Annotated in this window: 44 protein-coding genes and 1 pseudogene (2 of these 45 running past the window's edge); 22 read left to right on the forward strand and 23 right to left on the reverse strand. The window is 73.0% G+C overall.

Going from position 1 to position 57,671, the window contains the following annotated elements; genetic code table 11:
* The 7 genes from AB0D29_RS14205 to AB0D29_RS14235 form a co-directional block, all read right to left on the reverse strand.
* Positions 1-51, reverse strand: the 5' end (the start) of a protein-coding gene (locus tag AB0D29_RS14205; RefSeq protein WP_362854178.1) for an FAD-linked oxidase C-terminal domain-containing protein. 1,389 nt of this gene lie to the left of the window's left edge; only the first 51 of its 1,440 coding nucleotides appear in the window; its start codon is at positions 49-51; the stop codon falls past the left edge of the window.
* Between the two features lie 98 nt (positions 52-149).
* Positions 150-1,766, reverse strand: coding sequence for a benzoylformate decarboxylase (gene mdlC / locus AB0D29_RS14210; protein ID WP_362854180.1), 1,617 nt, complete (start codon positions 1,764-1,766; stop codon positions 150-152).
* A 198-nt stretch (positions 1,767-1,964) separates the two neighbouring features.
* A complete protein-coding gene (locus tag AB0D29_RS14215) occupies positions 1,965-2,264 on the reverse strand; it encodes an alpha/beta hydrolase fold domain-containing protein (RefSeq protein ID WP_362854182.1) in 300 nt (99 codons plus the stop codon).
* Positions 2,255-2,878 (reverse strand): alpha/beta hydrolase, encoded by a 624-nt coding sequence (locus tag AB0D29_RS14220; RefSeq protein ID WP_362854183.1) that lies wholly within the window; start codon positions 2,876-2,878, stop codon positions 2,255-2,257. The genes AB0D29_RS14215 and AB0D29_RS14220 overlap by 10 nt, the downstream gene beginning before the upstream one ends.
* A gap of 196 nt (positions 2,879-3,074) precedes the next feature.
* Positions 3,075-4,079, reverse strand: a complete 1,005-nt coding sequence (locus tag AB0D29_RS14225; protein WP_362854185.1) for a hypothetical protein — start codon at positions 4,077-4,079, stop codon at positions 3,075-3,077.
* Positions 4,080-4,140: 61 nt separating this feature from the next.
* Positions 4,141-4,416, reverse strand: coding sequence for a DUF4190 domain-containing protein (locus AB0D29_RS14230; RefSeq protein ID WP_362854186.1), 276 nt, complete (start codon positions 4,414-4,416; stop codon positions 4,141-4,143).
* On the reverse strand, positions 4,413-4,604 hold the full coding sequence (locus AB0D29_RS14235) for a hypothetical protein (protein ID WP_362854188.1): 192 nt from the start codon (positions 4,602-4,604) through the stop codon (positions 4,413-4,415). The genes AB0D29_RS14230 and AB0D29_RS14235 overlap by 4 nt, the downstream gene beginning before the upstream one ends.
* Before the next feature lie 100 nt (positions 4,605-4,704).
* Here AB0D29_RS14235 and AB0D29_RS14240 point away from each other — a divergent pair, with 100 nt between their 5' ends.
* The 5 genes from AB0D29_RS14240 (at position 4,705) to AB0D29_RS14260 (ending at position 11,305) form a co-directional block, all read left to right on the forward strand.
* On the forward strand, positions 4,705-5,328 hold the full coding sequence (locus AB0D29_RS14240; protein WP_362854190.1) for a TetR family transcriptional regulator: 624 nt from the start codon (positions 4,705-4,707) through the stop codon (positions 5,326-5,328).
* A 137-nt stretch (positions 5,329-5,465) separates the two neighbouring features.
* On the forward strand, positions 5,466-8,543 hold the full coding sequence (locus AB0D29_RS14245; RefSeq protein WP_362854192.1) for a BTAD domain-containing putative transcriptional regulator: 3,078 nt from the start codon (positions 5,466-5,468) through the stop codon (positions 8,541-8,543).
* A 117-nt stretch (positions 8,544-8,660) separates the two neighbouring features.
* Positions 8,661-10,007, forward strand: coding sequence for a CHAP domain-containing protein (locus AB0D29_RS14250; protein WP_362854193.1), 1,347 nt, complete (start codon positions 8,661-8,663; stop codon positions 10,005-10,007).
* 40 nt (positions 10,008-10,047) lie between these two features.
* Positions 10,048-10,506, forward strand: a complete 459-nt coding sequence (locus AB0D29_RS14255; RefSeq protein ID WP_362854194.1) for a hypothetical protein — start codon at positions 10,048-10,050, stop codon at positions 10,504-10,506.
* An 85-nt stretch (positions 10,507-10,591) separates the two neighbouring features.
* A complete protein-coding gene (locus tag AB0D29_RS14260) occupies positions 10,592-11,305 on the forward strand; it encodes an alpha/beta hydrolase (RefSeq protein WP_362854195.1) in 714 nt (237 codons plus the stop codon).
* Between the two features lie 249 nt (positions 11,306-11,554).
* Here the strand turns inward: AB0D29_RS14260 and AB0D29_RS14265 are convergent, their stop codons facing one another.
* Positions 11,555-13,063, reverse strand: coding sequence for a DUF4246 domain-containing protein (locus AB0D29_RS14265; RefSeq protein WP_362854197.1), 1,509 nt, complete (start codon positions 13,061-13,063; stop codon positions 11,555-11,557).
* A 116-nt stretch (positions 13,064-13,179) separates the two neighbouring features.
* Between AB0D29_RS14265 and AB0D29_RS14270 the strand changes: the two genes are divergently transcribed.
* The 3 genes and pseudogenes from AB0D29_RS14270 to AB0D29_RS14280 form a co-directional block, all read left to right on the forward strand.
* Positions 13,180-15,084: a DUF2264 domain-containing protein gene (locus AB0D29_RS14270; RefSeq protein WP_362854198.1), complete on the forward strand. Its 1,905-nt coding sequence runs from the start codon at positions 13,180-13,182 to the stop codon at positions 15,082-15,084.
* Between the two features lie 120 nt (positions 15,085-15,204).
* Positions 15,205-16,638 (forward strand): carotenoid oxygenase family protein, encoded by a 1,434-nt coding sequence (locus AB0D29_RS14275; RefSeq protein WP_362854200.1) that lies wholly within the window; start codon positions 15,205-15,207, stop codon positions 16,636-16,638.
* 153 nt (positions 16,639-16,791) lie between these two features.
* Positions 16,792-18,078 (forward strand): annotated as a pseudogene (locus AB0D29_RS14280) (alpha-L-fucosidase); the annotation flags it as partial.
* A gap of 46 nt (positions 18,079-18,124) precedes the next feature.
* On the opposite strand, the gene AB0D29_RS14285 reads toward AB0D29_RS14280, so the two are convergent.
* Both AB0D29_RS14285 and AB0D29_RS14290 read right to left on the reverse strand, forming a co-directional pair.
* Complete coding sequence (locus tag AB0D29_RS14285) at positions 18,125-18,922, reverse strand: AraC family transcriptional regulator (RefSeq protein ID WP_362854202.1); 798 nt, start codon at positions 18,920-18,922, stop codon at positions 18,125-18,127.
* 71 nt (positions 18,923-18,993) lie between these two features.
* A complete protein-coding gene (locus tag AB0D29_RS14290; RefSeq protein WP_362854406.1) occupies positions 18,994-19,494 on the reverse strand; it encodes a response regulator transcription factor in 501 nt (166 codons plus the stop codon).
* 245 nt (positions 19,495-19,739) lie between these two features.
* Here AB0D29_RS14290 and AB0D29_RS14295 point away from each other — a divergent pair, with 245 nt between their 5' ends.
* The 4 genes from AB0D29_RS14295 (at position 19,740) to AB0D29_RS14310 (ending at position 24,157) form a co-directional block, all read left to right on the forward strand.
* Complete coding sequence (locus AB0D29_RS14295; RefSeq protein ID WP_362854203.1) at positions 19,740-20,909, forward strand: histidine kinase; 1,170 nt, start codon at positions 19,740-19,742, stop codon at positions 20,907-20,909.
* The gene (locus tag AB0D29_RS14300) at positions 20,906-21,562 is read left to right on the forward strand and encodes a response regulator transcription factor (RefSeq protein WP_362854205.1); all 657 of its coding nucleotides are present in this window, start codon (positions 20,906-20,908) and stop codon (positions 21,560-21,562) included. Before AB0D29_RS14295 ends, AB0D29_RS14300 begins: the two co-directional genes overlap by 4 nt.
* A 263-nt stretch (positions 21,563-21,825) precedes the next feature.
* Positions 21,826-22,239 (forward strand): ATP-binding protein, encoded by a 414-nt coding sequence (locus tag AB0D29_RS14305; RefSeq protein WP_362854206.1) that lies wholly within the window; start codon positions 21,826-21,828, stop codon positions 22,237-22,239.
* Between the two features lie 124 nt (positions 22,240-22,363).
* A complete protein-coding gene (locus AB0D29_RS14310; RefSeq protein WP_362854208.1) occupies positions 22,364-24,157 on the forward strand; it encodes a beta-galactosidase family protein in 1,794 nt (597 codons plus the stop codon).
* A gap of 292 nt (positions 24,158-24,449) precedes the next feature.
* Here AB0D29_RS14310 and AB0D29_RS14315 read toward each other — a convergent pair whose 3' ends face one another.
* From AB0D29_RS14315 to AB0D29_RS14345, 7 genes are all read right to left on the reverse strand, one after another.
* Entirely contained in the window at positions 24,450-26,096 is a 1,647-nt protein-coding gene (locus tag AB0D29_RS14315) for a hypothetical protein (RefSeq protein WP_362854209.1), read from the reverse strand.
* A gap of 163 nt (positions 26,097-26,259) precedes the next feature.
* Entirely contained in the window at positions 26,260-26,841 is a 582-nt protein-coding gene (locus AB0D29_RS14320) for a GAF domain-containing protein (RefSeq protein WP_362854210.1), read from the reverse strand.
* Between the two features lie 25 nt (positions 26,842-26,866).
* Complete coding sequence (locus AB0D29_RS14325; RefSeq protein ID WP_362854212.1) at positions 26,867-27,700, reverse strand: S8 family serine peptidase; 834 nt, start codon at positions 27,698-27,700, stop codon at positions 26,867-26,869.
* Positions 27,697-30,852, reverse strand: coding sequence for an adenylate/guanylate cyclase domain-containing protein (locus tag AB0D29_RS14330; protein WP_362854214.1), 3,156 nt, complete (start codon positions 30,850-30,852; stop codon positions 27,697-27,699). The genes AB0D29_RS14325 and AB0D29_RS14330 overlap by 4 nt, the downstream gene beginning before the upstream one ends.
* A gap of 41 nt (positions 30,853-30,893) precedes the next feature.
* Positions 30,894-31,151: an aroma-sacti cluster domain-containing protein gene (locus AB0D29_RS14335; protein WP_362854216.1), complete on the reverse strand. Its 258-nt coding sequence runs from the start codon at positions 31,149-31,151 to the stop codon at positions 30,894-30,896.
* Positions 31,148-31,810, reverse strand: a complete 663-nt coding sequence (locus tag AB0D29_RS14340; RefSeq protein ID WP_362854218.1) for a hypothetical protein — start codon at positions 31,808-31,810, stop codon at positions 31,148-31,150. The genes AB0D29_RS14335 and AB0D29_RS14340 overlap by 4 nt, the downstream gene beginning before the upstream one ends.
* A complete protein-coding gene (locus tag AB0D29_RS14345) occupies positions 31,807-32,892 on the reverse strand; it encodes a radical SAM protein (RefSeq protein WP_362854219.1) in 1,086 nt (361 codons plus the stop codon). The genes AB0D29_RS14340 and AB0D29_RS14345 overlap by 4 nt, the downstream gene beginning before the upstream one ends.
* A 558-nt stretch (positions 32,893-33,450) precedes the next feature.
* Between AB0D29_RS14345 and AB0D29_RS14350 the strand changes: the two genes are divergently transcribed.
* The 6 genes from AB0D29_RS14350 to AB0D29_RS14375 are packed head-to-tail and all read left to right on the forward strand — an operon-like array spanning position 33,451 to position 41,565.
* Positions 33,451-34,674, forward strand: a complete 1,224-nt coding sequence (locus AB0D29_RS14350) for a glycosyltransferase (RefSeq protein ID WP_362854221.1) — start codon at positions 33,451-33,453, stop codon at positions 34,672-34,674.
* Positions 34,646-35,626, forward strand: a complete 981-nt coding sequence (locus AB0D29_RS14355; protein WP_362854222.1) for a hypothetical protein — start codon at positions 34,646-34,648, stop codon at positions 35,624-35,626. The genes AB0D29_RS14350 and AB0D29_RS14355 overlap by 29 nt, the downstream gene beginning before the upstream one ends.
* A 32-nt stretch (positions 35,627-35,658) precedes the next feature.
* A complete protein-coding gene (locus AB0D29_RS14360; RefSeq protein WP_362854408.1) occupies positions 35,659-36,861 on the forward strand; it encodes a radical SAM protein in 1,203 nt (400 codons plus the stop codon).
* A gap of 2 nt (positions 36,862-36,863) precedes the next feature.
* A complete protein-coding gene (locus tag AB0D29_RS14365; RefSeq protein ID WP_362854224.1) occupies positions 36,864-37,778 on the forward strand; it encodes a hypothetical protein in 915 nt (304 codons plus the stop codon).
* Positions 37,775-39,400: an MFS transporter gene (locus tag AB0D29_RS14370; protein ID WP_362854225.1), complete on the forward strand. Its 1,626-nt coding sequence runs from the start codon at positions 37,775-37,777 to the stop codon at positions 39,398-39,400. Before AB0D29_RS14365 ends, AB0D29_RS14370 begins: the two co-directional genes overlap by 4 nt.
* A 26-nt stretch (positions 39,401-39,426) precedes the next feature.
* On the forward strand, positions 39,427-41,565 hold the full coding sequence (locus AB0D29_RS14375) for a prolyl oligopeptidase family serine peptidase (protein WP_362854226.1): 2,139 nt from the start codon (positions 39,427-39,429) through the stop codon (positions 41,563-41,565).
* A 54-nt stretch (positions 41,566-41,619) separates the two neighbouring features.
* Here the strand turns inward: AB0D29_RS14375 and AB0D29_RS14380 are convergent, their stop codons facing one another.
* The 4 genes from AB0D29_RS14380 to AB0D29_RS14395 all read right to left on the reverse strand — a co-directional run bounded on the left by AB0D29_RS14380 (position 41,620) and on the right by AB0D29_RS14395 (position 50,157).
* Positions 41,620-43,422, reverse strand: a complete 1,803-nt coding sequence (locus AB0D29_RS14380; protein ID WP_362854227.1) for a BTAD domain-containing putative transcriptional regulator — start codon at positions 43,420-43,422, stop codon at positions 41,620-41,622.
* Positions 43,423-43,583: 161 nt separating this feature from the next.
* Positions 43,584-46,553, reverse strand: a complete 2,970-nt coding sequence (locus tag AB0D29_RS14385) for an AAA family ATPase (RefSeq protein WP_362854229.1) — start codon at positions 46,551-46,553, stop codon at positions 43,584-43,586.
* A gap of 120 nt (positions 46,554-46,673) precedes the next feature.
* The gene (locus tag AB0D29_RS14390; RefSeq protein WP_362854231.1) at positions 46,674-46,880 is read right to left on the reverse strand and encodes a hypothetical protein; all 207 of its coding nucleotides are present in this window, start codon (positions 46,878-46,880) and stop codon (positions 46,674-46,676) included.
* Between the two features lie 169 nt (positions 46,881-47,049).
* On the reverse strand, positions 47,050-50,157 hold the full coding sequence (locus AB0D29_RS14395) for a type 2 lanthipeptide synthetase LanM family protein (RefSeq protein WP_362854233.1): 3,108 nt from the start codon (positions 50,155-50,157) through the stop codon (positions 47,050-47,052).
* A 247-nt stretch (positions 50,158-50,404) separates the two neighbouring features.
* Here AB0D29_RS14395 and lanKC point away from each other — a divergent pair, with 247 nt between their 5' ends.
* Together lanKC and AB0D29_RS14405 are read left to right on the forward strand one after the other, a co-directional pair.
* Positions 50,405-53,017, forward strand: a complete 2,613-nt coding sequence (lanKC, locus tag AB0D29_RS14400) for a class III lanthionine synthetase LanKC (protein WP_362854234.1) — start codon at positions 50,405-50,407, stop codon at positions 53,015-53,017.
* A 589-nt stretch (positions 53,018-53,606) separates the two neighbouring features.
* Positions 53,607-53,822: a DUF6243 family protein gene (locus AB0D29_RS14405; RefSeq protein WP_362854235.1), complete on the forward strand. Its 216-nt coding sequence runs from the start codon at positions 53,607-53,609 to the stop codon at positions 53,820-53,822.
* Between the two features lie 648 nt (positions 53,823-54,470).
* On the opposite strand, the gene AB0D29_RS14410 is transcribed toward AB0D29_RS14405, so the two are convergent.
* A complete protein-coding gene (locus AB0D29_RS14410; RefSeq protein ID WP_362854237.1) occupies positions 54,471-55,598 on the reverse strand; it encodes a hypothetical protein in 1,128 nt (375 codons plus the stop codon).
* Positions 55,599-55,770: 172 nt separating this feature from the next.
* On the opposite strand from AB0D29_RS14410, the gene AB0D29_RS14415 reads away from it, so the two are divergent.
* On the forward strand, positions 55,771-55,923 hold the full coding sequence (locus AB0D29_RS14415) for a hypothetical protein (protein WP_362854238.1): 153 nt from the start codon (positions 55,771-55,773) through the stop codon (positions 55,921-55,923).
* A 1,137-nt stretch (positions 55,924-57,060) separates the two neighbouring features.
* Here AB0D29_RS14415 and AB0D29_RS14420 read toward each other — a convergent pair.
* A complete protein-coding gene (locus AB0D29_RS14420; protein WP_362854240.1) occupies positions 57,061-57,402 on the reverse strand; it encodes a hypothetical protein in 342 nt (113 codons plus the stop codon).
* Here AB0D29_RS14420 and AB0D29_RS14425 point away from each other — a divergent pair.
* A protein-coding gene (locus AB0D29_RS14425) for a LamG-like jellyroll fold domain-containing protein (RefSeq protein ID WP_362854241.1) crosses the window boundary here: on the forward strand, positions 57,392-57,671 show its start. It continues 2,804 nt past the right edge of the window; only the first 280 of its 3,084 coding nucleotides appear in the window; it begins with the start codon at positions 57,392-57,394; the stop codon falls past the right edge of the window. The genes AB0D29_RS14420 and AB0D29_RS14425 overlap by 11 nt on opposite strands.

Here is a 57,671-nt window from a genome sequence, read left to right on the forward strand (position 1 = left end):
GGAGTCGGAGGAGGGGGCGCTGGGGGCGGAGGGGGCGGAGGCGGAGGGCATACCGGGCCTTCTGGAGGTCGTGGCAGTGCTCGTGCCGGCGGTCGTGACGGTGCCGGCCACGGCGTTGGCGGTGACGGTGACGGTGGGGGCGGCTGTGCTCAGAGGGAGGGCAGCTCGGTGGTGATCGGTACGTCGATGAGCACCGGTCCGTCCTGCTGGGCCGCCGAGTCCCGTACGAGTTTGGTGAGTTCGCCGGCGCCGTGGGCGGTGTGCGCGCGGACGCCGTAGCCCGTGGCGATCGCGGTGATGTCCAGGCCCGGGATGTCGAGGCCGGGGGCGCCCTGCGCGTGCTCGATCTGCGCGAACCACTGGAGGATCGCGTAGCGGGCGTTGCTGAGGACGACGAAGGTGACGGGGACCTTGTAGGTGGCGGCGGTCCACAGGGCCTGGACGGCGTAGTGGATCGAACCGTCGCCGATGACCGCGACGACGGGCCGGTCGGGGGCGCCGAGCTGCGCCCCGACGGCGGCCGCCGCGCCGAATCCGAGGCCGCCGCCGGCGGAGAAGAGGTACGAGCCGGGGGTGCTGATCCGGGTGGCCTCGTGGAACTGCGGCACGTTGGAGGGAGATTCGTTGACCCAGAGGGTGTTGTCGGGCGCGCCCTGGGCGATGGCGGTCATGGCGGCGAGGGGGGTCAGCACGCCCTCGGGTTCTTCGGGGATCCGTACCCGCTCCTGGGTCCGGGGGGCCGGCCCGCCGGGCGGGAGCAGGTCGGCGAGCCGGTCGGTGAGGGCCCGGGCGGACAGCGCGAGATCGGCGACGACCGCGTCCCCGACCGGGGCCTTGGCAGCCTCTTCCGCGTCCCGGGTCAGCAGGATCAGCTCGGCGCCCTCGGGCAGGTAGGAGCCCGGAATGTAGGGGTAGTAGCGGAAGACGGGCGCACCGATGACCACGACGAGGTCGTGGCCGGACAGCTGCTGGGTGAGCGGGCCGATGGCCGGGACGAGTTCCCCGCGGTACTGCGGGTGGTCGCGGGGGAAGGCCACGCGGGCGGAGACGGGGGCCGCCCAGACGGGCAGGCCGGTGCGTTCCGCGAGTGCGACGACCGCGTCCCAGGCGCCGGACGCGTCGACGTCGTCTCCGACGACGAGGACGGCGGAGCGGGCTCCCGCGATGCGGTCGGCGAGGTGCCGCACGGTCTCCGCGGCGGGGCCGGTGGCGTGGGTGACGCGGCGGGCGGCCGCGGCCTGGGCGCCGCGGTCCTCGGCCTCGGTGAGCTCGGCGTCGAAGTCGTCCATGGGGAGGGAGACGAACACCGGCCCGTGCGGCGGGGTTTCGGCGAGCTGGGCGGCGCGGGCGAGCGCGGGGGCCACGTCCGCGGGGCGCGGGGGCTCGTACGCCCATTTCACGGCGGGCTGCGGGAGGAGCGTCGCCTGCGGGTTGGAGAGCAGGGCCTCCATCGTGAGCATGGCGCGGACCTGCTGGCCGGCGGTGACCACCATGGGGGTGCGGTTGGCGCGGGCGTTGAGGATGGCGCCCATGGCGTTCCCGGTGCCGGGGCCGGTGTGCAGGTTCACCAGGGCGGTGGTGCCGGAGGCGAGGGCGAAGCCGTCGGCCATGCCGACGACGACGGCCTCCTGGAGGCCGAGTACGTACCGGAAGTCCTCCGGGAACCGCTTGAGCATGGGCAGTTCGGTCGATCCGGGATTGCCGAACACCGTGGTCATGCCGCGGGCCCTCAGCACATCCAGGACCGCTTCTCGAACCGTGCGCATGTGTGGATCCTTCCGCCCAGCCGGTAACAACTGACGGTGATCAAGACAGCACGCTCCGTGGATCTTGGCAAAACCGCTCCACCGGGTGAAACGGCTTGCCACGCCCATGCCTCAGGGTGCGGCAGGGCACCGCCGAGGCCATTCGCCCGTGTTGACGTCGCGTCCACCCGGCGACGGGGACGTCCCCCACACGAGCGATCAGGCGAGGCCGGTCTTGAGCGCCGCGAGGGAGTCGTCCAGCGCCCTCGCCGCGGCGGGCACGTGGGGGGCGAGGGTGCAGAAGGCGTGGACCAGGTCCTCGTGGTTGCGGTGTTCGACCGGGACGCCGGCTGCGCGGAGCAGTTGGGCGTAAAGGATGCCTTCGTCGCGGATCGCGTCACCTTGGACGGTGGCGATGTAGGCGGGCGGCAGGCCGGCGTGGCTTTCTGCGTAGGCGGGCGCGGCGCCGGAGGTCTTGGGGTCGCGATCGCCCAGATACCAGCCGGCACTCAGCTCCACGGCGCGGCGGGGCGGGGCAGGACGGGTGCGTCGGCGTTCTCCGCCTCCGAGGGCAGGGTGGGGTCGATGTGCGTGCACGGGTACCACATCAGCTGGAAGCGCAGCGGTGGCCCACCGGCGTCGCGGGCGCGCAGGGCGACCACGGCGGCCAGGTTCCCACCGGCCGAGTCGCCGGCCACGGCGATGCGGTGCGGGTCCCCGCCGAGCTCGTCGGCGTGGGCGGCGGTCCAGCGGAGCGCGGTGAACGCGTCCTCCACCGCCGCCGGGTACGGGTCCTCCGGGGCGAGCCGGTAGTCGACGGAGACCACGACTGCGCCTGCCCGGTGGGCGATGCTGCGGGCCACGTTGTCGTGGGTGTCGAGGTCGCCCATGAAGAATCCACCGCCGTGGTAGTACACGACGACCGGGAGACCGGCCGCGTCGGCCCGGGGCCAGTAGACGCGCACGCCCACCCCGTCGGCCCTGCGGTCCTCGATGCGCGGCAGCTCGACGACGCGTGGCTGGGCGTTGGCGTTCGCGATGTTGGCGCGGCGCAGTTCCTCCGGTGAAACCGCATCGAAGTCGGTCGACGGCATGCCGTCGAGCAGTTTCCGCAGAGTCGGATCCAGCGGCACGGCGTCCCTCGCTCCTGTCGCGTTCGGCAGCGGCTTCCAGCGCCCCTCCGCGAACGTGGCGCTCGCCGGGGTCCAGGCCGCACGCCGATCACTCTAGAAGGCACAGGGGGCAAAACCGGCGAATGGGTGCCGCCGGACGGTGGCCTGACGGTGGCGCGGTGGCGCGGTGGCTTCACTCGCGGTCGGGGGCGAGGTGTCAGCGGCCCAGGGCGGTGCGGATCGTCAGGCCGTGGTGGCGGCGCAGTCGGCGCAACTCCCAGCAGGACAGGGCCGTGACGGTGAGCGGGGCGCCGAGGATGAAGACGGCCCGGGCGCCCGCGGGGACCTGGGGGTAGGCGCCGGTGAGCACGTCCAGGAGGGCCATCTCCCAGACCAGGACGCCGGCCAGGACCGGCGGCAGGACCTCGTGGATGTCGGCGGTGCGGAAGACGTGGACGAGGGAGAGGCCGATGCCGTAGAGGGCGAAACCGATCGACCACAGGCACAGCACGCCGATGGCGATCTTTCCGGGCAGCCCGACGGCGTCGCGGAACCCGGCCAGCTCCGGTGCCATGGCGAGCGCCGAGGTGCCCATGGACGCCATGACGGCGGCGACCGCGCCGAGCGGGCGCAGTGCCCGTCGCAGGTAGAGGCGGCGCAGGTCACCCCGCGCGGCCGCGACGAAGGCGCCGGCGACCACGGGGAAGGTGCAGACGAGGACCAGGACACTGGCCCAGCTCTGGTTGAGGCGTTCGTTCGCCACGGCCTGGACGTCGGCGGCGCTGACGACGGCGTTGTAGGTGACCATCAGGCCGATCCAGGCCGCGAGTCCCAGCGCGGTGCGCCACAGTTGGAGCCTGCGGACCCCCGGATCGCTCACGATCCCCGGGCGGGAGGGGCGGAAGGCCCGCTGGGCGGCGTAGAACGGGTTGCGGACGCCGCGCAGGAGCTTCCGTATCCGCGACGGCTCGGCGGGCGGCGGAACCGGCGCGTACGGGTATCCCTGCGGGAGCGCGTATGGAAATCCCTGCGGCGGAACCGGCTGGTACGGGTATCCCTGCGGAGGGACCGGGGGCGCGTACGGATACCCCGCCGGCGGGGACGGCGGGTACGGGGATCCCGGCTGCGGGGCAGGGGCGGCCCCGCCGGGCCATCCCGTCGGCGGCCGGCTGCCCGCGCCGCCTGCCGGATCCCCGTACCGCTCCCCGCCGTAACCGCTCACGCGCGTACTCCCGTTGTCCCTGTTCAGTCGGCCTCGCGCATCGTAGTCGGCGGTGGGAGGGTCAGGTCAGGCTCCAGGACCAGGTGCCGTCGGCGGTGACGAGGCAGACGAGGATCAGTACGTCGGCGAGGCCCAGGGCGACGGCCAGGCGGGCGCGGGCGGGCCGGGTGGTGCGGCGGTGCAGGGCGAGGGCGCCGAGGACGACGGCGATGGGGCCGAGCAGCAGGTTCATCACGAGCAGCCCCAGCAGGCCGAGGACGAACCCGGTGACGGCCATCGCGTCGGCGTCGCGGGTGCGGGTGCGGGTACCGGTACGGGGTTGGGTGAGCGGGCTCATCGCATGCCTCCGCGTTCGTGGTCGGGGTGTGCGGTCCGGCGGTGGCCCGACAGGCGTTCGCGGGCGGCGAAGAGGGCGAGCCACAGGGCGATGGCGAGGCCGGCGGCCGCGCCGACGGGCACGGGGAGGTGGGCCACGGCGCCGAGGATGACGCCGAGCACCAGCAGTGCGCCTACGAGGAAGAGCATGGGACGGTCCTCCCGTTCGGGTAACAGTTGTTCACTGACTACCCGGTTCAGTTCGGGTCATGCTGGCGGCGCACGAGTGTGACGCGGTTGACTTCGCCTCATGAGTCCGTCCACCGGGGTCCGCGAGACCCAGCGCCGCCGCACCCGACGCGCCCTGCTCGACGCGGCCCTGACGGAGTTGGAGGAGCGCAGCCTGGGCAGTCTCGGGCTCAGGGAGGTGACCCGGGCCGCGGGGGTCGCTCCCACCGCCTTCTACCGGCACTTCCGGGACATGGACGAGCTGGGGACGACGCTGGTCGAGGAGGCACTGGCCAGTCTGCACGGGACGGTACGGGACATCCTCGCCGCGACCGGTGACGCCGAGCGGCGGGGCGGGGCCGCGGTACGGCTCGTGGCCGAACTGGTGCACGACAGGCCCGCGCACGTCCGCTTCCTGGTCCGCGAGCGCCACGGCGGGGTGGCGGCGGTGCGCGAGGCCATCGCGGCGCAACTGGACGTGTTCGCCGAGGAGATCGCAGTCGCGCTCGCGGCCGATCCCGTGAGCGCCGCTTGGGCCGGGGAGGACGTGGCCATGCTGTCGCGGCTCCTGGTGGACCACATGTTCATGACGGCCTCGGCGTTCCTCGCCGCCTCGCTGCGCGGGGAGGACTGGTCGGCCGCCACCGGCACGGCTCTCGCGCAGCTGCGGCTGATCCACCTCGGGCGCGTGCACTGGCCGGGGTGACCCGTGCGCGGCCGCCTTCGAAAACCAGTGCCGCCGCACGGCGCTGCGCACTCGTACGGTCGGTCCGGATTCCGCCCTGTCCGCCCCGGGTCCCCTCCACTATCTTGATCATCGCGTTGACGACAGGGGGTGGGCTCATGCCCAGGGGGGACCTGCCGAAGACCGAGTTCCGGCTGCTGGGACCGGTCGAGGCATGGCGTGACGAGGGACAACTGACCATTGCGGGCCGGAAGCCGCGGGCACTGCTCGCGGCACTGCTGCTCGAGCACGGACAGGTGGTGTCGGCCGAGATGCTGATCGACAGGGTGTGGGGCGACTCCCCTCCCGACAGCGCGAGGACCCTCGTCCAGACGTACGTGTGGGTACTGCGCCGCGCCCTCGGTGACGTGATCGAGAGCAGGCCGGCCGGGTATCGGATTCGGGTGGCGCCCGCCTGGACGGACCGGGACCGCTTCGCGGAGCTGGCCGCCCGGGGAAGCGTAGCGGCCGCGGACGGCCGGCACGCGGAGGCCGTCGCGCTGTTCGCCCAGGGCCTCGACCTGTGGCGCGGTCCGGCGCTGGGCGGGATCGGCGAGGCCCTCCGCGTCGCTGCCGCCGGCCTGGACGAGGAACGCCTGGTCGTGATGGAGCAGCGGGCACAGGCACAGCTCGACGCGGGCACACCTGTCGTTCTCGCCGAGCTGCGGGCCCTCGTCGCCGCCCACCCGACGCGCGAGCGCGCGAGGAAACACCTCATGCTGGCCCTGCACCGGGCCGGGCGGCACGCCGAGGCCCTCGAGGTGTTCGCGCAGGGCCGGCAAGCGCTCGCCGACGAGCTCGGCGTCGAGCCCGGTCCGGACCTGCAGGCCCTGCACGTGTCGATCCTCCGGGCGGGCGGCGAAGCGGGCGGCCACGCGTCGGCCCGGACGGTCGCGCGCAACGGCGAGGCGCGCAGCGGCGAAGCGGGCGGCGGCGAAGCGGGCGGCGAGCGCGGTGACGGTGTCCCGGCAGTGGTGCCCGTGCCGGCCCTCCTCCCACCGGCCACGGCGGACTTCACGGCCCGTGCCCGGCCTCTGGCGGAGCTGGTGCGCCACCTCGTCGGCGCCGGCGGGGACACCGCCGCCACCCGCACCGCCCTGCCCGTCTGCGTCATATCCGGCACCGGCGGGGTGGGCAAGTCGGCGCTCGCCGTCGAAGCCGCGCACCGGACGGCCGCGGCTTACCCCGACGGCCATCTCTACGCGGACCTGAGCGGCGCCTCCGCCGCCGCGACCCCCGAGGAGGTGCTCGCCCGGTTCCTGCGCGCCCTCGGCCGGCCCGTCCCCGACGGCCTGAACGAGCGCGTGGACCTGTTCCGCACCACCCTCGCGGGCCGCCGGATGCTGCTCGTACTGGACGACGCCGGCTCCGAGGCGCAGGTCCGCCCCCTGCTGCCGGGCGCCGCCTCCTGCGCCGTCCTGGTCACCTCCCGCAGCAGGCTCCCCGCGCTGACGGGTGCGCACCGCATCGAACTCGACGTCCTCGGGCCCGCCGAGGCCGTCGCCCTGCTCGCCAGGGTGGCCGGAGCGGAACGGGTCGCGGCCGAGCCCGCCGCGGCCCAGCGCATTGCCCGGCTGTGCGGCCATTTGCCGCTCGCCCTGCGGACCGCCGGGGCGCGCCTGGCCACCCGCCGCCACTGGACCCTGCACACCCTGGTCGAGCGGCTCTCGGACGAGTACCGGCGCCTCGACGAACTGGCCGTGGGAGACATCGCCGTCCGTGCCAGCGTGGCCCTCAGCTACGAAGCCCTGGACGACGGGGCCCGCCGGGCCTTCCGGCTCCTGGGCGCCCTCGGCGTACCGGACTTCGCGCCCTGGCTCGTGACGGCCCTCCTGGACACCGACCCCCGCACCGCCGACGACACCGTCGAACGGCTGACCGACGCCCACCTGTTGTCCGTCGTGTCGGAAGGACACGGCGGCGGACTCCGCTACCGGCTGCACGACCTGCACCGGGTGTACGCCGCCGAGCGGGCGACCGTCGAGGACGCCCCTCAGCTGCTGAGGGACGCCGCCACCCGCGCGCTCGGTTCGTGGCTCTGGCTGATCCGCCGGCATGCCGCGGCCGCCCCCTCCGGCGAGCTCGAGATGTGCGCCCACTACACGACGGCGCGGGCCGGAGCACCCGTCGCTGAGGACGCCGCCGCCTGGTACGAGTCCGAGGCGGCGGCCCTCGTGGCCGCCGTGGAGCGGGCCGCGGCCCTCGACCTCGCCCTCCCCGCACGCGAAGTCGCCCTCGCACTCGGCTCCTCCTCCTTCGGCGTGGCCAACCGCTTCGAGGAGTGGTGGCGTACGCACGACGCGGCCATCGCCGCCACCCGGCGTGCCGGGGACCGCTCCGGGGAGGCGATGCTGCTCGCCGGTCTCGGGCAACTGCGCTACTCCCAGGACCGCTACGGCGAGGCCCTGGCGTACTTCGAGCAGGCCAGGGCCCTCGTGGAGAAGACGGACGATCTGCGGGGCCTGGCCGTCGTGCTCGCCGGGACGGGCAGCGTCCACCGGGAACAGGGACGGTTCGCCGCCGCCCGCGCCGCGCTCTCCCGGGCCGCCGAAGGATTCCGCGTCACCCGCGACGACGCGGGGCTGGGGTACGCCTCCCGGCTCGCGGCGTCGGTCGACCTGGAGCAGGGCCGCCACGAGCAGGCCCTGACGACGCTCAAGGAAGCGCTCAGCGCGTACCGTCGGCTCGGCAGCCGCCGGGGGGTGGCGCTCACGCTGCGCACCACGGGCCTGGTCCACCGCGCGCTCGGCGACCACCCGGTCGCCGAGCGCCTGTTCGAGCAGGCGCTGGGGATGCTGCAGGACCTGGGCGACGAGCTGATGATCGCCTACACCCGGCTGGCCCTGTCCAAGACCCGGATCCGCCTCGGCACCGCCACGCTGCCCCCGCTCCTGGACGCTCTGGCCGTCTGCCGGGCCCACCACGACACCCTGGGCGAGGGCATGGCGCTGCGCACGCTCGGCGAGTTCCATCTCGCGGCGGGCCGCCCCGAGCAGGCCGCAGAGCCGTTGCTCCACGCCCTGCGCGTCTGGGAGCCGCTCGGGGTACCGCTCTTCAGGGCGCGGGCCATGCGTGATCTCGCAGACGTGCGCGAGGCGCAGGAGGCCTACGCGGAGGCGGCCGCGCTCCGCGCCGAGGCCCTGGCCGTGTTCACCGAGCTGGAGGCGCGTGAGCAGGCGGAATCCCTCGTGTGGTGAGCCGGGGGCCGGCCCGCTCCGGCACTTCCGCCGTGCACCTGGAGAAAACCTGGACCGGCCTGCGGCAGCCTTCGGTCATCAAGGCCCAACGGGGCCGGAACAGCCGGAGGTTGACTGATGCACACCCCACTGCACACCCGGACGCGTCGTCTCGCGGCCACCGCCCTCGTCACCGTGTGCGCCGCCGGCGCCCTCGCGGTCGCCCCGCAGTCCATGGCCGCGCAGCCGGTGGGAGCCGCCGCCCGGTCCGAGGCACAGGCCGGGTCCGCCGCGACGGCGGCTCCGGGCAGCGGAGCCCGGATCGCGGAGGTGGCGCTCGCCGAACTGGCGAACCCGCACGGTTGCACGTACTACTCGGGTAACGGGAGCTGCCCCCCGTGGTGCGCGGTCTTCGCCAGATGGGTCTGGCGCACGGCCGGGGTGACCGATCTCAACCACCTCGACCCGTGGGCGGACAGCTTCCTGAACTACGGGGACGACCGGCTCTTCAGTACGCCCCAGGTCGGCGACGCGGCCGTCTACGACAACCCGGGCCGGGACAACGACCACGTGAACATCGTCGTGGCCGTGTCGGCGGACGGGTCGAAGATCAAGACGGTGGGCGGCAACGAGAGCGGCCGGGTCGAGTCGTACAACGGCGGCCAGTTCTTCGACTGGCGGCGGCAGGGACCTGCGGGCCCGGTGAGCAGGTTCGTACGGGCCCGCGGCGCCGACACGACGCCTGCTCAGCCGTTCGGCGCGGGAGTGCGCGAGGTCATGGGTGACTGGGACGGCGACGGGGTCGACACTCCGGGGATCTACCGGGGCAACCACTTCGCGCTGCGGAACTCCAACAACGCCGGGTTCTCCGACATCGACTTCGGGTACGGCAACGGCGGCAACTGGATACCGATCGCCGGCGACTGGGACGGTGACGGCAAGGACGAAGTGGGCGTCTACGTCCCGGAGTCGGGCACTTTCTCCCTGCGCTCCAACACCAACCCGGGCCAGGAGATCACCACCTCCTTCCGGTACGGCAACGGTGGGGACTGGCTGCCGCTCGTCGGTGACTGGGACGGCAACGGCAAGGACGAGGTGGGCGTGTACATCCCGCAGTCGGGCTCCTTCGCGCTGCGCTCCAACACCACCCCCGGCCAGGAGATCACCACCTCCTTCATGTACGGCAACCCCAACTGGGTGCCGACCGCAGGTGACTGGGACGGCAACGGCAAGGACGAGGTGGGCGCGTACAACCCGCAGTCGAGCACGTTCGCGCTGCGCTCCAACACCAACCCCGGCCAGGAGATCACCACCTCCTTCATGTACGGCAACCCGTACTCGCTGCCGCTGGCCGGTGACTGGAACCACGACGGCAAGGACGAAGTCGGCGTGTTCTTCCGGGATTCCGCCGTTTTCGCACTGAGGTCCAACACGGTCCCCGGGCAGGAGATCACCAACGCCTTCCAGTACGGCAACCCCCGCTGACCACGCCCCGAGACGATCCGGGCGAGAGAAGGGAATGAAGATGAACACGATGAAGAAGAGCCTGCGCAGGGCCGTGGTGACGGGCGGTGCCATGGCCGCGGTGCTCGGCGCCTCACTCGCCGCGGCTCCACAGGCCGCCGCGGGCGGCTGCTCCTCCTGGTGGGAGCCTTGCGGTGTCGCCGAGAACCGCACGTCCTCCACCATGGCCACCACCGAAACCCTCAACGAGGGCCCGGACTGGTGCGACGTGTGGAACGCACCCGATCTCGGGTGGCACATCCGCTGCACGCAGAAGTCTCTGGGACCCGGGGGCACCCGTGGCGGGGGAACCGTCGACGTCGACGCGTTCACGTTCCCGGGGACCCGCTACTTCGTGATGATGTACGACGGCACCACCAAGTGGCTGGACCCCGGTGTATGGACGAAGTTCCCGAGCAACCGGAAGGCAAGCTGTCGTGACGACTGGTCCATGGGCGGCCCCGTCTGCAGCGTGAACTGAGGGCCGTCCCGGCCTGCTCGTCGTCGCGGGCGGCAGCGTTGAATATCTTCCAGGGAGCGCCAGGCTGCTCGACTACGGTACGAGCATGGTGAATTTCGTGCTGGTTGCAGGTGCGCGGCTCGGGGCGTGGGCGTGGGACGAGGTGGCGCCGTGTCTGCGTGCGGCCGGCCACGGCGTTTACCCGTTGACACTGTCCGGCCTTGCCGACAAGCGGGGTGTCCCGGCGGGGCAGGCGACTCACGTCCAGGACATCGTTGCCGAGGTGGAACGCCAGGACCTGCGTGACGTGGTCCTGGTAGGTCACAGCTACTCGGGCATTCCAGTTGGTCAGGCCGCGGAGCGGATCGGGGACCGGCTGGCCCGCGTGGTATTCGTGGACTCCAATGTTCCAACTGACGGTGAGTCGTTTGTCTCCGCCTGGCCGGACGGCGGAGCGGCGGTAAAGGCATCGATCGCCGAAAATGGAGGGTTCTGGCCGCTCGCGCCAGCGTCTCACTACGATGGCGAGGGTCTCACTGATGAGCAGATCGCACGCCTCGTCCGCGGCTCGACGCCTCACCCAGGCCCCACGCTGACCGAGCCCGCCGTGCTGGCGAGGCCGCTCAGTGAACTTCCGGCGACTTACATCCTGTGCGTGCCCGCGGGGGCTGAGCCCGAGGATGCCGAGCCCGACAAAGACGTGGCCGAGCTATTGGACAGCAAGCACTGGCGGCTGATCAAGATGGACACCGGGCATTGGCCGATGTTCTCCCAGCCGCGCGAGCTGGCACAGATTCTCCTCGATGCGGCAGTGGAGTGACAGATCTTCCACGCTCCGGGTGCCTTCTGGACGCGCCTCATGTGCGCTGGTCACAGCCATTCGTCAGGTAAGCGCGGTTCGTGCGGGAGGCATACGCCTTATCGAGGTGGCGGCCGAGGCCGAACGCTCCGCGTTCAGCCGGCCTTCCGAGCGGGACGACACGGCCCGAGCAGTCATGGGACAGCACCTCTTCGACGGATCGGTCAGCTCATCGGACGTTGCGTCCGATGGGCTGACCACTGATCCTGTTCAGTGCTCGCAGAGGGAGAATTCTCGTTCGTAGAGCTGCTCGTTGTGCTCGTCGACGAAGAACTTGCGTTCCTGCATGAGTTGTTCGCGGTAGTTCTTGGCCTGCTCAAGCGTCATGGTCGAGGTGTCGGACCATGGTTGTTGCGGTGGCACGTCGGAGGTCGAGACGACCCTTTCCGACGGGTCGATCAGGAAGAACGCCAGAATCTTTCGATGTCCCGGGCGGGTGGGGTCCGTCAGACGGAATTCGCCGACGCGGTGTTGCAGGATGTTCGGGAACGCCAGGCAGCGGCCCGCTGGGGTCGAGGTCGATCCCAGCACCTGGTTCAGCGCCTCTTCGTTCTCCAGACCGTAGACATCGCGCACTCCGTTGTCGTCGTTCTGTTCGTAGTCCGGGTCGTCGAGTGCGGCCCGGAAACTCAGCCGGCTTTCGGTGATGTTCTCGCTGTCCCAGTAGTAGATGCCGGTCGAGACGATCCGCTCGTTCATCATCCCCTCGACATGCCAGGAACCGCCGGGGTATTCGGGCTTGTCCGGGGTGAGTTGAATCGTGGCGAGCTTGACGATGACCTGGAGGGAGCGGCCGCGCAGGTCGACTCGGGCGGATGCGTCGGGCACCTCGGGCGGGGTGAAGGCCGGGGCGTCCGGGATGACCGGGCGGCGGTTCTCCCACCAGTCGTCCTGGGCCCTTTCCCACGCACGGCGGGCTTCCGCGTAGGCCTCGTCATCACTGTAGGAGGACTTGTCCGGATACTCCGGCTCCGAGTCGTACCACCCGTAAGGATCTGCCTCGATCCGCAGGGGCCGCGGATGGCGCAGATCGGTGAGCACGTTCTCCAGCAGCGGGCGGAAGCACGCGAACAAGTCCGGTAGAACGGAGGCCAGTTCGCGATGGGCATCCGGGTGGACGTTGTTGACGTACGAACGGAAGGCGACGTCGCCGTCGTCACTGACGTCGACGTCCGTGGGCAGCCACTGGAACTTCTCCGAGAATTCGTACTTCGAGTAGCGGTCCGTCGGGTTCTGCCAAGCCCTTTCGGGCCCGCCGCTCACCTCCCTCACCAAGCAGAACAGCGAGGGATGAACCAGATCCAGTACCTGGCCGTCGGATCCGGGATGCCAGTCCTGTTCGGCTTCGGGGACCTCCTCCAGAACCCGGACCGCCTCGCGCAGCCGGAATCCGAGCTTGTCGTCGACGAGTGCGTCCGACTGCCACACCCCGTCGACGGCGGACACCTCGACGCCGGTTCGTCCGTCCCGCAGCGCGGCGTAGTGCAGGAGTTCGGCGAGTACGTAACGAACCTGCGCTTCGGTGAGGCCCTGGGCCACCGCTTCCCGCGTCCACTTCGCGACGATGTCGGCATCGTTCATCTTGTCGAACCACCCCGGCTTCGCCCTGATGAGAGCGCTGCACTGCATCATCTGAAGTTCCCGCAGCGTTCGGGGTCTCGCGAACGACAGGGAACGGGAAGCATGAAAGGGCAGCGGGAAAGCAGACAGGCCGGTCAATTCTCTTGGTCCTTGCAGTCGGTGTGCGGTGCCCGGAAGAATACGTGAGCCGACTGACAGTGCGGCCGTGGCCCCTGTCATTGACCGGGGGTGGTCGTTCCGCCAGCATTCTTCGCATGATCCTTCCCGGGCGACCTCCCGAAGACCGCGAGTTGAGCCCGTACACCGGCTACACCCGCGCGCATTGGGAGGCGGTCGCCGACGGGCTCCTGCAAGCGGCCTGGCGGTGGGCCACGCCGCGCGGAGCCCTGCTCGACCTGCCGGGGAGGCCTTCGGCCTCCGGGGTGCGCTCGGACGGGCTCGAAGGCTATGCCCGTACCTTCCTCGCCGGCGCGTTCCGCGTCGCGGGCGGCGCGGGCGAGGACCCGCACGGCTGGCTGGAGCGGTACGCGGACGGGCTGGCGGCGGGGACCCTGACGCCGGGCCGTGAGGACGCGGAGTCATGGCCGGTCATCCGTGATCTGCACGTGCAGGGCCAGCCGATGGTCGAGTCGGCCTCGGTGGCCCTCGGGTTGCGGCTGACCCGCCCCTGGCTGTGGGACCACCTCGACAGCGCGGTACAGGACCGGGTCGAGGAGTGGCTGCGGGGCGCGCTGCGCCACCTGCCCGCCCCCAACAACTGGTACCTCTTCCCCTTCACCGTGGCCGGATTCCTGGAATCCGTGGGCCGGGGGGACGCGGAGACGGCCCGTGTCCGCCGCCGCGCCACGGACCTCCTGGAGGGCTGGTACCGGGGCCAGGGCTGGTACGCCGACGGCGACGGCCGCTCCTTCGACCACTACAACGGCTGGGCGCTGCACCTGTATCCGGTACTCGACGCACACCTCGCCGACTCGTTCGGCCGGACGGCCCCGCACGGCGAGCGGTTGCGCGCGCACCTGGAGGGTTTCTCCCTGCTCTTCGGGGCGGACGGAGCACCGGTCCACTTCGGGCGCTCCCTGACCTACCGCTTCGCCGCCGCGTCCGCCGTCGGTCTCGGCGCGGTCACCGGCCACACCCCGCTCACCCCCGGCACTTCACGACGGCTGTTGAGCGGATCGCTGCGCTATTTCCTCGGCCGGGGCGCCGTCGGTGGGGACGGGCTGCTCAGCCTCGGGTGGCACGGACCGCACGAGGCGACCCTGCAGGCCTACTCCGGGCCGGCCTCGCCGTACTGGGCGTCCAAGGCCTTCGTCTGTCTGCTCGCCCCGGCGACGCACCCCTTGTGGACCGTGACCGAGGAGGCCGCTCCAAGTGAGGGCCCCGACCGCGTCCTCGCACTGTCCGGACCGGGCCTGTTGGTGCAGAGCACCCGCGTCGACGGGATCGTACGACTGCACAACCACGGAAGCGACCACGTCGGGCCGGACGCGGCGGAAGCGGCCGCGGACGAGGACCCCCTCTACGGTCGCCTGGCCTACTCGACCCGGACCGGTCCCACCGCGCGCGGCAACGTGCGGGACAACCACCTCGCCGTGGTGGTGGCGGGCATCCGCGGCGTCCGGCGCCGCATCCACCCTCTGGGTGCGGGACACGGGGACGGCTGGGGCTGGGCGGCGTCCTGGCACCGGCCGGTCTTCGCGGGCGGGCCGCCCATGGTGCCGGGGCTGCGCGTGGAGAGCGTCACCGTGGTCAGGGGCCGCCACGAGCTGCGCGTACACCGGGTGCAGGGCGCGCCGGACGGGGCTTTCGTGGAAGAGACCGGCTGGGCCACCGGGCCCGCGGAACCGCTCCTGTCCGCGCTCCACCCGCTGCACGGCTGGGGCGCCCAGGACGAGGCCCGGGCACCCGCGGGCACTGCCTTCACGCCGTGGGCCCGCGTACCGCGCCTCACGTCGCAGGCGGAGGGAACCGGCCTGTACGCGGCGCTGGCCACGCTCACCGGCGATCCGGATCGGGATCGGGATCCGGCGCCGCTCGCCGCCGTGGTCACCGGGGTGGTGGTGGAGGACGGGTCCGTCGAGGTGTGGTGGGCGGACGACGGATCGCACACCCGCATCGCCTTCGAGACCTTCTGCGTGGAGCACGTGCCCAAGGGCTGAGCGCGCCGCCGGGGCCGGCGGGCAGGGCAGGGGCCGCCCGGACGCCTGGCGGCGCCCCGAGCACCGCGCTTCACTGGAGGGTGTCGACAGGACCGGAACCAGCACGCCCCGGGAGGTCCCGTGAACACGCACACGCCGCCCCGCTTCGACCCCACCCGGGTTCCCCACCTGCAGGGCTCGTTCGCACCGGTGAGCGAGGAGGTCGACGTCGCCGACCTGGAGGTGACCGGCGGGATCCCGACGGCGCTGGACGGGCTGTACCTGCGCAACGGGCCCAATCCCCGTTTCACCCCGATCGGCTCGTACCTGTACCCCATCGACGGGGACGGCATGCTGCACGGGGTCTGGCTCTCCCAGGGCCGCGCCCGCTACCGCAACCGCTTCGTACGCACCCCTGCGCTGCGGGCAGAGGAGCGGGCCGGCCGGGCCCTGTGGGGCGGCCTGGAGTCGATGATCGTGCCGGACGCCGACGAGGTCGGGCCCGAGCTCGCGGGCACCTTCCGGGACCTGCCCGACATCAACGTCGTACGGCACGGGGGCCGGCTGCTGGCCCTCGCGGAGTCCGCGTGCCCGTACCGGATCGGCGCCGGCCTGGAGACGCTCGGCCGTGAGGACTTCGACGGCGCACTGCCGGTGGGCATCACCGCCCACCCCAAGATCGATCCCGTCACCGGCGAGATGGTCGTCTTCTGCTACGGCCTGGAGCCGCCGTACCTGACCTGGTCGGTCATCGGCCGCGACGGCGCGGTCACGCGCGGGCCCACACCGATCGACGGCGTGGACGAGCCGATGATGATCCACGACATGGCCCTGACCGAGCGCTACGCGGTCATCGTCCTCGCGCCCGCCTTCTTCGACCTCGCCGCGGCCATGGCGGGCGGCTCGTTCCTCGCCTGGCGCCCCGAGCGCGGCACCCGCGTGGTCCTCGTCCCGCGTGACGGCGGGCCTCCGCGCTGGGCCGACGACGAGGCGTTCTGGCTCTGGCACACGGTGAACGCGTACGACGACGGACCCGGCGCGGATGCCCCGGTGGTCCTGGACTACGTGCAGTGGAGCCGGCTGACCGTCGGCGGGGACGGGGAGCCCGACGCGGCCCCCGCGAGCGGCGGACTCGTACGGGCGCGCATCGACCCGGTGGCCGGCGGCATGGCCAGGACCCCGCTGGACGACGCCCGGGTGGAGTTCCCCCGCATCGACGACCGGCGCATCGGCCGCCGCCACCGCTACGCCGCGCTGGCCACCGGGACCGGCCGTACGGACCTGCTGCCCGGCGAGTACGACGCCGTGCGCTTCCACGACACCGAGACCGGGACCACCCGCGTCTGGGATGCCGGCGACCTGTCCGTGGGGGAGCCGGTCTTCGCACCGGTGCCGGGTCGGGAGGCGGAGGACGACGGCTATTGGCTGACGTTCGCCACCGACCGCACCGACGGGTCCGCCTGGTTCCTGGTCGTCCCGGCCCAGGACCCGGCCTCCGGCCCCGTGGCCCGCGCCCGGATCCCGGTCCGGGTCCCGCTGGGCCTGCACGGCTGCTGGCTGCCGACCGACGGCTGAGCGAGGAGTGGCTGCGGTCGCGGCTGGAAGAGTGACCGCTTCGGCATGGTGAAAACGGACCAGTGAGGGTGAGCGTCGCCCACGCGGAGGCAGGCCGGTGCGACCTAGCGTGGAGGGAGCGCGGATTCCCCGTCGCCCCGCGCCCCACCCTCATCGAGGACTGATCCCATGCCGATGCAACCCTGGTTCCCCGATGCCAAGTTGGGCATCTTCGTCCACTACGGCATCTACGCCGTCGACGGCGTCCCCGAGTCGTGGTCGATGTACACCGGGCAGGTGCCGCGCGAGCGGTACATGCGGCAGCTGGACGGCTTCACCGCGTCCGCGTACGACCCGAAGGCGTGGGCGGAGCTGTTCGCCCGCGCCGGCGCCCGGTACGCCGTGTTGACCGCGCGCCACCACGACGGTGTGGCCCTGTGGGACACCGACCAGGGGGACCTGAACGTCGCACGGCACACCCCCGCGGGGCGTGACCTCGTGGCCGGATACGCCGAAGCGCTGCGCGGGCACGGCCTCAAGGTCGGCCTGTACTACTCGCACTCCGACTGGAGCCACCCCGACTACGCGAGCGTGGTGCACCCCGCGCCACCGAACGGGGACGTGGCCACCCACCCCTTCGTCACCCCGAAGGACGGGGTGGCCGACCCGGCGGCCTGGGAGCGGTTCGTCGCCTACCGCGACGCGCAGGTCGGTGAGCTCGTCTCGCGCTATCGCCCCGACCTGCTGTGGTTCGACGGCGAGTGGGAGCGCAGCGAAGAGCAGTGGGGCATGCGGGCGCTGTCCGAGCGGATCCTCGCCGGGAACCCGGAGACGGTCCTCAACGCGCGCCTGCTCGGCCACGGCGACTACGCCACGCCCGAGCAGGGCGTGCCGCTGCTCCCCCCGGACGGGCCGTGGGAGCTGTGCCTGACCGTCAACAACTCCTGGGGGTACCAGCACCAGGACCACGACCAGAAGTCGGTCCGTCAGCTGGTGCGCCATTTCGCCGAGACGATCGGCATGGGCGGCAATCTGCTGCTGGCCGTCGGACCGCGCGAGGACGGCACGATCCCGGCGGAGCAGGTCGAGCGGCTGGAGGGCCTCGGGTCCTGGATCGCCGAGCACTCCGCGGCCGTGTACGGGACCGTGGCCGGCCTGCCGGCCGGACACCACTACGGCCCGAGCACCCTCTCCGCCGACCGGCGCACGCTCTACCTGGTCTGCTTCGACGCCCCCCGGGAGTCGGTCTCGCTGCGGGGCCTGCGCAACCGGGTCGAGCGGGTGAGCGTGCTGGGCACCGGCACCGGGCTGGCCCACCGGGTCACCGGCGGCCTCGGAGACGTACCGGGCGTGCTGTGGATCGACGCACCGGAGGGGGCGGACGTCGACGAGCGGGCGACGGTGCTGGCCGTCGAACTCGACGGTGAGCTCGACCTGTACCGGGGCACCGGCCGGGACTGACCCCCGTCGGCCCCTGTCGGCCCCGGTCAGCCCCAGTCGGCTCCTGTCAGCCGCCGGCGCGGACGGCACGCGGAGACGCGCCCAGTTCGCGCCGGCACGCCTTGTTGAAGGCCTGCAGATCGTCGATCCCGACGGCCGCCGCGACCGCCTGGATCGACAGCGTCGACTCCCGCAGCAGGTGCCGCGCCCGCTCCATGCGCCGCCGCCGGATGTACGCCACGACCGTCCCGCCGGTCTCCGCGCGGAAGAGCCGGATCAGATGGTTGTGCGACACGCCCGCGGCCCGCGCCACCTGGGGCACGAGCAGCCGCTCCGCGAGATGCGACTCGATGTAGGCGACCGCGCCGGCGAGCGAGGCGTGCGGACCGCTGTCCCGCCCCGCCGGCTCGGCGAGTTCGGCCAGCCGCCACAGCGCCGACCACACCTCGGCGTCGGCCCGGCGCGGACTGCTCGGCGCCGCCGCGATGGCCCGCAGCAACACTTCGGAGAAGGCCGGGGTCCGCGCCCCGGCGTCCTGGACGACGGGCAGGGCCACCGGCTCCCCCGCGCCGGGCAGCCGCAGGTGCACGTACAGGTGCTCGGACCGCCCGCGGTAGCGGTAGCGCACCTCGGCCCCCGGCGGGACCAGACTGACGTGCCCGGGCCGGACGGCGTGGAGCACGCCGTCGACGACGAGTTCGGCGCTGTACCGGTAGAGGTGAAGCTGCCACAGGTCCGGCAGCCGGAACACGTCGACCGGGCTGGTCGTCCCGTGGACTCCCACCCCGAGGCTCAACACCCGCGGCGGCTCGTCGAGTCGTACCGCGCAGACCCGCCCCGGCCGCACCCAGACACTTTCCGTCACGCAAAAAAATTTACCAGTACCCACGAGCTTCCCCTCGCGCCCCGACTTTCGACAGGTGCGGCGCGGCGCCGCTACTCGTCGGTGGACAGGCCGGAGCGGAACGCGATCCGGGCCGCCTCGACCCGGTTGGACACCCCGAGCCGGGCGAGGAGCCGGGTGACGTGCGCCTTGACCGTGTTCTCGGTCATCCCCAGTTCGGCCCCGATGTCCGCGTTGGACAGGCCTCGCCCGAGGAGCCGCAGCACGTCGGTCTGGCGGCCGGTCAACGACGCGACCCGCGGGTCGTCCTCGGCGACCGGCGGGCTCTGGTCGCGGGTGGCGAGGTCGATGACGTGGCCCGTCACCGTGGAGCCGAACACCGCGTGGCCCGCGGCGATGCTGCGCAGCGCGCCGAGCAGGTCCGCCGGCGGAGTGTCCTTGACCAGGAATCCGACGGCCCCGGCGGCGATCGCCTGCTCGACGTACTCGTCCTCGCCGAAGGTGGTGAGGACGAGTACGGCGGGCGGCGACGGCAGCTCCCGCAGCCGCCGGGTCGCGGCGATGCCGTCCATGCCCGGCATCCGCACGTCCATCGCCACGATGTCGGGGAGCAGCCGGCGCGCGTGGTCGCCGCAGGTCGGGCGCGGACTCGATGATCAGCCGCAGCCCGTCGCGCACGGCGGGGTCGTCGTCCGCGATCAGGACAGTGATCATGACCGGTGCCTCATGCCCCCATGCTCGCCCGGATCGGAGGCACGGGCGACGGCAGGGACCGTACGGGTGAGCGCCGCGGGCCGCTCGCCGTGCTCCGGTCACCCCGACTGGCTACCGTGACGGCATGGCCGCTACACCGCTCTCCCGCTGGCCACCGAGGCGGGTGGACGCCCTGGTCACGGTGGTGGTGGTTGTCCTGGGCATCGTCGATGCCTGGGTGAAGCCGTCCAGTGGGCTGTTGACCGGGCTGCCCACGCCGGTGATCGCGGCCTGCGCCGCGGGCGTCGGCGTCACTCTGTGGTGGCGCAGGCGATGGCCGTACCTCGTGGCCGACTTCGTGATCGTCATGCACGTGGTGTCCTTCACCCCGGTGGCCCTGGCCGCCGCGATGTACACCGTCGGCAGCCTCGACCGGCGGCTGAAGGTGCTCGTGGCCTACGGCGTGGTCGGATTCGCCGCCGGTCTGGCGGGACTGCGCGGCGGGCTGCCGAACGCCGGGGTGCGGGAGGCCGGGTACTCGCTGGCGGCCATCGTCGGGCCCTTGGCCGTCGGCTACGCGGTCGGCGTACGGCGTGATCTGACGGCGGCCGTGCAGGCCCGGGTGGCGGACCTGGAGCGGGAGAACCTGCTCCTCGACGAGCGGGCCCGGGCCGAGGAGCGGTCCGAGATCGCCCGGGAGATGCACGACGTGGTGGGCCACCGGGTCAGCAACATGGTGCTGGCCGCGGGAGGCCTGGCGATCGGGGCGTCCACCGGCCCCGCGGAGACGGCGCGCGCGGCGGAGCTGATCCGGTCGGACGGACGCCAGGCGCTGGAGGAGCTGCGCGAGATCCTGGGGGTGCTCGCGCCGGGCCGGGCGGCCGCCGGGCCGGCGACCGGGACCTCCGAGCCGGACGTGGACCTGACCCGGCTGGTGGCCCACGCGCGCGAGCGGGGGCAGCAGGTCGCGCTGCGGGTGAACGGCTACCCCGAGACGCTGCCGCTGCCCGTCCAGCGTGCGCTCCACCGGGTCGTACGGGAGTCCCTGACCAATGCCGCGAAGCACGCCCCCGGCGCCGACGTGCGCGTGGAGCTGGACTGCCGGGCCGACGGCGTCCACCTCGACGTCGTCAACACGGCGCCCACGCGGGCGCCGTCGGACGACCTGCCCAGCGGCGGGCACGGTGTCGTCGGCCTGACCGAGCGCGTCGCGCTGCTCGGCGGGACACTGACCGCGGAGCCGCGCGACGGCGGCTTCCTGGTCTCGGTCTTCGTCCCCCACCGCCGGGGAGCGCCCGCACGAGGAGCCCCATGAGCATCCGTGTCCTGGTCGCCGACGACAACGAGATCACCCGTCGCGGTCTGCTGTGGATCCTCGGCACCAGCGGCGACATCGAGGTGTGCGGCGAGGCGACGGACGGCGAGGAAGCCGTCGTCCGCGCCGGCGAGACGGGGCCGGACGTGGTCCTGCTCGATGTCCGGATGCCCGGGGTCGACGGCATGACCGCACTGCCCCGACTGCTCTCCCTGCCGCGGCCGCCGAAGGTCCTGATGCTCACCACGTTCCACGAGGACGAGCAGGTACGGACGGCACTGCGGGCCGGGGCGGCCGGGTTCCTGCTCAAGGACACCCCGCCGGAGGACCTGCTGCGGGCGATCCGGGACGTGCACAGCGGGCACGGTGCCCTCGGCCCGCCCGTGGCCAAGCGGCTGGTGGACGGGCTCGCCCGCAGTTCGCCGGCGGTCGACGCCGAGGAGCGGGCCCGGCTCGACTCGCTCACCGCGCGCGAGCTCGACGTCCTGCGGCTGCTCGCCCGGGGACTGACGAACAGCGACATCGCGGCCGAACTCGGCACCACGGAGGGAACGGTCAAGGGTTACGTGAGCGCGGTGCTGTCGAAACTCGGCGCGCAGAGCCGGGTCCAGGCGGCGCGGGTGGCCTACCGCGCGGGCCTGGACACGGCCTGAGCCGGCCGCCCGGCCTCAGCCGAGGCGGACCAGCACTGCGGCCGGGCACCCCGGGCGCCCCCGGACCCCTACTTTCGTCACCTCCGACGCCGACGAAGGACACTCCGGCGGGCCCCGACGGACCGGGACCATGGAATGAGTGACGGAGCGGACCTGACGGAGCGGACCCCCGGGTCCCGCCGACAGGGGTGGATGGCAGGGCCGCCGTGGGGGCCACGGAGGACGTTTCGCCTGTTCGGGCGCACCAAGATTCGGAGCTGATCATGAACGCACACAGCGGCGTCGCCGTCCTGCCCCGCCATCCCCGCGCCGCGGCCGACGCCCGGAACGTGCTGGGCCGGATCGCGCCCGTCGGAAACGACGAGGTCGACATGGCAGCCCTGCTCCTGAGCGAGGTCGTTTCGAACGCGGTCCGGCACGCCGGCGGACCGGCCATCGAGGTCGCCGTCGGTTACGACCAGGGCGCCGGTGTGGTCACCGGCGCGGTCTTCGACACGAATCCCCGCATGGGCTCGGGTGCCCGGTCCAGCCGCGACGAGGCGGACGCCGACGAGACGGAGACGGAGATGGAGACGGGTCGTGGGCTGGATCTTCTTGATGCGGTGGCCGGGGCTTGGGGCGTGGCCACCGTGGGTGACCGGGGCAAGTGGGTCTGGTTCCAGGTCCACGCCGCCTGACACGCCGTAGCAGGGTTTCTTGACCCAGAGGTCTGGACCGGTCCTGCGCGAGGCGTTAGCGTCGGGCCCGAAGCATAGAAAGCGCTTTCTACGACCTGCTCGAGATCGGAAAGTCAGAGATCACATGCGGCCCTCACCTTCCCCCGTCACCACCCTGACCACTGACGAGACGGGCTTCCTGCGCAACGGCCGGCCCCACCGGATCGTCTCCGCGGCGATCCACTACTTCAGGGTCCACCCCGACCTCTGGTCCGACCGGCTGCAGCGGCTGCGCGCCATGGGCGTGAACACCGTCGAGACGTACGTCGCCTGGAACGCCCACGAACCGAAGCCCGGGGAGTTCTCCTTCGACGGGCCCGAAGACGTGGCCGCGTTCATCCGGCTGGCGGGGGATCTCGGCCTCGACGTCATCGTCCGGCCGGGCCCCTACATCTGCGCCGAGTGGGACTTCGGCGGGCTGCCCGGCTGGCTGCTGGCCGACCGTACGATCCGGCTGCGCCGCACCGACGCCGGCTACCTGGCGGCGGTGGACGCCTGGTTCGACGAGCTCATGCCCGTGCTCGTGCCGCTGCTCGGCAGCCGGGGCGGACCGGTGGTGGCCGTCGGGATCGAGAACGAATACGGCAGCTTCGGCAACGACACCGCCTATCTCGAACACCTCCGGGACGGACTCGTCGCGCGAGGGGTCGACTGCCTGCTGTTCACCACGGACGGCGCCGACCACGGCTTTCAGCTCGGCGGCCGGATCCCCGGCGTCCTCACGACCGGCACGTTCGGCTCCCGCCCCGAGGCCTCCCTCGCCACCCTGCGCGCCCACCAGCCGCAGGGCCCGCTGGTGTGCGTCGAGTACTGGCACGGGTGGTTCGACCACTGGGGCGAGCCCCACCACACCCGCGACCCCCAGGACGCCGCCACCACCCTGGACAGCCTCCTCGCGGCCGGCGCCTCCGTGAACATCTACATGGGGCACGGCGGCACCAACTTCGGCTGGTGGAACGGCGCCAACCACGACGGCGCCACCTACCAGCCGGACGTCACGAGCTACGACTACGACGCCCCCGTCGGCGAAGCCGGTGAACTCAACCCGAAGTTCCACCTCTTCCGCGAGGTGATCAGCCGCCACACCGGTCCCGTCGCCCACGAGGCACCCGCGCTGCCGCCACGCCTGGCACCCCGGACGCTCACCGCCGACGGGCACGTCTCCCTGGCGGACTCGCTCGACGTCCTCTCCAAGGCGCAGCACCACGTCGAGCCGCTGACCATGGAGGAAGCCGGCCAGTCGCTCGGCCTGATCCACTACCGGACCCGGCTGCGCGGTCCCCTCCCCAAGACGGAACTGCGCATCGACGGGCTCGCGGACCGCGCCCAGGTCTTCCTCGACGGCCGGGAGATCGGCGTACTGGAACGCGACAGGCCGCTCGAAGCGCTGGACGTCGCGGTGCCCGACGCCGGCGCGCGGCTCGACGTCCTGGTCGAGAACCAGGGCCGGATCAACTACGGCCCCCTGCTGGCCGACCGCAAGGGCATTCGCGACGGGCTCCGCCTGGACAACCAGTACCAGTTCGGCTGGGAGATCCGCCCCCTGCCCCTCGACGACCTCACCGTCCTCGCCTTCGCTCCCGCCCCCGTCACCGACGGCCCCGCGTTCCACCGCGCCACCGTCCACGTGGACGCGCCCGCCGACGGATTCGTCGAACTGCCCGGCTGGACCAAGGGAATGGTCTGGCTCAACGGCTTCGCCCTGGGCCGGTACTGGGAACGCGGCCCGCAGAAGACCCTGTACGCGCCCGGCCCCCTCTGGAAGGCGGGGGCCAACACCCTGATCGTCCTCGAACTCCACACCCCGGGCAGCGTCATCGAGATCCGCGACACCCCGGACCTGGGCACGCCGGCGGACGCCCCCATCCCCGCCTGGTAGCAACCGTGGTGCTTGCGCCCCTCGCCTGGAGGTCTCGGCCTTGGGGAGGGGAGCACGGCCAGGGTCCAGTCCTCCGGCACGTCCGCCCGGCCCGGCCAGTGCCGGCGGAAGTCCCGTGAGACACGGCGGTCGCTCGTCAGCGCTTCGATCACCGCGCGCAGGCATCCGGAGTCGAACAGCGACGGCATGGGTGCTCCCCTCACTTGTTGGTTCGCGCCCGGGTCCCCTGGCGGACGGCGGGGGACGCGACCTGCCCCCGACCGTCCGTCGCGCAGCCTGCCCGGTGGCGTGATCAGGAGTCGGAGCGGAATGCTCCGTGGACGCGCAGGTCGCCGTTGATCGCCACCTTCCCGTCGTTCGTGTGCATGATCCAGTCGCCTCCGCCGCGGACCGACAGATGGGCTCCGGCGTTCACCTTCCCCTGCAAGCGCGACTCGCCTTGAACGCGCAGCATGCCGAGGGTGGTGAGGTCTCCGGTGACAGTGACCGTGTGGTCCGCCTTCACCTCGCCCTCGGCATCCAGGCGGCCGTGGACGATCAGCCGGGGCGGGCCGTCCTGCGTCTCCAGCACGTTGTCGACGCTCAGCCCGCCCTGGAGGGTGAGACGTTCCTTGACCTGGGCCCGGTGGGTGACCAGGTCGTTCAGGTCCGCCTTGTCGGCCGCGACGGTCCCCCACTGGCGGCTCCCGGCGCCCTGGAACACGTTCATCCCGGAGGCGGGGAACTCTATCCATCCGTCGGCGGCCGTACGGCCCTGCACCCACTTGGTGTTGATGCCGTTCAGGTCCGCCAGGTCAGCGGCCACGGTTCCCCAGTCCTGCTTTCCGTCCTTGCGGACGTTCACTCCCGACTGCGGGAACTCGACCCACCCCTTGCCCGAGTCCCGGTCACCCACCCACTGGGTGTTGATGCCGTTCACGCTGATCTTGTCGGCCGTGACGGTTCCCAAGTCGCTCCCACCGCCCCGGCCGACCCTGATTCCGTCGGACGGGAACCCGATCCACCCGGCGTCGCTCTCGCGCCCCCGGACCCACGCCGCGGTCACGGTCTCGACGTCGGCCTTGGCGGCCGAGAGGGTACCGAGGCCGCCCGCGGGGTCGCGGATCTGGGCGCCCTGCGGGGTGAAGATGATCCGGCCCTTGTCCGTCGTGCCCTCGACCCACGGGCTGCGGATACCGCTCGTCGCGGTGACGCTCTCGAACTCGGGGCTGCGCAGGTGGACGGTGGTGGTGAGGAAGTACCCGGGCCGCTGCCCGCCCGGGGAGGTGGCGATCAGGGTGTACGTGGCGTCCCGCTTCGGCTCCTGGCCCGCCGCCGGCGACCACTGCCAGCCGGTCGCGCCCTGCGTCGGCGTGACCGTCTCCGGCGGGCCGTCCGGACCCTGGATCCGGTAGGTGAGGGTGTCGGGCCCGTCCCACTGCAGGACGACGTCCTGGCCTCCGGCCACCAGGGACTGCTTGGCACGGAAGTTGCGCGGAACCTTGGGCAGCTGCTTCAGCAGGCTCAAGGTCACGGGGCTCTTCCGCACGAAGGCGCCGTTCGCGGCCCTCTCCGTGACGCTGAGCAGCACCAGCCCCGATGCGCTGGAGACGGGGAAGCCGTCCAGGACCAGGGCCATGGAGCCGGCCTCCCGGAACAGCGTGTTCGGCTGGGCGGTCACGGTGAGGACACCCGTGTTGTCGTCCCAGCCGACGATCGGCTCCTCCCCCTTCTTCGTCGCGGTGTTCCGCTCGACCCGCGCGGTGATCGTCTTCGGGTGCGCCGTCAGATCACCGTCCGCCTGGCCGCAGGGCACCCGTACCTCGATGGAGTACCAGATCACCTCGTCCATGGTCGGGTTGGAGACGACGATGTAGACCGATCCGTGGCGTTCCTCGCCCGCGACCGGCACCTGGAGCGGAGCCGGATCGGTGAGTATGTCGTAGTGCAGAGAAGCCATCGCTGAAGACCCCCTGTTTGCGCTGTCCACGCTTGCCCCCGACGGGCGCAGCTCCTTCAGCAGAGCACTTATCGGACAACCCGATACCCGGATCCTCCCTAACCGGCGCGAAACAGATGTCCAGTGGCCGAATCGGGAATCTCCTACTTTCCGAGAGCGCCGCTCACTCTCCGAGGAGGCGGCGCGCTTCCGAGAGCAGGCGCAGGAGTTCGGTGCGCGAAGGGTCGTCCGGGGTGTCCGGGGCCGGCCGGGGCGCGTAGGTGGTGAGGACGTGCAGGGCGACGGCGGCCTGACGGGCGAAGAGGCCCAGCAGGTCGAGCTCCGGCAGGCCGGACCGGGCCTGTGGGGACGGGTCGAGCACCTCCAGGACGCCGAGGACCCGGTCCCTGCGGATGAGCGGGGCGGCCATCAGCGCGTTCGGTACGTAGCCGGTGGACTCGGCGATGTCCCGGTCGAAGGAGGCGCTGTCGTGCAGGTCGTCGACCACCATCGGCTCCCCCGATGCGGCGACCCACCCGGCGATCCCCCGGCCCGCCGGGAACCGCCGCCCCACCAGGAACTCTTGTCCCTGCCCGGAGACGGCCTCGAAGATGAGCTCGTCCGCCGTGGTGTCCAGGAGCATGATGGAGCTCGCCTGCGCGCCGAAAATGGCGCGCGCGGTGTCCACCACCGACTGCAAGAGCTCCGCCACGGCCGGATCAGGCCGGGGTGCTGCGGACACGGCAGGGGCGATCGTCTGAGCCATGGGGCTTCCCTTCCGGCGCCGGTCGTTACCGGCGTCCGTGGACACGGACGTTGGCTGCGGACAGGTACAGGGCGTTCTTCAGCTGGAACGGCGTCAGCCGGGGTCCGCTCGACAGGATCCGCGCGCAGAGCCCCGCGATGAACGGGGTGGCGAAGCTGTTGCCGGAGGTACGGATCGACGTGCCGCCGAGCCATGCCACCTGGACCTTCTGACCGGGGGCGAAGAACTCCACCGGGGGCTCGGGGTTGTAGAGGTGCAGATCCGGGTCGTCCTCCTGGTGGCTGCCGACCGAGATCACCGAGGAGAAGCGCCAGGGAAAGCTCTCCACGTGCGTGTTGTGCGCAGAGGCGACGATCACGGTCTGCTGGAAGTACGCCTCGTCGGCCAGTCGGCGCAGCTCGTCCACGAAGCGGTCGTGGGTGGTGGACAGGCTCAGGTTCACCACGTCGAACCGCTGGCGCACGGCCCACCTGATCCCTTCGAGCAGGACGTCCCCGCTGCCGGAGAACCGGTCGCCGAGCACCCGGATGCTGGACAGCTCGCAGTCCGGCGCGGTGCGCCGGATGATCCCGGCGCATGCGGTGCCGTGACCGCAGGTGTCCCCCTCCTCCGTCTCCTCGACGTGGACCCCGTCGTCGTCCTTGAAGACCCGCCATGACCGGGCGACCGGGCCGACCATGGGGTGGTCCCGTTCGACACCCGAATCGACCACGCAGACGCGTACGCCGCGCCCGGTCCCTCCGACGAGACCCGTCTCGGGCGGATCCGGCGGAGCGTCGGCCTCCACGGGTACGTCCGCGGGGCCCCGCCCTCGCAGGCCCCAGATCAGTGCGGGCGCCGGTTGCTGCGCGGTGGTCATCGTGGCGCTCCCTTTCCGGCTCCGGTGACTCGTCCGACGGCGGGGCCGGGCCCGGGCGAGCGGCCCTGGCAGCGGGAGACCACGGCCTCGGCCTGGCGTACGGCGGGGAGATGGCCCTTCACCGCGAAGCGCCGGCGGGCGCGCGTCGCCGCCGCGGCCGCGTCGCCCGGGCGGCCCAGCGCGAGGGCGGTACGGGCGAGGTCGAGGGCGGCGACGCCCTGGACGATGGGCGAGTCGGTGCGGGCGGCGGTGGCGAGCGCCCTGGCGGCCAGCCGGGTGGCGGTCGCGGCCTGCCCCCGCGCGGCGGCGATCCGGGCGCGCAGGCCGTCGAGGTCCGCCGACTCGGCTCGCGGTCGGGCCGGTTCGGCCCGCTCCCCCGCCAGTTCGGCGAGGGTGCCGCGGGCGGTACGCCAGTCGCCGAGGTCCAGCCGGATGCGGGCGGCGTCCAGCAGGGCACTGCGCAGCAACGCCGTGGCGCCCAGGTCCCGCGCGGCGGCGGCGGCCCGCTCCAGGCTCCGGAGCGCCTCCTCCCGGCGGCCGGTCAGGTCGGCCACGGTCGCGGTGAAGATCGGCAGGAAGGCGTCGGCCTCGGCGTAGCCGAGCCTCTTCGCGAGGTGCTCCGCCTCCGCGAGACAGGCCAGGGCCCCGTCACGGTCGTCGTGGAGGGCCAGCACCACCGCCAGCGGGCAGTTGAGCGTCAGCCGAACGGCCCGGCGGCCGGCCCCCTGGTCGGCGAGGAGCTCGCGGCAACGGGCCACCGCGGCCGCGACCGGCTGGGGGCCGCGCCAGAGCGAGACCCCCGTCGCGCCGAGGGCGGCGGCCCGCTCCGGCTCCGCGTCGGCGCGTACGGCGTGGTCCAGCGCGCAGGCGAGCAGCCGCTCCGCCGCCCGATGCCGGCCCTGTTCCTGGGCGTGCTGGGCGAGCCGCAGGCAGGCCCTGGCCTGGCCGAGGTCGTCGCCGGCCGCCGCGAAGACCGGCAGGGTGGCGCCGGCGGCCTCTGCCGGTGACTCGTCCGCTCCCGCGGAGCGGCCGACCGAGGCCAGGGCGAGGCGGGCGTGCGCGGTCTCCACCGCCTCCCCGCCGCCGGCCGGGTCCTCGGCCAGCACCTCTTCGAGGAGCGCTCTGCCTTCCGTGCCGCGCCCCAGGTCCAGCAGCGTCTGGCCGAGCCGCCGGCGTGCCGCCGTACTTCCCGGCTCGCCGGCCGCATACCGGGCCGCGGCCCTGGACAGTACGTCGGCTGCCCAGACGGGGTCGGCGTGGGCCAGCGCCAGCCGCCCGGCCTCGGCGAGCGCGTCGGCGGCGCGCCGGCGCAGCCCGTCGGTGTGTGCGTCCTGGGCGCCCAGCTCGACCCGATAGCGGTACGCCTGTTCCAGATGGCCCCCGACCGCCGCGCTGCCGCGCTGCCGGACCGAGTCCAGTCGGGCCGCCCGTTCGTGCCGGTCGGCCCGGTCCTGCTTGGACTGGCTGGCGTAGACGACCTCCTGGATCAGCCCTCCGGCGAAGCGGAACGCCCCACCGTCCGGCCTGATCAGGCGGTGCCGGACCAGCCGGTGCAGGATGGGCCGGAGCTCGGTCCCGGTCCACGCCGGTGCGGGTTGTCCGTCGAGCGCCGTCAGTTCGTCGGCGGTGAAGTCGCCGCCCAGGACGGACGCCAGGCCCAGGGCCCGGTGCTCGGGCGCGTCGAGCGCGTCGATCCGGGCTCCGATCAGGGCCTGGAGCGGGAGCGGGACGCTGTCCTCATCGACGGGGTTGCCCGCGAGCAGCAACTGCTCCAGGTGCAGCGGGTTTCCGCCCACCCGTGCCAGGACCTGGGGGCCGAGCGGCTCGCCGTGCGCCGTGCCACCGGTCAGCTCGGCCGCGAGGAGCTGTGCCTCGGTGTCGGCGAGACCGCCGAGCGGCACGCTGTCCGCGGCCAGCTCGGGTCGTACGTCGAACAGTTGGGGACGGGTGAGCAGAATGATCAGGACGGCCGCGCCGGTGAGCGCCCGCAGCAGCCTGTCGAGGGTGTCGAAGAGCGGCTGCGCGGCCCAGTGGCAGTCGTCGATCACCAGCACCACGGGCTCCGCTTCGCAGAGCCCGGCAAGGACCTTGGCGAGCGCGGCGCAGGTGTCCGCCGGCGACGGGTTGGGTGTCCCGTTCAGGAGCAGGCCCTGGTGGAGCAGGTCCAGTTCGGGCGAGGGTACGGCCGTGCCGACGCTCCTCAGCAGGTCGGCCACGGCGTCGGCGAGCGGTCCGAGGCTGGGCTGTTCGCCACGGGCCCGGCAGCGCCCGACGCCGTGACGTGGACCGTCGGCCGTGGCTGTGGCCGTGGCCGTGGCCCTGTGGAGCCACTCTCGCAGGAGCCTGGTCTTGCCCTGGCCGGCCTCCCCGCCGACCACCATGCGCTCGGCCCGGCGGGTCCGGACCACACGCTCCAACGTCTGGTCGATCAGGGCGAGTTCGCGGACCCGGCCGATGAATGCGAGGTCGAAGCGGCGCAGCGCCTCCGGGCCCTCCTCCTCGTCCAGGCCGAGCAGGCGGTGCGCGGTGACCCGGTCGCTCTTGCCCTTGAGGAGGAGCGGGCCGGTCTCCGTCGTCCGGACGCCCGGCCCGGCGGCCGCCAAGGTGTCCGGTCCGATGAGGATCTCCCCGGCTGCGGCGTTCTGCTCCAGGCGCGCGGCGACGTTGACCACCTCGCCGGAGACCATGGCCTGCCGCAGGGTTGCCGAACCCGTGACCACCTGACCGGTGTTGAGGCCGATGCGCATCTCCAGCCGGACGCCCACGCCCTGCTCCAGCCGGACGTTGAGCCCGGCGAGCGCCTTGCGCATGGCCAGGGAGGCGGCGACCGCCCGGCGGGCGTCGTCCTCCCGCACGGTCGGCATGCCGAAGACGGCCATCACGGCGTCCCCGATGAACTTCTCGACGGTGCCGCCCTGTTCCTCGATCCGCAGCCTCATCAGGTCGAACCAGCGGAGCGTCACCGAGCGCAGGGTCTCCGCGTCCAGAGCTCCGGAGAGCGCCGTGGAGCCGACCAGGTCGCAGAAGAGGACGGTCACCACCTTGCGGCCGGTCGGCTTGGCCGTGACCGGCCCGAGGGCGCACGGGCTGCCGCAGTAGGGGCAGAACCGGGCGTCGGGCGGCAGTGCGCTCCGGCACGAGCTGCAAGGCATGGATTCCTCCGGTGGACGCGGGACGGCGGGGCGGCCGGGGGTCAGAAGAGAGCGCCGCCCGCCACGTCGGCGTGGGCCTGCACCTCGGGGGCCGCCGCGTCGAGCCGCCCCCTGATGTCGACGAGCAGAGCCAGTTCCTCCGGGGCCAGCGCGCGCAGGACCTCGTATTGCTCTTCGCTGAGGGCGTCGAGGTCGAACCCCGCGGCGGCCAGCGCCTCCAGGGTGGGCTCGGACGGGGAAGCACCGGACGGAGCATCTTCGGACGGGGGCTCGTCGTACGGCATGGTGTCCTCGGTCACGGGTGGCCTCCGGGGTCGGCAGCGAGGGAGAGGAAGAGCCGGATGAGCAGGTTCGCCGTGTGCAGCGCGCTGACGGAGACGGCGGTCTGCTGGGCCGGGGGCGGCGCGATGTCGTCGAGCACCCGGTGAAGGTCGTCGAGGTGGCCGCCGTCGAGCTCGGCGTGTTCCCTGAGGGTGCGGAACGCGCCGTCGGGGAGGCCGGTGGCCTCGGCGAGGCGGTCGGCGAGCCGGGGCCCGGGGGCGTTGCCCTCCAGGACCGCGATGTACCCGAGCAGCGTGACGGGGTGCTCGTGCTCGATCCGGTAGTACTGCGCCCCGGCGAGTTCGACGACGACGGGGGGCGGCACGGCGGCCGGCCCGGAACCGGCGGCGGCGAGGTCTTCGAGCAGCCAGGTGTCGTGGTCGCGCTCTTCCTCGGCGTGGCGGGCGTAGTACGCCGCGAGGGTCCGCGCGGCCGGGTCGTCCAGCTCGGCGCACCGCTCGGCGGCCCGCTCCAGCAACGGCACCGAGGCCCGTACGAGCGCGTGCATGGCTGCCAGGTAGCGGGGGTAGCGCTGCCGTAGTCCCTCCGGTCGCCAGAGGACCGCGGTCGCGGCCCTCAGCACGGTGGTGGTGGGTGTGAGCTTGGTCCTGAGCGCGAGGGATGCGGTGGCGGTCATCGACGGCTCTTCTCGTCTGCGGGAAGCGACTCGACCAGGTGCGCGTAGCGGGCGCAGCCCAGGCGACCGACCAGGGCGGCGGGTCCGGCGGCGAGCTGCTGCTCCGCGCTGAGCCGGTCGAGGAGTTCACCGACCCGGCCGCCGGCGTCGCGGGCCGCGCCCGCGAGGACGTCGGGGCGGTCGGCGAGTGCGTGACAGCTCTGGCAGTAGCCGGCCGGGGCGGGCGAGGTCTCGTAGCGGGCGTGCAGCCGCTGGGGGCCGACGGAGCGCAGCATCCGCAGCACCGGGGAGCCGAGGGAGCGCTCGCGGACGGCCGGCCAGTCGTCGTCGGCGATGTGTCCGAGCCGTAGGTGCCGGGGAACGGGGCGGCGGTCCACCGTCCACTGGTTGCAGCAGGCGGCCACGGTCCCGTCGTAGGCGACCACCGGCCAGGCCGCGAGGGTGCAGGGCGTCGCGCGGGAGCCGTCCGGTCCGGCCGGTGTCGCCCGGACGAGGCCCGCGGCGCGGCCGAGCGGGCGGACCTCGTTGACGAGCATGGGGACCCGGCCGGCGAAGACGCGGCGGACGTCCGCGACGGCGTCCGCCAGATACGGGTCGTCGGCTCCGGTACCGGTGAGGTGGATGCTGGCGGGGATCCCGGCGTCGAGCACGGCCCGGAGGGCGCGCAACACCTCCGTACGCGGGACCTCGCGCTCGTGGTGGACGTCCAGGCTCGCCGAGAAGTGGTCGAGGGACGTGATCGCTCGCATGATCCGGTCCGGGATGCGGCCGTCACGGGCGAAGAACATTCCGCTGAGCAGCGCCACGCGGGAGCCCGCGGCGCGGGCGAGAGCGGCCAGGCGGGCGGCCAGTTCCGGCAACAGCAGCGGTTCGCCGCCGGTCAGCATGACCACCTCGGGGCGGTCCTGCGCGCCGAACGAACCGATGAAGCGCAGCAGGTGTTCCGGGGCGGGCTCCTCGGAGGCCGCCATGGAGGAGCTGGTGGAGCAGTGTGCGCAGCTCATGGGGCAGCGGCGGGTGAGCGCCACCAGCAGGCCACCGCAGGGCACCGGCCGCAGGCCGATGAGCTCCGCGAGCTCCATGTCTCCTCCTGCGTGCTCGTGCCGCGCGCTCGTGCCGCGCGCGGATCATGGCCCCGATCGTGCCCGCGCGCGGCAGACTTCCGGTTCACGAACGCCTGGTGATCGGTTGGTCCGCAGGTCGACGCGGTCGGGCGCCGGGGCGGGGCGGGGCGTTCGGCGGGGTGCGGGGGGCGTACCGCGTCCGTGCGCTCGGCGTATACCGGCGCCGAACCGGTGGCCAGGCGTTCCCGTACCGGGTCTCCGTACGTTTCTTCTCAGCCGGCGGAACGACGCCGTCAAACAAGGAGGACGAACATGCCCGAGAACACGAACCCCGAGACCGAGAACGAGGACATCGAGGTCGTCGCCCACGGCGAGGACGAAGAGGCCGAGGCCGGTTGCGTCGTCAACCACTCCCACGAGCTCTGACAGTTCGTCACCGAGCCTGAGCACCGCGCGGGCCCCCCGGCTCTCGGCAGATCCTGCCCTGAGCCGGGGGCCCGCGGCCACCCGGGCACCGGAACCGGAACCGGAACCGGGAATCGCCCACCGCCATCGCCACCGAGGGAGCGGCACGTCGTGAAGATCCTTCTCTGCCCGCTCAGTGACGGCGGTTACCTCTACCCGGCGATCGCGGCCGGCCGGGAACTACGGCGCCGGGGCCATGACGTCAGCGTGCTGGGCCGCTCCACCGCGGAGGCCGTCGCGGCCGACGCCGGACTGCCGTTCGCGGCCGCGGAGGACTTCGGCGGCCGCCGGGCGTTCTCCGCCACGTGGTGGGGGCCGACCGGTGCGGCGCAGTACCGGGCGACCGTACGCGCGGCCCGGGAGACGGGGGCCGACCTGCTGGTCACCTCCGTACTCTGCAACGGCGCCCTGCTCGCCGCAGAGACACTGGACATCCCGGTGGTGGTGGTCGGGCTCTCGGTGCACCTGTGGGACTACCGGGCCGGCGGCGACGACGAGCCGCACCTCGGACGGACCCGGCAGAGCCGGACCCAGGACTGCCTGCAGATCTACACCGACCTGCGGGAGCAGGCCGGTCTGGCGGGGCGTGCCTCCCGGTGGGGGGACGAACCGCTGCTGGGCGACGCGCTGCTGCTGCGCGGGGATCCGGAGCTGGAGTATCCGGGTGCGCAACTACCCGAGCGGGTCCGGCACGTGGGGCCGCTGTCCTGGGAACCCACGCCCGACCCGGCGGAGGTCGAGGCGATCGGGGAGCACCTGTCGCGGTCCGGCAAGCCCGTCGTCTACGTCCATCTCGGCCGCTCCTTCGAGGGCAAGAGCCTGTGGCCGCGGCTCAACGAGGCTTTCACCGGAAGCCGGTTCCAGGCCGTCGTCGAGCAGGGCCGCTCGACCGACCCACGGCCCGCCCCGGGTGCCGACATCCTGCTGGTCCGCAAGCGGTGGATGGCCCCGCTCGTCGACCGCGCCGGCCTCGTGCTGAGCAGCGGCACCTCCGCGCCCGTGCTGGCCGCACTCCTTAGCGGCCGGCCCCTCGCACTTTCGCCCAACGGCTCCGAGCAGCCCCTGCTCACCGGCGCCTGCCTGCGGGCCGGCCTGGCCGTGCACTTCCCGAAGAGCCCGTCCGTGGCGGCTTCGGCGCTGCTGGAGTCCGCGTGGCGGGACGACGGTCTGCGGGATCGCGCCCAAGTGCTCGGCAGCAGGCTGGCGGCACTGGACAGCGCGGCACGCGCGGCCGACGTCGTCGAGCGGGTGGCCGGGGCAACCGCCGCCCCTTCGGCCGAGGCGTCCGTTTCCTCAAAGGAGAACCATGAGTACGCGATCAGTAGGCCTGGATGAGGCCGTGACCCGCCTGTCGGTGGGTGCGCGGCGGTGGATGGGACTGCATGCGGCCTACCTCGACTCCCCGGCCGCGCACGCCGAACTGCCGGTGACCCCGCGCGTGAAGGCCCTCCTGCAGCTCGCGATGCTCCGCCGCTACTGGGCGAAGTGTGCGCCGGCGGACCCCTCCCTGGCCGAGGTGACCGGGGTGGTCGAACAGGTCTGGCAGCGCCCCGAGTTCCCCCGGCTCCTCACTCTCGAGAGCAGGCACGCACGGCAGTTCGAGCTCATGTACGCGGCGCTGGCCCCCGCCGGGGCCGCCACCGACGCACCCCGTGCCGTGCTGACCCGGCTGGCGGCCGGCAGCTACCTGACGCCGGGCCGCAAGCCGCCGTTCCTGCACCTGGAAGCCAGGTTCTACGCCGATCTCGCGGGCGCCCCGCACCGGTTCGCCTCGTACGAGGAGCTGTACGAGGCCAGTCCGCTCCCCCGCGCCGCCACGCTGCCCGTGGCCGACCTCGACGGCTGCCAGGTCGCGCACACCCTCTTCTACCTCAGCGACTTCGGCCTGCGCGATCCCCGCCTTCCCGAGGAGGAACGGGGGCGGGCGCTGCGCGTGGTGGAACGGCTGACGGACCACTGCGTGGGCCTCGGCGACTGGGACGTCACGGCAAAGCTGCTGCTCGCCCAGTACTGCCTGGGCGCGGATCCGCTGCGCACCCCCTCCGGCGCGGCCGGCCTGCGGATGCTCGCCGCGGCCCAGGCCCCCGACGGGGCGATCCCCGGACGCTCCGCCGCCGAGCGGGCCTCGGCGGACACCACGCCCGTGGAGTACTTCCGGAAGTCCTACAAAGTGACCCTCGTCGTGGCGCTGATGACGCTTTTCGTCACCGGCGGCCGGACCGACGAGCCCGCCCTGACAGCGGCAACGGCAACGGCAACGGCAACGGCAATACGGGAGACCCTGTGAGCATCGACCAAGCGGTGAATATCGGCCTGCCCGTGAACCTCGGCCCGGCCGACCCGCCCGAGCCGCTGCCCTCCGGCGCCCGCCTCCTGAAGGGCGAGCGGAACTGGTGGTTCCTGGGCCCGGGCGGAGTGGCCCGTCTCCGCGACCGGCACGTCACGGCCAACGGGGCCCTGCTCCCCGATGCGGAGCAGCGGCTGCACGAGAGCGGCATGTTCACCCCCGGCCGGATCAGCGCCTACTCGCTGACCGTCCTCACCAGCACCCACTGCAACCTGGGCTGCGGGTACTGCTTCCAGAACACCGCCCAGGACCAGCTGGGCGGCAGCCGGCCGCCCCGGATCGCCCAGACCCGCCTCACCTCGGAGACCATCACCGAGATACTCGGCTTCACCGAGCGGCAGATGGCCGCCGTCGGCCTGGACAAGCTCAGGATCCTGCTCTTCGGCGGGGAGCCCCTGCTCAACCCGCGCGGCTGTCTGGAACTGCTGGAGCGGGCCGCGGAGATCGCGCCGACCTCGGCCTGGATGATCTCCAACGCCACGCTGCTCACCCCGTCCCTCGCCCGCCGGCTCGCCGACCTGGGACTGACGTCCGTCCAGGTCACCTTCGACGGCGACCGCCCCGACCACGACCGGATCCGGATCGGCCGGGCGGACGGCGGCGCCACCTTCGACAAGATCGTCGGCAACATCGCCAAGGCCTCCGAGAACACTCCGCTCCAGTGGACGCTGCGTGTGAACGTCTCCCAGGAGACCTTCCACGGGGTGGACTCCCTGATCGACCGGCTCGCCGCCGCGCTCGACCCCGCCCGGTGCACGCTGTACTTCGCCCGGATCGGCGACGTGGGGGTCGGGTACGCCAACAGTCTGCTGCACACGGGCGAACTCCCGGCCGCCTTCACCCGGTGGCAGCGCCGGGCGCTCGACCTCGGCTTCACGGTGACCCGCCCCGGCGCCCGCAAGACCTGTGTCACCTGCGGTCACACCGAGGGCCGCTACGGCGCGGTGGTGAGCGCGGACGGCACCCTGGCCAGCTGCTGGGAGACCGCGGGCAAACCCGACTGGGAGGTCGGCACGGTCAGCGACGGCTATCTGCCGGGCGCGGAGACTCGCGAGCGCTGGATCGCCTGCCAGGACCTCTACCGCTTCGACGAGGACGCCCGGACGCTCGCGCGGTTCCGCGACTCCGTCGACACGGCCCTGCTCGACTACCTGCAAGAGACGGGGCGCCTGTAGTCATGTCGTCACCCCTGGAGCGGCTCTCCGCCGGCGCGCTCGGCTGGCTGGGCGGGAATCTCGACTACTTCGACCCGTTCTCGGCGAGCTCCGGGTCGGCGACCCACGGAAAGGCCAAGGCGGCGCTGGAACTGGCGCTGCTCTGCCACTGCGCGGCCCGCCTGGCCGACCCCCCGCAGGCGCTGGGCGAGGCGGGGGCCCTGGTCCGCAAGCTCTGGCAGGACCCGGACCTGCCGCGGCTGTTCGCGGACGTCCCGAAGTACGCGTCCACGTACGGGTTGATCTATGCCGCGCTGGCCCCCGACGCGATCGACGGCACCCAGGTCCGGGCGACGCTCGCACGACTCGACCCCGAGTTCCTCTCGCCGCGGGGGAAGTCCCCGTACCAGCGCATCGAGATCCGCCACTACGCGGACAAGGCCGGTGTCCGCCACACCGTCGAGCCGTACGCCGAGCTCCTGCCGCACAGCCCGCTCGTCGCGTTCCGCGCCGCCGAGCCGGGGGACGGGGCGCCGCTCACCGAACCGCAGGCGTACGCCGTGACGCACACCGCCTTCTATCTCGGCGACTTCGGCCGGACCGCCCCCCGGCTGGGCGAGGACGCCCTGGCGCACGCCCTGGACCTGGTCGACCGGCTGCTGCGCCACTGCGTCGAGCACGAGCGGTGGGACCTGGCCGCGGAGCTGGTCCTCACCCGGTTCATCCTGGGGAGCGAGCCGCTGGACACGCCCTCGGGAGCCGCGGCCGTGGAGTGCCTGGTGCGGGCCCAGCGGCCGGACGGGGCGATCCCGGGGCGGTCGGCGGCGCTCGCGGCGCACCCGTCGGCCTCGGGCGGGGAGTTCTTCGGGAAGGCGTACCACACGACCCTCGTCACCGCCCTCATGGCTCTGATCGTCTCGTCGCCGAGGCCGTCATGACACCGCGGCTGACGCTGATCAACCGCGACTACACCCGGCTCTGGTTCGGCCAGGCCGTCTCGTCCGTCGGGGACGCCGTCTTCAGCACGACGCTGGTGCTGTGGGTGGCCACCGTGCTGGCGAGGGATGAGTCGTGGGCGCCGGTGGCGGTCAGCGGCATCGTGATGGCGTCGAGCGTCGCCGTGCTGGTGATCGGTCCGCTCGCGGGCGTGTTCGTCGACCGCTGGGACAAGCGCGCCACCATGCTGCGTACGGAAGTGCTCCGCGGCGGGCTGGTGGCCGTGCTGACGGCCGTCACCTTCCTGCCGGCCGGCGCCCTCCCGACCGGTGTCTGGCTCGCCCTGATCTACGCGACCGTGCTCCTGCTCCACGCGGCCGGCCAGTTCTTCTCCCCGGCGCGCTTCGCGGTCCTCGCGGACCTGGTGACCGGGGACGCCGACCGCGCCCGCGCGGCCGGCATCGCACAGGCGACCGGTGAGACGGCCTGGATCATCGGGCCGCCCCTCGCCGCGCCGCTGCTGTTCGCCGCCGGGCTGCAGTGGGCCCTGCTCTTCAACGGCCTGTCGTACGCGCTGTCCTACGTCGCGATCCGCTCCATCGGCGTACGTGAGCCCCGCACGGGCTCCGCCGGACCGGGCGGCGCGCAGAAGCCAGCCCGTCGACAACGGGCCGGGCTGCGGCGGGAGTTCACGGACGGACTGCGCTTCTTCGCGGGCAGCAGGTTCCTGGTGGCGCTGCTCGTGCTCGCCGCCATCGGCCAGCTCGGGGTCGGGGCACTGGGAACCCTCAACATCTTCTTCGCCACCGACAACCTCCACGCGGACGCCCACCTCTACGGATACCTCGGCATGGCCATGGGTGTGGGCGGCATCGTGGGAGCCCTGAGCGGGGGCCGGGTGGTGCAGTGGCTCGGGGCGCGCAGGACCACCTGGATCGGCCTGCTGGTGAGCGGTGTGCTGCTGGTCGCCTACTCCCGGCAGACCGGCTTCCTGGGCGGTGTCGCCCTGCTCTTCGTGTTCACCGTTCCGCTCACCATGCTGAACACCGCGATGTCACCGCTGCTGCTCGCGGCGGCGCCCCCGGACTACCGGGGCCGGGTGATGGCCGTGTTCTACCCGGTGACGAGGCTGGCATCGATGATCTCCGCGGCCCTTTCCGGCTGGCTCGCCGGATCGGTGCTGCGGGACGTCGGGGGCTCGCTCGGCGGGCTCCGGTTCGGCCCCGTCGACACGATCATCGCCGCGTCGGGGCTGATCGTCCTCTTGGCCGGCGTCTTCGCGATGGCCGCCCTGCCCGGCGCGGAAAGCGCCGAGAAGCCCGTCGAGGAGGCCGTCGAGAAGGCCGCCGATATGGCCCCCGAGAGAGCCGGCGAGAGATCCGGCGATGACGCGGCCGTGCCACCCGGTGGCCGCCCGCCCGCGCCGCACCACGTTTCCCGACCGAAGACCCGCCCGTTCGCGCACGGACCGCGCGGCGGACGGCTGACACGAAAGAGGACGGACATGCCCGAGACCGAGACGACGGACCCGGAGCCGAACGAGAGGGAGGACATCGAGGTCGTCGCCCACAACGACGACGAGGAGCTCGCCGCCTGCGTCATCAACCGCTCCAACGACCTCTGACCCACCGACGGATGAGGGAGCAACGAGTGATCCCGGAGCCCCGCCGCTATCCGCACGCGGAGCGGCAGGACGTCGTCGAGGAACTGCACGGTCTGCGCGTCCCCGACCCGTACCGCCGGCTGGAGGACGCCGAGTCCCCTGCGACGCTCCGCTGGGGCGCGGAGCAGGACACGCTCTACGCGGCGGAACGGGCGTCCTGGACGGACCTGGAGCGCTGGCAGGCGGAGGTGGCGGCGATCGACGCCGTGGACCGCGTCCTGTCTCCCAAGGTCCGCGGCGGCAGGGTCTTCTGGCTACGGCAGGAGGCCGGTCAGGAGCATCCGGTACTCATGGTGGCGCAGGCCGGGGCGGACACGACGGAGCGGGTGCTGCTGGACCCCAGTGCCCTCGACCCGTCCGGACGCACCGTGCTCGACGCCTGGGAGCCCTCCGTGGAGGGCGATCTGCTGGCCTTCCAGGTGTCCCGGAACGGCACGGAGGACTCGCTGCTCCGGGTGCTCGACGTGGCCACCGGGAAGGTCGTCGACGGGCCGGTGGACCGGGTGCGGAGGTCGTCGATCGGCTGGCTGCCCGGCGGTGAGGCGTACTACTACGTCAGGAACCTCGACCCCCGGCTGCACCCCGGCGAGGGGCGCTACCACCGCCGGGTGTGCCTGCACCGCGTCGGCACGGACCCCGAGGCGGACGCCCTGGTCTTCGGCGAGGGGCGGGACAAGACCCAGTTCTACAGCGTCTCCGTGACCGCGGACGGCCGCTGGCTCGGCGTCACGGCCACGCTCGGCACCGGCCGCGGCACCGATCTCTACCTGGCCGACCTGTCGGCGGGGCCGCTCGAGCGCCCGCAGCTGCGGCCCGTCCAGGAGGGCATGGACGCCGCCACCCGCCTGTACGCGGTTCCCGGCACCGGTCCGCGGGACCTGGTGTGGCTGCGCACCGACCGCGACGCCGCCCGCGGACGCGTCGTCGCGTGCCGGCCGGCCGAACTGCACCTGGGCCCCGGCGCCTGGCGCGAGGTGATCCCCGAACGGCCCGACGCGGTGCTGACCCACCTCGTCGTGCTGTCCGGTCCGGAACTCAAGCACCCGCTCGGCCTGGCCGCCTGGACCCGCGACACCGTGGCCGAGGTGACCGTGCACGACCTGGTCGAGGGGCGGCAGATCTCCACCGTCCCGCTGCCCGGCACCGGCGCGGTCGGCGACTTCTCGGCCGGGCCGCCCGGTGGCCACGAGGCCTACTTCGCCTACACCGACTTCGTCACCCCGCCGCGGGTGCTCCGCTTCGACGCCCGGACGGGTCGTGCGACGCGCTGGGAGCGCGACACCCCGGACGCCCCGGGCATCGGCGGCGCGGTCACCCGCCAGGTCGCCTTCCCCTCGCGGGACGGCACGACGGTGCGCATGTTCGTGATCTCCCCCACCGGCCGTCCGGACGTGCCGCGCCCCGCACTGCTCACCGGCTACGGCGGCTTCGGCAAGACGATGTCGCCCCGCTATCGCGCCCAGGTCCTCGCCTGGGTCAGGGCCGGCGGGGTGTTCGCCTGGGCGGGCCTGCGCGGCGGCGGCGAGGAGGGCGAGGCCTGGCATCTGGCGGGCAGCGGGAGGAACAAGCAGAACACCTTCGACGACTTCGCCGCGGCCGGCGACTGCCTGATCGCGGAGGGCTGGACCGGGCCGGGCCGCCTCGCGATCATGGGCGGCTCCAACGGCGGGCTGCTGGTGGGCGCCGCCCTCACCCAGCAACCGGGGAAGTACGCCGCCGTGGTGTGCATGGCCCCCCTGCTGGACATGGTCCGCTACGAACGGTCCGGCCTCGGGCCCAGCTGGACGCCCGAGTACGGCAGCGCGCAGGACCCCGCCCTGCTGCCCACGCTGTTCGGCTACTCCCCCTATCACCGGGTCACGCCCGGGACCGCCTACCCGGCGGTGCTGCTGGTCGCCGCGGACGGGGACACCCGGACCGATCCGCTGCACGCCCGCAAGATGTGCGCCGCGCTCCAGCACGCCTCTTCCGGCACCGGTCCGGTGCTGCTGCGGCTGGAGCGCGGCGTCGGTCACGGTGACCGGTCCGCGTCCCGCGCGGTGGCCCTGCAGGCCGAGTGCCTCGCCTTCCTGGCGAAGCAGGTGGGGCTCCCGGCCCCGGGACGTCCCGGTCCGGCGACCCCCTGAGACACCGGCTCCGGCCGCCCGACGGGGGCGGCCGGCGCCGGCCCGGGGCACCGCTCAGCCGGAGGTCGGCACGGGGGTCCCGAGCCCCGAACCGCGCGCGTACAGCCGTATCAGGTGCGGCAGTTCGTACTGCGCCGCGTGCGCGACGACCTCCCCGCAGGGCGAAGTCACCATTCCGGCGTCGATCAGCGCCTCCACCACCCGTACGGCGTGCCGCTCGTCGCAACCGAGGGCCTCGGCCGCCTCGGTCAGGCCGAAGGGACCCGCCCCGGTGCCCGCGGCCAGCCGTCCCGCGTCGCGGCCCCGCTCCTCCGGCAGCGCCTCCCAGCCGTGGGCCAGCCACCGGCGGACGGACACGTCCCCGGAGGTCAGTTCGTCCAGCGCGCCCGCGGGGTCGGCGAGCCGGTCCGCGAACTCCCGCAGGGGCACGTGGCGGAGCACCGCGAGCCGCATCCCGCTCACCCGGACCGCCAGCGGCGACCCGCCGCAGGCCCGCACGAGGCGCAGTGCGGCCTCCCGGTCGGCCCGCACCCGGCCCTGGCCGACGAGCCTCGCGAGCAGTTGGACCGAATCGGCGGTGCCGAGCGGCGGGACGGAGAGCCGGTGCACGGGCGCCAGACCGCCCAGCTGACCGCGTGCGGTGAGCAGCACCCTGCCCCGGCCGCCGGACGGGAGCAGCGGTCGTACGGCGCTTTCGTCGGGCACGTCGTCCAGGATCACCAGGACGCGGTGCTCCGCCAGCCACTCCCGCCACGCCTCGGGCCGGGACAGCCCCATCTGGCCGGTCCGTTCGCCGAGCTCCGCGAGCACCGCCGACAGCGGGCGGGTACGGCCGTCCGCGTCACGCAGGCAGACGCAGAGCCGCCCGTCGGCGAACCGGTCGCCGAGCAGGTGGGCGGCCCGCACGGCCAGCGTGGTCTTCCCGGCGCCGGCCGGGCCCGACAGCAGCACGATGCGGCCGGCCCCGTCGTCCTCCAAGAGGTCGATGAGGTGCCGCAGTTCCTCGCCGTGTCCGGTGAAGTCGACGAGGTCGGGCGGCAGGGCGACCGGCGGCCGGGCGGCGGTGCCCGCTCGGGTACGGGCGTCACCCGTAAGGATCATCCGGTAGCGGGCCGCCATGGCGCCACCCGGCTCCAGGCCCAGTTCCCGGGCGAGGAGCTGCCGGTAGTCGTCGTACGCCGCAAGCGCCTCGGCCTGCCGGCCGGACCCGCTCAGCGCCCACATCCAGGCGGACCGGAGCCGCTCCCGGAGCGGGTGCCGCTCCATCAGGTCACGCAGCCCCTCGACCACCGCCGGCGCGCCGCCCAGCTCCAGCTCTGCCTCCGCCCAGCTCTCGTAGGCCGTCAGATGGCGCACCTCCAGCCGCTCGGCCTCCTCGGCCAGCCGGGGCGACTGCCGCAGGTCGTCGCCCAGCGGCGGCCCCTGCCACAAGTCGAGGGCCTGGCGCAGCAGTCGGGCGGCGGGGCGGGGGCCCTGCCCCTCAGCGGCCCGCACCAGGGAGCGGAACCGCAGGAGGTCGAGCTCGTCCTCCGCCACGCGCAGCACGTATCCGCCGCCCGTGTGGGTGAGCCGCGGCCGGTCCCGGTCGTCATCCGCGAGCAGCGCGCGCAAGGCACTCACGTACACCTGGAGGTTCTTGCGGGCGGTGCGCGGCGGCTCCTCCTGCCAGACCGCGTCGGTCAACGCGTCGACGGAGACCGGGCTGTTGGCGGAACCGAGCAGGGTTGCCAGCACGACCCGCTGCTTCAACGGACCGAGCGGCAGCGCCCTGCCGTCCCGATGGACCGCGAGCGGGCCGAGGACGGAGAACCTGAGCGTGCCGGATGGCCCTGCGGGCTGCGCGAACGGACGCGGCATCGAGCGAACCTCCGTGGAGTGGCGGGAGTTGGTCGGTCCACTCGATGATCTACGGTCCGTACCCGTCACACATCGGTGCCGAGTACGCAGAGTCGCGCCGCCGGTGACCGTGTCATGGGGGACCGGACCCCCATAGAGACGGGAGCGACCCCCATCCTGCGCTAAGTCGGGGTGTCCGCAGACGCCGCCGACAAGGCGCACAGGGCCGAGCGGTCCGCGGAGCCGGTCTTGCTCATCAGACTCGCCATGTGCTTCTCCACCGTTCGGGGCGAGATGCACAGGCTCTGGGCGATCTGCTGGTTGCCGGGCCGCTCCGCGAGCAGCACGAACACCTCGTACTCGCGCGGCGTGACGCCCGCGGTGCGCAGGCCCGCGGGGATCCGCTCCCGGCCGCCGCGGCGCTGCGGGGCGCCGGCTCCCGCCTGCCGCAGGGCGGCGCGGCAGGCCCCGGCCACCGGCAGTACGCCCGCCTCGTGGAAGTACTCCTCAGCGGTCCGCAGCCAGGCGACCGGCTCACCCCAGGAATCGGCGAGCGCCGCCTCGGCGGTCAGCCGCAGGGCGAGGTGCCACGCCTGCGGGAACACCGTCGCCGCACGGCCGGCCTGCTCCACGGCGCGCCGCGCACCTTCCGGGTCGCCGTCCCGGCCGCGTAACACGGCGTCCGCCATGCCGAGGAACATCCGGTTCCAGGCCAGCTGCCCGCCCGGCGAGGCCAGCGCCTCCTGATACGCCTCCCGGCCGGCGTCCTCGCCGTCGAGGATCCGTAGCAAAGGGCCGAGCCCGTACCGGCCGCTGAGGTAGAAGAAGCTCGGGTGCTCCCGCTCCCACGCCAGCGCCGCGTCGAGCTCGGCCTTCGCCCGTTCCCGGTCCTCCCCCATCAACGCGCCCACGGCCTGGCACAGTCCGCGCTGCAGAGGAACGAGCATGGACTCCTCGCCGCCCGCCCGGCGGAACCGGACCAGGGCTCGTTCCTGCTCGCGGGCCCGACCCTGGTGGGCGGCGAGCGTGGCGTCGACGAGGAGCAGATAGCGGTGCGTCGACAGGTTCTGGAGGCGGGCGCTGGCCTCCACCGACCGCTCGACGATGCCCCGGGCCCGGTCCCACCGCCCGCCCAGCACGCTCTGCATGGCGAGCAACCCGTCGACGGACTGGAGCAGGGCCAGCGAACCGAGTTCGTGCGCCGCCGTGCGGGCGGTCTCCAGACGGGTCGCCTCGCCGGTCCGCATGAACGCGTTGGTGCCGAGCCGCACCAGTGCCTCGGCCCGGTACACCGCGAGCCGGTGCTCCTCGGCGACCGCCAGCATCCGTTCCAGGCAGGCGTCGGCCTCGTCGAAACCGCGCTCCCGGGACAGCATGGCCAGCAACTGCCATGCCTGGCAGGCCACCACGGGCCGGCCGCGTTGCTCCGCGGTGAGCGCGGCCCACCGGGCGGAACGTTCCTCCTCTTCCAGCCGCTCACGGCCGTCCTCGCCGCCCCGGTCCACCGGGCCGCGCCCCTCGCCCCCACCGTCCCGCTCCGGCAGCAGCGCGAGGTGGCCCTCGACCACCGCGAGCGCCGCCTCCTGTTCCGGGCGCGGGGCGATCCCGAGCAGGGCGCGGGCCGCCCGGATCCGGCGGCGCGCCTCCTCCTGCTGCTCGGCCATGGTCGCGACCCATGCGACCTGCGTGTGCGCCTGGGCCCGTTCCTCCGCGGCACGCGACCCGGCGGGCGCCGGCGGAAGGTCGTCGAGCAGCGCGGCCGCCTCGTCGAGCCGCCCGGACTCCGCCTGGGCGATCGCCAGCTGCACCGTGACCTCGTCCCGCTCCTCGTCGGCCGCGAGCCCCCGGGCGCGCTCCAGCAGTACGGCGGCCGAGCCCGACGCACCGGCGTCCAACATCTGCCGACCGACCTGGGCGAACTGCCGGGACGCCGCCACCTTGTCGCCGGCGGCCAGCCTCAGGGTGGCCATCAACTGGCGCTGATCACCGGAGAGTTCGCCGGCGGACTCCTCGATGGCCGAGGCCGCGCGCCGGGCCAGCGCGGCCTGTTCGGCGGGCGGCAGCGAGGCCCTGAGCGCGTCCGCCGTCAGGACGTGACGGAACGTGTAGTGGTCGTGGGCGGCTCCGTCCGGGGCGATGATCCCCACCTCGGAGGCCGACCGCAGGTGGGCGAACAGCGCCCGGTCGTCGAGTCCGGTCACCGCCCTGAGGGCCCCGACGGAGAACCGGCCGCCGAGCGTCGCCGCGACGAGCAGCAATTCGCGCACCGGTTCGTCGAGCCGGTCCAGCCGGCGCGCCCAGCTGCGGACCGCGCCCGTCGGTACCGTCGCCTCGCCGTGTTCCGCGAGCTGCCACCCGCCGTCGGCCCTGCTCAGCCGTCCCGTGTCCAGGAGGTCGGCCAGAAGCACCTCCACCAGGTACGGGTTCCCGCACGCCCACTGCCAGAGGTGCCGGTGCGCGGCCGGGGGCACCTCACCCGGTCCGACGTCCAGACACGCGGCCGCCATGTCCCGTACGGCGGCCTCGTCCAGCGGCCCCAGCTCCCTGACCGAGGCGGTGTTGCGCAGTTCGGCGGCGAGCGCGAGGTCCAGCGCCGGGCCGGGGTCGGGCCGGAGCGTGCCGACCAGGAGGACCGGCAGCTCCGCCACGTTGTCGACGACGTATTCGACGACCGCGATCGTCTCGGTGTCGGAGTCGTGCAGGTCCTCCAGCAGGATCACGCAGCCCCGCTCGCGGCCGAGCACCGCCAGCAGCCTGAGCAGCGCCTCGGCCAGTTCGACCAGCGAGATCGCGTATCCGGGGGCCACCGTGCCGGCCCGCCACTCCGGCACGAGGCCGGCCAACGCGGGTCGGTAGGGCTGGAGTTCCGGGTCGTCCGGAGCACCCGCCGCCCGGAACCGCGAGGACAGCGCCTCGACCAGTGGTCGGAAGGGCACGACGAGCCCGGTGGACGTGGCGCGGCCGCGCAGCACCGGCATGTCCCGGTCGTACGCACGGAGGGCTGACTCGCCGGCCAGCCGGGACTTGCCGATCCCCGCCTCCCCGACGAGGAACACCGCCCGTCCGGCGCCCTTCCCGACGCTCTCCAGGGCCTCGTCCAGCAGTCGGATCTCGGCGTCCCGCCCCACGATGACCGACGACGTCGCTCGCATGGGCGCAGGCTACTTGATCTTTTTCACGCGCGGCAGGGGGCCTGGGAAGCCCCCGGCCCCCGCTCGATCCGTCAAGGTGTCATACCGGCCACGTCACCGGGCGGCGTACCCGTCCTCGCCTCAGAACAGCGTGAGGGAGCCGGTGGTCCAGGGCGCGTCCACGGAGGCGGCGGTGTCGGAGTCCGCCGTCCTGAGCAGTCGGCTGCGCAGTCCCAGCATCCCGCTCGCCGCTAACATCACCTCGCCCAGCGGGTGGTCGTGGGCCGCGGCCTCCGCGCCGGCGCCGCCGTCGACGTACCTCACCGAGTCGTTGATCTGCATGGTCATCGTCCGTCCTTCGTATCCGCAGGTGTGGTGGTCGTGCTGAGGTGTGCGGTGGTGCGGTGTGTCCCGTCGTGCGGTCGGGGTGCTCCGTGGGGGAACACCGCAGACGGCGGCGTACGTGATGGCGGGGGGGCGGCGGGCGGGCGGCGGGCGGCGGGGCCCGTCTTCCGGATCAGTTCAGTCCCTGGCCGGACGTGTGCAGGAGGAGCAGCGACGGCACGCGCTCCGGGAACCCGGCCCGGAGGAGTCCGTGCCCGATCCCCGCCAGCCCGGTCAGCAGGCCGGGATGCGGAACCCCGTCCGGGGCGCCGCTGCGGGCACCGGTCTCCTCGACGGACGCGAGGAGTGCTCCGGCCCGGCGGATCCAGTGCGGGCGTACCTCCGGGACCGCGCTGTGGCCCAGGAGTTCGCACAATCCGGCCTCGCCGTGGCACAGGCTGTCGTCGGCGGCCGGCCGGTCCCGGCCCAGCCCTTCGACGGTCCTGCGGGACCAGGCCGCGAGGTGCGGGTCGTCCAGGGCGCCCGGCGCGTCCAGCACCGCGAGCGCGATGCCGGCGCGCCCCCCACACCAGGCCGAGTCCCGGGCCTCGTACGCGGGCCCGTCGGCCGGTGAGCCCACGGAGGCTCCCCCGCGGCCCCCCGGACCCGGGCCTGCGTCCGGCTCCCCGCCCACGGCGGCCCGCAGCGCGGACAGGCCCGCGAGCCGGTACCGCTCGCTGCCGTCGGCCGGCCCGCCCCCGGATCCCGCGGCGGCCTCGGCTTCGGCCTCGGCCTCGGCTTTGGCCTCGGCGAACCGCAGCAGGGCCCATCCCAGCCCGGCGGCCCCCGTCGCGAAGCCCCGCCCCCCGGCCGCGGGATCCACCGCCGCCAACCGGTCGGCGCAGGCCTGCGCGTCCCGCCAGGTCTCCTGCCGCTCGGCCCCGGAACCGGCACCGGCACCGGCACCGGCCCGGTGGGCGGCCAGCAGTGCGGCGAGCCCTCCCGCGACGCCCGCGCCCACCCCGTACTCCCCCTCGGACCGAGCCGCCGCGCCCGCCAGCCGCAGCATGGCGAACGCCCATGAGCCGACCTCCGGATCGTCCAGCAGCCGGGCCGTCTCGGCGAGCGCGTACGCGATGCCTCCGAGGCCCGAGAAGGCCCCCGATCCCACCGCGCAGAGGTCCGCAGGCCGGGCGCGCAGCGCGTCGAGCAGCCCGGGCACCGGCGCCAGGGCCGTACGGGCCACCTCCGCGTAGTGTCCGGCCCCGGTGAGCGCCGCCAGTTGGGCCAGGAACAGCGCCGGCCCGGTGTACCCGCCGGCCAGGTCGGCCGGCATCGGGCCGATCCGCCAGTAGCGGTCGTCCAGGAGCTCCAGGCCGATCCAGTTGCTGCGCGGTCCTTCGCGGTACGCGAGGGAGACCAGCCGGTCCCCGACGGACCGGGCTGCCGACAGCAGCCGCTCCGGCTCCGGGGCGCGCTCCGCCGTACGGGTGCGCCGGTCCTCGACGGGCCGGTGCACGGGGGCGCGGGAGGCCGTCGCCATCGCGGCCCGTACGATCCACTCCTGGTCCTGGCGGTCGACCGTGTCCAGGGCGGCGAGCCTCGCGGCGACTCGGTCGATCCCGGACAGGTCCGTGCGGCCGGCCAGTGGCCGCTCCGGCCCGCCCCACAGGCGGTCTTGGCCCGGACGGGCGGTGAACACCGGTACGTCCCCGGCCCAGAGCTGGGCGATCTCCTCGTCCACCAGGTCGGGCGCGGGGACCGTCCCGAGCACGTCGGTGCGCAGGGTCTCCAGAACCCGCTGCCGCTCGCCCGCGTCCTTCAGCAGATCGGGGTGCGTCGACTCGTCGAGCAGCGTGCTGTACACCCAGGTGGGACGTACCACCACCCGCACTTCGTCCTCGGCGAACGCCTTCAACAGGGCCGTATCGCGCAACAGTTCCTCTCTGGCCGCGCCGATCGCCGTGTATCCGGCGCGGAATCCGGCGCAGAGCGCCTCGATGTGGGCCGCCGGCTCGATGGGCCCGCCCTCCGCAAGACGTGGCCGGTTGGCGGACTCGCCGAACCTCCCGGCCCTGCGCACCAGGCGCATCCGGTCGGTGCCGGCATCGGCCCAGTCCGCCCGGACGACGGGCGACACCGCCTCGCGGCCGCCGCCGACCGCGGACACGTCCAGGGCACTGTGGTCGCCCACCAGCAGTTGGGGCAGCAAGCCGACCCGGTACACCGAGTCGTGGAGTGCGCGGGCGGCGGGGTCCTCCGTGTCGGTGCCCGCCAGCGGCGGGTGGAACAGGGTCTCCACGTCGACCAGCACCGGGTGGGCGCCGGCGGCGATCAGGTTCTCGTGGTGCAGGTCGGTCCCGTCGATCAGGTGCAGCAGCGCCAGCAGCGCGCCCTGGCGGCGGTAGAACGTCTCGACCTCCGCGGCAGAGGCACAGGGCCCGGCGGCGACGAACTCCACCCACCCGTAGTCGCCCCGGTCGAGCAGCCGCAGCGTACGAAGATCCACGGAGTCGGGCAGTCCGTTGAACCAGGCGACGAGGTCGTTGAAGTGGTGGTGCACGGAGAGCGGCCTGGGCTTGTACACCAGCCGGGTCCCGTCGGCGAAGCGCAGCAGCATCACGGTCCGTCCGCCCCGGTGCCCGTCGCCGGCGCCCGGCTCGACGCCCACGAGCAGCCCCGGGTCTCCGCCGGACTCCTCCAGGAGACCGGCGGTCAGCCGGGCGTGGTCGTCCGCCAGTCGCTCCAGCACCTCCGCGACGGCGTCCGCCGCGTCGAGGGCGGCCCGCCCCAGGATCCGCGCCAGCACCGGCCGACCCGCCAGCAGGGCCGCCAGACCGCGCCGGGACGCGATCCGCCCCAGGAAGTCCCTGAACCGGGCCCGCGTGTCGTCCCCGTCGAGCCGCCCGGCGCTCCGCGCCTCGTACAGCTCCAGCACCAGCGTCCGCGCCGCTGACCGTGCCAGCCGGCCGCTGAGGTGCCTCTCCAGGTCGTCCCGTACGGCGGTCATGTCCACGAGGCCGCGCGCCCGCCCCGACAGGCTCCGCTCCAGCCGCTCCCCCGCGCAGACGGTGAACGGCCGCAGCACCCACTCGAAACCGCTCAGCCCCGGATGGTGCCCCTCGGGCGCCACGGCCTCCTCGGGCGCGACGGCCGACGCCTCTTCGGCGAACGCCGCCCAGTCCGGCCGCCCTTCACCGCCTTCAGCGCCCTCACCCCCACCACCGCCGACGAGCCCGGCACCCCACCACCGCTCGACCGCCGACAGCGAAACCCCGGCCCGCCCCTGCCCCGCCACCATCGCTGCTCCCCGCCCCCGACCCACCGCTCCGTGCCACGCACGATCCTGGTACGGGGGGTGCCTCCCCCGCATGGGGAAGAGTCCCCCATGTTTCTCCACCCGGCCTCAAGCCCCGGCCGGGCGCCCCCATCGGTGGGATACCGGTCGCATGCCGCCGCCGAACCGAATCCATACCTCCCCGCCCTAGCGTCCGGCACGACCGTTGCGACCGCTGTGGCCGCCCCTCACCACCCCGCGAGGAGATCCCGTGCTCGAAGGCTTCGGCGAAGCGCTCGCGGACCGGGAGTACTTCCTGCCGCTGTCCAGCGTGGCCGACCCCGGGCCGCGCTTCGCTCCCGGCGAGGTGCCGCCGGGCCTGCGCGGCGTCGCCCAGGGCATCTGGACGGCCTGGGGCGCTCCGCGGACCGGGCTCGCCGAGCAGGGCTGGAAGATCCACGTGTCGGCGCGGCTGGACCGGGCGCAGCACGTGCTCGACACGGTCGCCGGGATCTGCTTCTCCGAAGGCGTGCCGTTCAAACACCTGAGCGCCCGGCTCTTCTTCCTGTTCCTCCATCACAAGCACGCCGGGCGCGCCCAGGCGGGCAAGTTCTGCGCCGTCTACCCGCCGGACGACGCGACGGCCCGCCGGCTGCTGGAACGCCTGCGCGACGCGCTCGACGGGGAGGAGGGGCCGTACGTCCTGACCGACCGGCGCTTTCGCGACTCGCGGACGGTCCACTACCGCTACGGCTCCTTCGGCGGCCGCAGCCGGCTGCGGGCCGACGGCACCCGGGAGGGGCTGGTCCGTGACGGCTCCGGCCGTGAGGTCGTGGACCAGCGGCTGCCCGTCTTCCACCTGCCCGAGGGGATCGCGGACCCCTTCGTCGAGCAGGAGGAGCAGCCGCACGCGGGCCCGATCCTGATCCGCGACTACGAGGTGACCCGCGCGGTGCGCCTGAGCAACGCCGGCGGCGCCTACCAGGCCCGGGACCGGCGGACCGGGCGCACCGTCTTCGTCAAGGAGGCCCGCGCCCACAACGGCCTGGTCTTCGACGGGACCGACGCGCAGCAGCGGCTGCGGCACGAGTACCGCGTGCTGCGCGAGCTGCACGCGGCCGCGCCCGGGGTGGGCCCGGAGCCGCTGGACCACTTCACGGAGTGGGAGCACGACTTCCTCGTCACCGAGTACGTCGCGGGTCAGCCGCTGGTGGGCTGGCTGAGCCGGTCCTCCCCGCTGGCCCGCGCCGACCGCACGGCCGAGTCCGTCGCCGCGTACTACGAGGCGGGCCGGCGCCTGCTGGCCGAGCTGGACGCCTCGCTCGAGCGGCTGCACGCCGCCGGCTACCGCTTCGGTGACCTCAGCCTGGGCAATGTCCTGGTCACGCCGTCGGGCGGGGTCCGGCTGGTGGACTTCGAGGCGGCCTCGGCGCTGGCCGCGGCACCCTCCGGGATGGGCACCCCGGGGTTCACGCCGCCGCCCGGCCTGCTCCGGGCCGACACCGATCCGCTGCTGCAGGACCGGTACGGCATGTCTGCGGTCGCGTTCGCCTTCCTGGCGCCGTTCCAGGAGATCGCCGAGCACGCGCCCGCCCACCTCGCACTGCTGCGCCGCGACCTGGCGGACGTGGCTCCGCCGCAGGACCTGTGGCAGCGGGCGACCGCCTTCCACCTGACGGAGGACCACCGGGCGCGGGACCAGGCGCAGGACCAAGGCGGTCCCGACCGCCCGCCCTCCCCCGCCGAGCTGGACTCCGATCCGCGCGGCTGCCTCACCCGGCTGGCCGCGGAGGTGACCGCGGGGCTGCTGGAGATGGCTGACGCCGACCGGCCGGAGTGGGCCTTCCCGCCCTCGCCCGAGGCGTTCCGGACCAACAACGTGTGCCTGGCCTACGGCACGGCGGGGGTGGTGCACGCCCTGCACCGCGCCGGGGCCGCGGTGCCGGAGGAGATCCGCGAACGGCTGCGGCGCGACACGCTGGCGCTGCGCGGCGCGCTGCCCCCCGGGCTGCTCGTCGGCTCGGCCGGCATCGCCCGGGTGCTGGCCGGCCTCGGCCGGCTGGACGAGGCCGTCGACCTGCTGCGGGACGCCGACGGCCACCCGCTGACCGCCTCTTGCAGCACACTGGCCGGCGGGCGGGCCGGGGTCGGCCTGGGCTGGCTCGCCCTGCACCGGCTGACACGGGACAGCAGCCACCTGGAACGGGCCGCCGCGGCAGGGCAGGACCTGCTGCGCACCCCCGACCTGCCGGCCACCCTCGGCGAGCACGACGCCCGCGGCCTGCTGCACGGCCGCTCCGGGCTCGCCCTCTTCCTCCACCGCCTGGCCCGCGACACCGGCGAGGCCCGCTGGCTGGAGGCGGGCCGCCTGCTGCTCCACCAGGAACTGGACCGGACCTTTCCGCTGGACGACGGTGCCCTGTCCGTCTCCGACAACGCACAGCTCACCCGCGCCATGCCGTACCTGGCCACGGGCGCGGCCGGTGTCGCGGCGGTAGTCAGCCGCTACGTGGCCACCGCGCCGGACGAGCGCTGCGCCGCGGCGCTGCCGAGGCTGGTCGCGGGCATCCGGGTCTCCTGCGCCACGAAGGAGGCGGGCCTGTACCGGGGGCTGGCCGGACTGAGCTGGTTCCTGACCGAGCACGCCGAGCTCACCGGCACGGACGCCGCCCGCGAGGACGCCGTGCGCGCCGCGACCGGCCTGCTGAAGTACGCCGTCCCGTACCGGCGCGGTGTCCGCTTCCTCGGAGCGGGTTCGCAGCGGTTCACCGCCGACGTGTCCAGTGGCGGGGCCGGTGTCCTGCTGGCCCTGCACCGCCTGCTGGCCGGCCCGCTCCTGACGGAGCCCGACCACGCTCGCCCCCCGGTCCCGGCAGCCGGCTGACGCACCGGGCGGGCGGGCGTCCCATGAACACCTGGGCACGGCGGCGAGTACTCCGTGCCCAGGTATGCAGTTCCCGACCGACACCACCACGAGAAGAATGCGGAGAGCACCCATGAACCAGATCCTCGCGCTCCAGGCACTGGACACCGAGCCGGAGACCAACGCCTTCCCGCCCTGCTTCAGCGTCGCCTGGAGCATGATGGACATCTTCCCCGAGCCGATGTAACGAGCCGGTCCCCGGAAGGGCCGGGACCGGTGGCCCTGCCCCGGTCCCGGCCCGGCGCGTTCACCGGACCCTCCCGATCCCCTGCTCCACCAGGGCAGGGACGAGGTCTGACCACACCCACAGCGGCCCAGTGACGCCCACCTGGGCCTGCCCCGGACGCCGGCCGAAGGCCCGGCTCGCCGCCGGACGGCGAATCGTTTGGCGCGCGGGGCCGCCGGAAGCGGGTACCGTCTTTGTCATGTTCTTCCAGAGGCCGATTTACGAGTGAGGGCGTGATGGGCCCCTGCTGACGTCCCTCGACGTCGCCGCCCGTCCCCCACCGATGACTCCGTAGATCAGTTCACATCACCACCGGGAGAACCCGTGACCGACAGCAAGAACATCAACAACCCCGTGGGCCAGGGCGGTGGCCAGCGCAAGAAGCTGTCCCGCGCCGAACGGCAGAACAACGGCCCGCACCGCAACCTCGACCGCCGCAACGCAGCCGACCAGAAGGCCGATCTGGTGCGCAAGATGCGCGAGAAGGCCCGCGCGGCCGAGGCCGCCGGGCAGACGAGCGACGACACCACCCAGAGCTGACACACCCCCGCCGCACGGCCGGGCGTACAGCCTCTGGATCTTCTGCGCTCGGCAGGCTCCCCGTCGCAGCAGGCCAGCCGCCAAGATCAAAATCCTGTGGCTGGCCTGCCGGCCGACGTGCAAGACACGGGCCTCAGGACTGCTCCAGCAGCTCTGCGCCGGTCCGGTCCCGGTTCGGTCGGGGACCGTCGAGCGGGCGTACGGCTGTGAGCAGGCGGCCCTCGAGGAACGTATCAAGCCGAGCGCCTGTCAGGATGGCCAGCAGCTCACGTTGAGCACTGCGGCTCACCTCTACCCTCTCGCCCAGACCTGCGAGCAGTACCTCGTGACGCGCCTCGCCAAGGACCGCCTCGGATCCACCGTCCTCGGACCGGCACGCCGGCGAGCGCGCCAAGCAGATGCTCCTCGCGGCTGAAGGCCCGGCCCCTCGCCTCCTCGGCCGCCGGTCCCACTCAGCTGAGTGGAGAACACGGAATTGCCAGGGCTTCACGTCTCCTGGCGCGCCGTCGCCCCCGTGCCTGTCCGGCGACCGGCCCCGCGGCCAGGTCGTACAGCAGATCCGTCCGCACTTCCGTCTTCGCCTCGACCTCTGAGAGTTTGCCCGGCTGCACGTCAAAGGTGCTCAGTCCGCTGGCGCCGGGCTTGCAGTCAAACAGGACCTCGCTGGCGGCGGTCATCACACCGAGCCCGGCCCTGCAGTTCGTCGTCCAGGAGAGCCTCGATGATCCTCTGGGCGCGGTCCCGCATCTCGGGCCCATGGCCAGCGAGATTGTGGTCGAGTTCGTGCTGCGGCATGTCGAGCACCTGCTTCATCTCGCCGACCAAGGCGGGCCATGGCGCCAGCGCGTCACTCAGGCCCTCGACATTGCGGGACCAGTCGGCCCGGCGTGCTCCCAGGGCGAAGGCGACCAGCAATACGGCCATGATCGGCTCGCTGTCGAAAGCGGTGTGCCCGCCCATACCTGCGAAGTTCTCCTTGCCGGTCATGGCGGCGATGGCACGTGTAAGAACGGGGAGCTGGAGGAAGAGGGCTGCGGCTGCGGAGCGGGCTTCCTCCCATTCGGTATCGGTGGCGTCGGCAAGCGCTTCAGCCATTCTCGGCAGGGAGACGAAGTCGGCGGCGCCGACGAGGGCGCTCGCCGGACCGGTCAGCCAGGGGGCGGCGCCTTCCACGCGCTGTCGTCTGCCCGGGGAAACGCCGAGGACCTTCTCGATCGTCTCCGCTTCCGCCTCTGTCACGTCCGGCTGCTTGCCGAGGGCGAAGATCTGCAGCAGATGTGCGACCGCTGTTGCCCGTTCGCCGGCCGGGACGCGGATCGGGCGGGGCAGGGCGTTCTTGCCGCGCTTCGCAGCCATGGCCGTGGCGACGGCGCTCACCACCGCGTCCCGTTCGGCAACCGGGTCGAGGCCCTGGCGAGATGCCTCAGCCTGAAGGTCCTGTTCCACCTCGTGCAGCAGCCCGGTCAGCACGGCGGTCGCCGATGCACGGACAGCGTCCAAGGCGAGGGGGAAGCCCTCGATCCAGAGCACGACGCGCAGCACGTCCACGTTCTGCGTGTGCTCGCGCCAGCCCAGGAGTTGGACGAGTTGCCTGTCGCTGCCAAGGGGGTAGATCCAAACGGGCCGGCGCCCATCGTTGCCGACGCGTACGGGGCGCGGCATGAGGCCGTCTTGACGGAAGTCCTCCAGCCGCCTCTCGGTCATCGTGCTGAAGCCTGCGAGCGCTGCCGCGCGAAGGAGGGCGTCGCGCTGCAGGGCACGGGGTTCATCTGCCATGCGGGGCAGCGTAGAGGCGCCGTGGGCGGCAGGACGAGCCGAGTACTCCCGGCCCGGGCCGCTCTAACTTGCAAACGCCCCTTTCCTCGTTGTCACCTGCGACTTTGCCCTGCTTCTGTGAGTGCACGACGCCAACACGGGTGTCTCTCACTCCCCTTGAAAGGACTTGATCATGTCCAGGAATCAGGTTGCGGTGGTGACCGGTGTGATCGTGCGGGCCCTCGCGAAGCGGTGGGCCGACGACAACGGCCTCACCAGGGGTCAGAGTGTGCTGCTCTGCTGGGCGGCTGGTGCGCTCGCTTCGGTCGCCGTCATGCATGCCTGACCCTTCCGACGGAGCGCTGCGCCTGCCGCAGGCGTCGTGCGCGGTGGAGACTCCGCCGGATATGCCGAGGGCCCCGGGAACCATGTGGTTCCCGGGGCCTTCGGGTTGGGGTGGGCGCTCACCGGGTGGCCGTAGTACGTCAGCGCCGGACTGTGTCGACAACCAGGAGGCCGCCGGCGGCGAGAACGATCCATTGGCTTCGAACCAGTAGTCAGTAACGACGCCCAGCAGCCGTATTGCCTTCTTGACCAGCGGCAATGCGGCCCGAAGCCGCTTGTTCCAGCCCGGCTGCCTGGGCACATGCGGGAACACCGCAGGAAGCCAGAGTTCACGAACCGCGGCCAATGCGACTTCGAGGTGAAGCCCAGCAGCAGCTGCCACGAGCCTGTCGGACAGCTCGTGTTGCGATGCTGGCGTCTCACCCGCCCAGCGAGCGCACAGGCGGAGGCCGGGCTCCGTCGCCCGCCGTCGGCCACCTCGGCGCGAGCGTTCTCGACGCCGTTGGAGTACAAGCTCTGGCCCCACAGACCCTTCGTTTGCTCGCGCATCACGCCAACTCCATTCCACATTGCATGGATTGATGGGCGATCAAGCGCCTGACGAAATTCCAGAGAGATCACGGAGCGCCGATGAGGGCACAGGGGGACCGTTAATCGGGCGATGTCAGATCCGTGGGGACGAACGTCAGAAGCGACTGACAAATAGATGCGGTTAACCAGATTTCGCCACCTTGGAGCCGGACGCCCCTTATGGCGACAATGATTCTCCCGTGACTCTTGTCACTCTTGACGGACGCAAAGCAGAACCTGATATTTGGCCGGATAGTAAAGATCTTGTAAGCAAGGGGTGGGGCTTGAGGGGTTCGTTTTGGCGTGCGCGAAATAGGGCGTGCGTCCTCATTTCCATAGCTGTGGCGGCGACTGTGGCGCCGAGCCTGGCGGGGCCCGCATGGGCCCAGCCAGTAACCAGTACCGAGAGCGCCGCCGGGTCTTTGGCCGAAGGCGCAGCGGGGAAGCAGGCCGTCCGGTCCGGCGTACGGACCGAGGTGGTAGCGAGCCGCACCGAGACATCCCAGCTGTTCGCCAACCCTGACGGCACGTTCACGCTCGAATCGAGCGCCGCCCCTGTGCGCGCCCGTCAGGACGACGGGTCGTGGGCTCCGATCGACACCACCCTCGTCGCGGGCGCCGACGGCAGGGTAAAAGCCAAATCGACCGCGACCCGCGTGCAGTTTTCGGGTGGCGGCGCAGGCAATGACACGGTCACGCTCACGAAGGGGGACAGGAAGGTATCGCTTTCCTGGCCCGAAGCCCTGCCAAAGCCCACGCTTTCCGGCAGTACAGCGACATACGCCAATGTGCTGCCCGATGTCGACCTGAAACTCGCTGCGACAGCCGGCGGTTTCACACAGGTCCTCGTGGTCAAGACCGCCGCTGCGGCGAAGCATCCGAAGCTCGACAAATTGACCATGGCGGTCAAGACCGCAAACCTCAAAACGCTCCCCGGGCGGGACGGCGGGCTACGCTTCGTCGACGCCAACGGCGCGACGGTCTTCGACAGCCCAGCGGGCAAGATGTGGGACTCCACCGGCGAACAACAGGAGAAGAAGGCCTCGGCGTTCAGCGTCCTTGCCACCCGCTCGGCCGCTGCTTCCGAAACGCCGAAGCCCAACGACGGCGAGGCCCCTCAGGACCCCGCCAGAGCTCCGGACCAGGGCGACAAGACCGCCGACGTATCGGTCGCGATCA

Source organism: Streptomyces sp. NPDC048424, assembly GCF_040651555.1.
Taxonomy (GTDB): Bacteria; Actinomycetota; Actinomycetes; order Streptomycetales; family Streptomycetaceae; genus Streptomyces.

What these genes read in the sequence shown, in the direction of transcription:
- mdlC (WP_362854180.1), bottom strand. Translation starts at nt 1,766, where the DNA reads ATGCGCACGGTTCGAGAAGCGGTCCTGGATGTGCTGAGGGCCCGCGGC.
- AB0D29_RS14230 (WP_362854186.1), bottom strand. Translation starts at nt 4,416, where the DNA reads ATGAGCCCGCTCACCCAACCCCGTACCGGTACCCGCACCCGCACCCGC.
- AB0D29_RS14235 (WP_362854188.1), bottom strand. Translation starts at nt 4,604, where the DNA reads ATGCTCTTCCTCGTAGGCGCACTGCTGGTGCTCGGCGTCATCCTCGGC.
- AB0D29_RS14240 (WP_362854190.1), top strand. Translation starts at nt 4,705, where the DNA reads ATGAGTCCGTCCACCGGGGTCCGCGAGACCCAGCGCCGCCGCACCCGA.
- AB0D29_RS14245 (WP_362854192.1), top strand. Translation starts at nt 5,466, where the DNA reads ATGCCCAGGGGGGACCTGCCGAAGACCGAGTTCCGGCTGCTGGGACCG.
- AB0D29_RS14250 (WP_362854193.1), top strand. Translation starts at nt 8,661, where the DNA reads ATGCACACCCCACTGCACACCCGGACGCGTCGTCTCGCGGCCACCGCC.
- AB0D29_RS14255 (WP_362854194.1), top strand. Translation starts at nt 10,048, where the DNA reads ATGAACACGATGAAGAAGAGCCTGCGCAGGGCCGTGGTGACGGGCGGT.
- AB0D29_RS14260 (WP_362854195.1), top strand. Translation starts at nt 10,592, where the DNA reads ATGGTGAATTTCGTGCTGGTTGCAGGTGCGCGGCTCGGGGCGTGGGCG.
- AB0D29_RS14270 (WP_362854198.1), top strand. Translation starts at nt 13,180, where the DNA reads ATGATCCTTCCCGGGCGACCTCCCGAAGACCGCGAGTTGAGCCCGTAC.
- AB0D29_RS14290 (WP_362854406.1), bottom strand. Translation starts at nt 19,494, where the DNA reads ATGGACGTGCGGATGCCGGGCATGGACGGCATCGCCGCGACCCGGCGG.
- AB0D29_RS14295 (WP_362854203.1), top strand. Translation starts at nt 19,740, where the DNA reads ATGGCCGCTACACCGCTCTCCCGCTGGCCACCGAGGCGGGTGGACGCC.
- AB0D29_RS14300 (WP_362854205.1), top strand. Translation starts at nt 20,906, where the DNA reads ATGAGCATCCGTGTCCTGGTCGCCGACGACAACGAGATCACCCGTCGC.
- AB0D29_RS14305 (WP_362854206.1), top strand. Translation starts at nt 21,826, where the DNA reads ATGAACGCACACAGCGGCGTCGCCGTCCTGCCCCGCCATCCCCGCGCC.
- AB0D29_RS14310 (WP_362854208.1), top strand. Translation starts at nt 22,364, where the DNA reads ATGCGGCCCTCACCTTCCCCCGTCACCACCCTGACCACTGACGAGACG.
- AB0D29_RS14315 (WP_362854209.1), bottom strand. Translation starts at nt 26,096, where the DNA reads ATGGCTTCTCTGCACTACGACATACTCACCGATCCGGCTCCGCTCCAG.
- AB0D29_RS14320 (WP_362854210.1), bottom strand. Translation starts at nt 26,841, where the DNA reads ATGGCTCAGACGATCGCCCCTGCCGTGTCCGCAGCACCCCGGCCTGAT.
- AB0D29_RS14325 (WP_362854212.1), bottom strand. Translation starts at nt 27,700, where the DNA reads ATGACCACCGCGCAGCAACCGGCGCCCGCACTGATCTGGGGCCTGCGA.
- AB0D29_RS14330 (WP_362854214.1), bottom strand. Translation starts at nt 30,852, where the DNA reads ATGCCTTGCAGCTCGTGCCGGAGCGCACTGCCGCCCGACGCCCGGTTC.
- AB0D29_RS14340 (WP_362854218.1), bottom strand. Translation starts at nt 31,810, where the DNA reads ATGACCGCCACCGCATCCCTCGCGCTCAGGACCAAGCTCACACCCACC.
- AB0D29_RS14345 (WP_362854219.1), bottom strand. Translation starts at nt 32,892, where the DNA reads ATGGAGCTCGCGGAGCTCATCGGCCTGCGGCCGGTGCCCTGCGGTGGC.
- AB0D29_RS14355 (WP_362854222.1), top strand. Translation starts at nt 34,646, where the DNA reads ATGAGTACGCGATCAGTAGGCCTGGATGAGGCCGTGACCCGCCTGTCG.
- AB0D29_RS14365 (WP_362854224.1), top strand. Translation starts at nt 36,864, where the DNA reads ATGTCGTCACCCCTGGAGCGGCTCTCCGCCGGCGCGCTCGGCTGGCTG.
- AB0D29_RS14370 (WP_362854225.1), top strand. Translation starts at nt 37,775, where the DNA reads ATGACACCGCGGCTGACGCTGATCAACCGCGACTACACCCGGCTCTGG.
- AB0D29_RS14380 (WP_362854227.1), bottom strand. Translation starts at nt 43,422, where the DNA reads ATGCCGCGTCCGTTCGCGCAGCCCGCAGGGCCATCCGGCACGCTCAGG.
- AB0D29_RS14385 (WP_362854229.1), bottom strand. Translation starts at nt 46,553, where the DNA reads ATGCGAGCGACGTCGTCGGTCATCGTGGGGCGGGACGCCGAGATCCGA.
- AB0D29_RS14390 (WP_362854231.1), bottom strand. Translation starts at nt 46,880, where the DNA reads ATGACCATGCAGATCAACGACTCGGTGAGGTACGTCGACGGCGGCGCC.
- AB0D29_RS14395 (WP_362854233.1), bottom strand. Translation starts at nt 50,157, where the DNA reads ATGGTGGCGGGGCAGGGGCGGGCCGGGGTTTCGCTGTCGGCGGTCGAG.
- AB0D29_RS14410 (WP_362854237.1), bottom strand. Translation starts at nt 55,598, where the DNA reads ATGGCAGATGAACCCCGTGCCCTGCAGCGCGACGCCCTCCTTCGCGCG.
- AB0D29_RS14415 (WP_362854238.1), top strand. Translation starts at nt 55,771, where the DNA reads ATGTCCAGGAATCAGGTTGCGGTGGTGACCGGTGTGATCGTGCGGGCC.